47 protein-coding genes and 1 riboswitch (2 of these 48 running past the window's edge) are annotated in these 57,671 nt (G+C 61.8%); of the genes, 29 read left to right on the top strand and 18 right to left on the bottom strand.

What is annotated here, in order from left to right; all coding sequences use genetic code 11:
• The 4 genes from DKW65_RS12910 to DKW65_RS15930 all read right to left on the bottom strand — a co-directional run.
• On the bottom strand, positions 1-137 hold the 5' portion of the coding sequence (locus DKW65_RS12910) for a sensor histidine kinase (RefSeq protein WP_211315804.1). 1,204 nt of this gene lie to the left of the window's left edge; 137 of the gene's 1,341 nt are visible here — the first part of the coding sequence; the start codon lies at positions 135-137; the stop codon falls past the left edge of the window.
• 68 nt (positions 138-205) lie between these two features.
• On the bottom strand, positions 206-1,849 hold the full coding sequence (locus tag DKW65_RS12905; protein WP_111657828.1) for a fatty acid--CoA ligase: 1,644 nt from the start codon (positions 1,847-1,849) through the stop codon (positions 206-208).
• Positions 1,850-1,877: 28 nt separating this feature from the next.
• On the bottom strand, positions 1,878-3,254 hold the full coding sequence (locus DKW65_RS12900; RefSeq protein ID WP_111657827.1) for a class II fumarate hydratase: 1,377 nt from the start codon (positions 3,252-3,254) through the stop codon (positions 1,878-1,880).
• A 16-nt stretch (positions 3,255-3,270) separates the two neighbouring features.
• Entirely contained in the window at positions 3,271-3,444 is a 174-nt protein-coding gene (locus DKW65_RS15930) for a hypothetical protein (RefSeq protein WP_162925865.1), read from the bottom strand.
• A gap of 154 nt (positions 3,445-3,598) precedes the next feature.
• Here DKW65_RS15930 and DKW65_RS12895 point away from each other — a divergent pair, with 154 nt between their 5' ends.
• A complete protein-coding gene (locus tag DKW65_RS12895) occupies positions 3,599-4,075 on the top strand; it encodes a peroxiredoxin (protein ID WP_111657826.1) in 477 nt (158 codons plus the stop codon).
• A gap of 60 nt (positions 4,076-4,135) precedes the next feature.
• On the opposite strand, the gene mnmE is transcribed toward DKW65_RS12895, so the two are convergent.
• From mnmE to rpmH, 4 genes are all read right to left on the bottom strand, one after another.
• On the bottom strand, positions 4,136-5,527 hold the full coding sequence (gene mnmE / locus DKW65_RS12890) for a tRNA uridine-5-carboxymethylaminomethyl(34) synthesis GTPase MnmE (RefSeq protein WP_111657825.1): 1,392 nt from the start codon (positions 5,525-5,527) through the stop codon (positions 4,136-4,138).
• 87 nt (positions 5,528-5,614) lie between these two features.
• On the bottom strand, positions 5,615-7,393 hold the full coding sequence (yidC, locus tag DKW65_RS12885) for a membrane protein insertase YidC (protein ID WP_111657824.1): 1,779 nt from the start codon (positions 7,391-7,393) through the stop codon (positions 5,615-5,617).
• A gap of 41 nt (positions 7,394-7,434) precedes the next feature.
• Complete coding sequence (gene rnpA / locus DKW65_RS12880) at positions 7,435-7,797, bottom strand: ribonuclease P protein component (RefSeq protein WP_111657823.1); 363 nt, start codon at positions 7,795-7,797, stop codon at positions 7,435-7,437.
• A gap of 56 nt (positions 7,798-7,853) precedes the next feature.
• Complete coding sequence (rpmH, locus tag DKW65_RS12875; protein WP_111657822.1) at positions 7,854-7,988, bottom strand: 50S ribosomal protein L34; 135 nt, start codon at positions 7,986-7,988, stop codon at positions 7,854-7,856.
• Positions 7,989-8,482: 494 nt separating this feature from the next.
• Here rpmH and dnaA point away from each other — a divergent pair, with 494 nt between their 5' ends.
• From dnaA to DKW65_RS12820, 11 genes are all read left to right on the top strand, one after another.
• Positions 8,483-9,907: a chromosomal replication initiator protein DnaA gene (gene dnaA / locus DKW65_RS12870; protein ID WP_111657821.1), complete on the top strand. Its 1,425-nt coding sequence runs from the start codon at positions 8,483-8,485 to the stop codon at positions 9,905-9,907.
• A gap of 29 nt (positions 9,908-9,936) precedes the next feature.
• On the top strand, positions 9,937-11,037 hold the full coding sequence (gene dnaN / locus DKW65_RS12865) for a DNA polymerase III subunit beta (RefSeq protein ID WP_111657820.1): 1,101 nt from the start codon (positions 9,937-9,939) through the stop codon (positions 11,035-11,037).
• A 79-nt stretch (positions 11,038-11,116) separates the two neighbouring features.
• On the top strand, positions 11,117-12,193 hold the full coding sequence (gene recF / locus DKW65_RS12860) for a DNA replication/repair protein RecF (protein WP_111657819.1): 1,077 nt from the start codon (positions 11,117-11,119) through the stop codon (positions 12,191-12,193).
• Between the two features lie 22 nt (positions 12,194-12,215).
• Positions 12,216-14,630 (top strand): DNA topoisomerase (ATP-hydrolyzing) subunit B, encoded by a 2,415-nt coding sequence (gene gyrB / locus DKW65_RS12855; protein ID WP_111657818.1) that lies wholly within the window; start codon positions 12,216-12,218, stop codon positions 14,628-14,630.
• Between the two features lie 323 nt (positions 14,631-14,953).
• Entirely contained in the window at positions 14,954-15,676 is a 723-nt protein-coding gene (locus DKW65_RS12850) for a response regulator transcription factor (protein WP_111657817.1), read from the top strand.
• 158 nt (positions 15,677-15,834) lie between these two features.
• Positions 15,835-16,269: a DUF11 domain-containing protein gene (locus tag DKW65_RS12845; protein ID WP_111657816.1), complete on the top strand. Its 435-nt coding sequence runs from the start codon at positions 15,835-15,837 to the stop codon at positions 16,267-16,269.
• 80 nt (positions 16,270-16,349) lie between these two features.
• Positions 16,350-17,576, top strand: a complete 1,227-nt coding sequence (locus tag DKW65_RS12840; RefSeq protein WP_111657815.1) for a hypothetical protein — start codon at positions 16,350-16,352, stop codon at positions 17,574-17,576.
• Between the two features lie 72 nt (positions 17,577-17,648).
• Positions 17,649-18,782: a DUF11 domain-containing protein gene (locus DKW65_RS12835; protein ID WP_111657814.1), complete on the top strand. Its 1,134-nt coding sequence runs from the start codon at positions 17,649-17,651 to the stop codon at positions 18,780-18,782.
• Between the two features lie 11 nt (positions 18,783-18,793).
• Complete coding sequence (locus tag DKW65_RS12830) at positions 18,794-24,274, top strand: OmpA family protein (RefSeq protein ID WP_111657813.1); 5,481 nt, start codon at positions 18,794-18,796, stop codon at positions 24,272-24,274.
• Entirely contained in the window at positions 24,267-25,763 is a 1,497-nt protein-coding gene (locus DKW65_RS12825) for a COG1361 family protein (RefSeq protein ID WP_111657812.1), read from the top strand. The genes DKW65_RS12830 and DKW65_RS12825 overlap by 8 nt, the downstream gene beginning before the upstream one ends.
• Positions 25,764-25,768: 5 nt before the next feature.
• Positions 25,769-28,345, top strand: a complete 2,577-nt coding sequence (locus DKW65_RS12820) for a DUF11 domain-containing protein (RefSeq protein WP_111657811.1) — start codon at positions 25,769-25,771, stop codon at positions 28,343-28,345.
• Positions 28,346-28,399: 54 nt separating this feature from the next.
• Here the strand turns inward: DKW65_RS12820 and DKW65_RS12815 are convergent, their stop codons facing one another.
• The 4 genes from DKW65_RS12815 to glyQ all read right to left on the bottom strand — a co-directional run bounded on the left by DKW65_RS12815 (position 28,400) and on the right by glyQ (position 32,719).
• Positions 28,400-28,732, bottom strand: coding sequence for an H-NS histone family protein (locus tag DKW65_RS12815; RefSeq protein ID WP_111657810.1), 333 nt, complete (start codon positions 28,730-28,732; stop codon positions 28,400-28,402).
• A gap of 82 nt (positions 28,733-28,814) precedes the next feature.
• On the bottom strand, positions 28,815-29,576 hold the full coding sequence (locus DKW65_RS12810; protein WP_111657809.1) for a lysophospholipid acyltransferase family protein: 762 nt from the start codon (positions 29,574-29,576) through the stop codon (positions 28,815-28,817).
• Positions 29,577-29,629: 53 nt separating this feature from the next.
• Positions 29,630-31,708, bottom strand: coding sequence for a glycine--tRNA ligase subunit beta (glyS, locus tag DKW65_RS12805; RefSeq protein ID WP_111657808.1), 2,079 nt, complete (start codon positions 31,706-31,708; stop codon positions 29,630-29,632).
• A gap of 12 nt (positions 31,709-31,720) precedes the next feature.
• Entirely contained in the window at positions 31,721-32,719 is a 999-nt protein-coding gene (gene glyQ / locus DKW65_RS12800) for a glycine--tRNA ligase subunit alpha (RefSeq protein WP_111657807.1), read from the bottom strand.
• Between the two features lie 131 nt (positions 32,720-32,850).
• Between glyQ and DKW65_RS12795 the strand changes: the two genes are divergently transcribed.
• Positions 32,851-33,456, top strand: coding sequence for a DNA-3-methyladenine glycosylase I (locus DKW65_RS12795; RefSeq protein ID WP_111657806.1), 606 nt, complete (start codon positions 32,851-32,853; stop codon positions 33,454-33,456).
• 24 nt (positions 33,457-33,480) lie between these two features.
• Here the strand turns inward: DKW65_RS12795 and DKW65_RS12790 are convergent, their stop codons facing one another.
• The gene (locus DKW65_RS12790; RefSeq protein WP_111657805.1) at positions 33,481-34,173 is read right to left on the bottom strand and encodes a DUF4197 domain-containing protein; all 693 of its coding nucleotides are present in this window, start codon (positions 34,171-34,173) and stop codon (positions 33,481-33,483) included.
• A gap of 206 nt (positions 34,174-34,379) precedes the next feature.
• On the opposite strand from DKW65_RS12790, the gene DKW65_RS12785 reads away from it, so the two are divergent.
• From DKW65_RS12785 to DKW65_RS12770, 4 genes are all read left to right on the top strand, one after another.
• Positions 34,380-34,985, top strand: a complete 606-nt coding sequence (locus DKW65_RS12785) for a TetR/AcrR family transcriptional regulator (protein WP_111657804.1) — start codon at positions 34,380-34,382, stop codon at positions 34,983-34,985.
• A complete protein-coding gene (locus tag DKW65_RS12780; RefSeq protein WP_111657803.1) occupies positions 34,982-36,862 on the top strand; it encodes an MFS transporter in 1,881 nt (626 codons plus the stop codon). The genes DKW65_RS12785 and DKW65_RS12780 overlap by 4 nt, the downstream gene beginning before the upstream one ends.
• 20 nt (positions 36,863-36,882) lie before the next feature.
• On the top strand, positions 36,883-37,269 hold the full coding sequence (locus tag DKW65_RS12775) for a VanZ family protein (RefSeq protein WP_111657802.1): 387 nt from the start codon (positions 36,883-36,885) through the stop codon (positions 37,267-37,269).
• A gap of 130 nt (positions 37,270-37,399) precedes the next feature.
• Positions 37,400-37,690, top strand: a complete 291-nt coding sequence (locus DKW65_RS12770; RefSeq protein ID WP_162925864.1) for a hypothetical protein — start codon at positions 37,400-37,402, stop codon at positions 37,688-37,690.
• On the opposite strand, the gene DKW65_RS12765 is transcribed toward DKW65_RS12770, so the two are convergent.
• Both DKW65_RS12765 and DKW65_RS12760 read right to left on the bottom strand, forming a co-directional pair.
• A complete protein-coding gene (locus DKW65_RS12765) occupies positions 37,687-38,526 on the bottom strand; it encodes a helix-turn-helix domain-containing protein (protein ID WP_111657800.1) in 840 nt (279 codons plus the stop codon). The genes DKW65_RS12770 and DKW65_RS12765 overlap by 4 nt on opposite strands.
• Before the next feature lie 81 nt (positions 38,527-38,607).
• Positions 38,608-39,531 (bottom strand): hydroxymethylglutaryl-CoA lyase, encoded by a 924-nt coding sequence (locus DKW65_RS12760; RefSeq protein WP_111657799.1) that lies wholly within the window; start codon positions 39,529-39,531, stop codon positions 38,608-38,610.
• A gap of 278 nt (positions 39,532-39,809) precedes the next feature.
• A riboswitch (guanidine-I (ykkC/yxkD leader) is annotated at positions 39,810-39,909 on the top strand.
• Positions 39,910-39,970: 61 nt separating this feature from the next.
• On the opposite strand from DKW65_RS12760, the gene DKW65_RS12755 reads away from it, so the two are divergent.
• From DKW65_RS12755 to DKW65_RS12715, 9 genes are all read left to right on the top strand, one after another.
• On the top strand, positions 39,971-41,026 hold the full coding sequence (locus DKW65_RS12755) for a putative urea ABC transporter substrate-binding protein (protein ID WP_111657798.1): 1,056 nt from the start codon (positions 39,971-39,973) through the stop codon (positions 41,024-41,026).
• A gap of 5 nt (positions 41,027-41,031) precedes the next feature.
• Entirely contained in the window at positions 41,032-41,850 is an 819-nt protein-coding gene (locus tag DKW65_RS12750; protein ID WP_111657797.1) for an ABC transporter permease, read from the top strand.
• 21 nt (positions 41,851-41,871) lie between these two features.
• A complete protein-coding gene (locus DKW65_RS12745; protein ID WP_211315803.1) occupies positions 41,872-42,654 on the top strand; it encodes an ABC transporter ATP-binding protein in 783 nt (260 codons plus the stop codon).
• Positions 42,655-42,677: 23 nt separating this feature from the next.
• Positions 42,678-43,439, top strand: a complete 762-nt coding sequence (locus DKW65_RS12740) for an urea amidolyase associated protein UAAP1 (protein WP_111657796.1) — start codon at positions 42,678-42,680, stop codon at positions 43,437-43,439.
• A complete protein-coding gene (locus tag DKW65_RS12735) occupies positions 43,423-44,064 on the top strand; it encodes an urea amidolyase associated protein UAAP2 (RefSeq protein ID WP_111657938.1) in 642 nt (213 codons plus the stop codon). The genes DKW65_RS12740 and DKW65_RS12735 overlap by 17 nt, the downstream gene beginning before the upstream one ends.
• Positions 44,065-44,140: 76 nt before the next feature.
• Positions 44,141-47,758, top strand: coding sequence for an urea carboxylase (gene uca / locus DKW65_RS12730; RefSeq protein WP_111657795.1), 3,618 nt, complete (start codon positions 44,141-44,143; stop codon positions 47,756-47,758).
• Between the two features lie 114 nt (positions 47,759-47,872).
• The gene (locus tag DKW65_RS12725) at positions 47,873-48,487 is read left to right on the top strand and encodes a VOC family protein (RefSeq protein ID WP_111657794.1); all 615 of its coding nucleotides are present in this window, start codon (positions 47,873-47,875) and stop codon (positions 48,485-48,487) included.
• Positions 48,484-49,641 (top strand): alpha/beta hydrolase, encoded by a 1,158-nt coding sequence (locus tag DKW65_RS12720; protein ID WP_111657793.1) that lies wholly within the window; start codon positions 48,484-48,486, stop codon positions 49,639-49,641. The genes DKW65_RS12725 and DKW65_RS12720 overlap by 4 nt, the downstream gene beginning before the upstream one ends.
• 18 nt (positions 49,642-49,659) lie before the next feature.
• Positions 49,660-50,541 (top strand): esterase/lipase family protein, encoded by an 882-nt coding sequence (locus DKW65_RS12715; protein ID WP_111657792.1) that lies wholly within the window; start codon positions 49,660-49,662, stop codon positions 50,539-50,541.
• On the opposite strand, the gene DKW65_RS12710 is transcribed toward DKW65_RS12715, so the two are convergent.
• Entirely contained in the window at positions 50,516-52,252 is a 1,737-nt protein-coding gene (locus DKW65_RS12710) for an alkyl sulfatase dimerization domain-containing protein (RefSeq protein ID WP_162925863.1), read from the bottom strand. The genes DKW65_RS12715 and DKW65_RS12710 overlap by 26 nt on opposite strands.
• Positions 52,253-52,413: 161 nt before the next feature.
• On the opposite strand from DKW65_RS12710, the gene DKW65_RS12705 reads away from it, so the two are divergent.
• Positions 52,414-52,878 (top strand): OsmC family protein, encoded by a 465-nt coding sequence (locus DKW65_RS12705; RefSeq protein WP_111657790.1) that lies wholly within the window; start codon positions 52,414-52,416, stop codon positions 52,876-52,878.
• A gap of 103 nt (positions 52,879-52,981) precedes the next feature.
• The gene (locus tag DKW65_RS12700; protein ID WP_111657789.1) at positions 52,982-54,124 is read left to right on the top strand and encodes an acyl-CoA dehydrogenase family protein; all 1,143 of its coding nucleotides are present in this window, start codon (positions 52,982-52,984) and stop codon (positions 54,122-54,124) included.
• Between the two features lie 54 nt (positions 54,125-54,178).
• On the opposite strand, the gene DKW65_RS12695 is transcribed toward DKW65_RS12700, so the two are convergent.
• Positions 54,179-54,844 (bottom strand): GntR family transcriptional regulator, encoded by a 666-nt coding sequence (locus DKW65_RS12695; RefSeq protein ID WP_111657788.1) that lies wholly within the window; start codon positions 54,842-54,844, stop codon positions 54,179-54,181.
• Positions 54,845-54,988: 144 nt separating this feature from the next.
• Between DKW65_RS12695 and DKW65_RS12690 the strand changes: the two genes are divergently transcribed.
• On the top strand, positions 54,989-56,140 hold the full coding sequence (locus DKW65_RS12690; RefSeq protein WP_111657787.1) for an alkane 1-monooxygenase: 1,152 nt from the start codon (positions 54,989-54,991) through the stop codon (positions 56,138-56,140).
• A 1,011-nt stretch (positions 56,141-57,151) separates the two neighbouring features.
• On the opposite strand, the gene DKW65_RS12685 is transcribed toward DKW65_RS12690, so the two are convergent.
• Positions 57,152-57,671: the end of a TrkH family potassium uptake protein gene (locus DKW65_RS12685; protein ID WP_111657786.1), read on the bottom strand. 935 nt of this gene lie beyond the right edge of the window; 520 of the gene's 1,455 nt are visible here — the last part of the coding sequence; the start codon falls outside the window, past its right edge; its stop codon occupies positions 57,152-57,154.

Here is a 57,671-nt window from a genome sequence, read left to right as displayed (position 1 = left end):
ACCACCGGCAAACACAGCAGGTCGCGACAGGCGTCGGCCAGAAACAGATCCGCCACATCCGCCACCCGCATCCCCGGCGGGATCGGATGCACGCGCATAGTCAGATCACTGATGCGTGTTTTACGTACTGCTGCCATGTGTCACCCCACCACCAAACGGTGACAGGGTGACGCAGGGTTATGACAGAGGTATTACCCGCGCTGGCTTATCCCTCACCGTGCTCGGCCCGCATGGCCTTCTTGTCCAACTTGCCCACACTGGTACGCGGCAGTTCGCTGACAAAGCGGATATGTTCCGGCACACCGTATTTCGAGATCACGCCCTTGTCCGCGTATTCCGCCACCAGGTCCCGAATAGCGGCTTCTTCCACCTCGGCACCCGGCTTTTTCACCACCAGCGCCAGCGGACGTTCGCCCCACTTGGCGTCAGGGATACCGATGACGGCACACTCGGCCACGGCGGAATGCTGCAGCACCAGGCCTTCCAGATCCAGCGATGAAATCCACTCGCCACCGGTCTTGATCACGTCCTTGATACGGTCGGTAATCTTCAGGTAGCCGTCGCTGTCCATCACGCCGATGTCGCCGGTGTGCAGCCAGCCGCCGCGCCACAGTTGCTCGGAGTTTTCCTTGTCTTTCAGATAGCCTTGCGTCAGCCATGGTGCGCGCACCACGACTTCGCCCTGGCTCTTGCCGTCATGCGGCACGTCGTTCATGTCTTCATCGACAATGCGCAAGGTGACCATGGGCACGGGGCGCCCGGTGCGGCTGCGCACTTCCGCCTGGCGATCCAGATCCCAGTCTTCCATATGCGGCATCAGGTAGCTCAGAGTCAGCAGCGGGCAGGTCTCGCTCATGCCGTAGCCGGTGTAGATATCAATGCCCATGTCCAGTGCGGCTTTCGCCATCGGCTTCGGCAGGGCCGAACCGCCGATAATGACTTTCCAGTTCGACAGATCAACTTTCTTCACCGCTTCCGAGGCCAGCAGCATCTGCATGATGGTCGGCACGCAGTGGGAGAAGGTCACTTTTTCCGTGACCAGCAGCTTGAGCAGCACCTCCGGCAGATACCGACCCGGATACACCTGCTTCACACCCAGCAACACAGCCAGGAACGGCACGCCCCAGGCATGCACATGGAACATCGGCGTGATCGGCATATACACATCGCGCTGATTGAAACGACCATGCCCGTCGCCGGTCATGGCCGCGCGCGCGGCAAAGGTGTGCAGGACCAGTTGCCGGTGGCTGAAATACACGCCCTTCGGCAGGCCGGTGGTGCCCGTGGTGTAGAAGGTCGTGGCGCGGGTGTTTTCGTCCAGCTCGGGGAAATCGAATTCCGGCGCCGCATCGGCCAGCAGCGCTTCGTATTCACCGTGAATCGTCAGGGCGGTGTCCTGCGGGCCTTCACCATCATCCAGCAGAATGAATGTCTTGACCGTTTCGATGCGATCCTGAATGGCCTCCAGCAACGGCAGGAATTCCCGGTTCACCAGAATCACGTCATCTTCCGCATGATTGATGGTGTAGAGAATCTGCTCCGGCGACAGGCGCACATTCACCGTGTGCAGGATGGCGCCCATCATCGGAATGCCGAAGAAACATTCCAGATAGCGGTGGCTGTCCCAGTCCATCACCGCGACGGTATCGCCCGGTTTGACCCCAGCTTTCGTCAGGGCGCCGGCCAGACGATGAATGCGCTCCCCGAATTCGCGATAGCTCATGCGCTTCTTGTCGGCGTATACGATTTCCTGATCCGGGGCATTGCGAACGCCCGCCGCCAGAATGCTGCCGATAACCAGTGGCTGGTCCACAGCTGACGGGGTACGTTCGATGATCTTCGCTGTCATGCAAGACTCCATGTTGTTGTGATACCAGTTAATCCTGCAGCCCACCTCGGGTGAGCCGCTCCGGGTCAAGATAACGGGCCAGTTCCTCACGGGAGAGATCCGTCATGTCCGCCGCCACATCCAGCACGGCACGCCCGGAGGCATAGGCCTGCTTGGCAATCTCGGCGGCCTTTTCATACCCGATGACCGGGTTCAGCGCCGTGACCAGAATCGGATTACGGCCGACCGCCGCCGCCAGGCGATCGTGGTTCACGGTGAACCCGGCAATGGCGCGGTCCGCCATGATACGACTGACATTGGCCAGCATCCCGGTCATGTCGAGCAGATTTGCCGCCACCAGCGGCAGCATCACATTGAGCTGGAAGCTGCCGCTCTGGGCGGCAATGGTGTTCGCCTGGTCCAGGCCCATGACCTGCGCCGACACCATGCAGGCCGATTCGCAGATCACCGGGTTGACCTTGCCCGGCATGATGGAGGAGCCCGGCTGCACGGCGGGCAACTGTATTTCGGCCAGGCCATCAATGGGCCCGCTGTTCATCCAGCGCAGATCGTTGGCCAGTTTCATCAGCACCACCGCATAGCCACGCAGCGCTGCCGACAGCGCCAGCGGCCGGTCGATGGCGCTCTGACCGGCAAAGGCCGTGTCCATGGGCTCGAAGTTGTGGCCTGTGCACTCGCTCAGGTCGCGGGCAAAGATCGCCGCAAAGTCCGGATGGGTGTTAACGCCGTTGCCCACGGCCGTGCCGCCCTGGGGAATCGCCAGCAACCCGTCCCGCGCCTGGCGCAAACCCTGCACCGCAAACGCCAGTTGGCTGCGCCAGCCGCCGATTTCCTGCCCCAGCGTTACCGGCATGGCGTCCATCAGATGGGTGCGGCCGGTTTTCACCACCTGATCCAGTTCTTTCTGGCGCGCGGCCAGGGCGGCGTCCAGGTGTTGCAGTGCCGGCAACAGCTGCCCGGTCACCGCCTGCACCGCACTCAGATGGATGGCCGTCGGAATCGTGTCGTTACTGCTCTGGCCCAGGTTCACATGGTCGTTGGGGTGCACCGCCGCGCCCTGCTGCGCGCACAGATGGCTGATCACCTCGTTGACGTTCATGTTGGTGCTGGTGCCGGAGCCGGTCTGGAAGATGTCCACCGGGAACTGGTTATCGTGCTCCCCGGCGATGATGCCGCGCGCCGCCCCGATGATGGCGTCGGCCCGTTCAGGGTCGAGCAGACCCAGTTGACGGTTGGCAGCGGCGGCGCTGGCCTTGATCCACGCCACGGCGTGGATAAATCCCGGTGGCAGCGGCCCGTGGACCGGAAAGTTTTCCACAGCCCGCTGCGTCTGGGCGCCCCACAGTGCGGATTCCGGCAGCGTCATCTCGCCCATGGAATCCCGTTCAACCCGGTGTCCGGCCATGCTCCACCTCCTGATGTCAGTGAGCGGTTACTTTCTCTTTGCCGCAGCGCGCACAGCGGTATACGGTGACCAGGCGGCCCTGTTTCACATCAAACTGCTTCGCCTTGCACACCTCCCACTTGTGGAAGCCATGCTGGCACATACCCTTGCGGGGCGCCTTCGGTTTCTTGAATGGCAGTATCTCGCCCATCAACGGCAATCCCTGTGGATAACTCTGTGTACAGCCTTGTGTGAAAGGCGTGTGAAACCGTAAAACCTGTGGAAAAGCTGTTTGAACAGCGGGGGCAAATCATGGTCTGATGCGGTCTCACTCGATACATATTGCCATGCATAAGGAGACCGCCATGAGCATTGCCACCGGAGATACTCTGCCCGACATCACGCTGAAAACCAACGGCGCCAACGGCCCCGAAGACATCGCCCTGAAGGACGTGGTCAGCGGCAAGCGCGTGGTGCTGTTCGCCGTGCCCGGCGCCTTCACCCCCGGCTGCTCCAATACCCATATGCCGGGCTTTGTGGTCAAGGCCGATGACATCCTGGCCAAGGGTGTGGACACCATCGCCTGCATGGCCGTAAACGACGCCTTTGTTATGGGCGCCTGGCAAGAGAGCCAGAACGCCGAGAAGATCCTGATGCTGGCCGACGGCAACGGCGAACTGGCCAAGGCCCTGGGCCTGACCCTGGACGCCAGCGGCTTCGGCATGGGCGTGCGCAGCAAGCGCTTTGCCATGGTGATCAACGACGGCAAGGTGGAGTATCTGGGTGTCGACGAGAAGGGTGTGGAGAAGAGCAGTGCCGAGGAAGTGCTGAAACACCTCTAACACCTTACGCACCCTATTTTCTTTCGTAGGCTGGGCGGAGCCCAGCTTACGATCTTGTGATCACTTGCCTATACAGAACGACGAAAAAATCCGCCCCAGCAGATCATCGGCGCTGAAGGCTCCGGTGATCTCTTCCAGTGCCCGTTGCGCGGCGCGCAGGTCTTCAGCCAGTAACTCCCCCGCCGCCTGGCCATGCAGCTGTTGCTGGCCGTGGTGCATGGCGTCCAGTGCCTGCTCCAGGGCGGTGAGGTGTCGGCGGCGGGCGCTGTAGGGGCTGGCCTGGTCGCTGTGGTAGCCCACGGCCTGTTTCAGGTGTTCGCGCAGTGCAGGCAGGCCGTCACCGTGGCTGGCAGAGATCGCGAGGCAATCTTCCCTGTTCTGGGGTCCGGGGGGCAGGCCGGACAGGTCGGCCTTGTTCAGTACCAGGGTGACCGGGATGCCAAGGGCCGACAGGGTTTTCTGGCCTTCGGGCAGCAGGGCATCGAGGTGATCCAGGTCGGCGCCGTTGACGGTGGTGCTGTCCACCACCAGCAGGATGCGGTCGGCCTGTTCGATGGCGGCCCAGGCGCGGCGCATGCCTTCCTGTTCCACCTGGTCTGGGGATTCGCGCAGGCCGGCGGTGTCGATGATGTTCAGGGGCAGGCCGTCCAGCTGGATGGTTTCGCGCAGCAGGTCGCGGGTGGTGCCGGCGATGTCGGTGACGATGGCGATATCGTCGCCAGCCAGGGCATTGAGCAACGAGGACTTGCCCGCATTGGGGCGGCCGGCAATCACCAGGGTCATGCCTTCGCGCAGCAGTCTGCCGCGGCGGGCGGTGGCCAGCACGTCATCGGTGGCCTGAATCAGGGCCATCAGGTCGTTGGCGACGCGGCCGTCGCTGAGAAAGTCGATTTCCTCTTCCGGGAAGTCGATGGCGGCTTCTACATAGATGCGCAGCTGGATGAGCTGCTCCACCAGATCGTTCACGGCGCGGGAGAAGGCGCCGCGCAGGGAGTTGGCGGCAGCCCGGGCGGCGCTGGCGGTACCGGCGTCGATCAGGTCGGCAATCGCTTCGGCCTGGGTCAGGTCCAGACGATCATTCAGGAAAGCGCGCAGGGAAAATTCGCCGGCCTGGGCCTGGCGGGCGCCATGGTGGATGCAGGTCTGCACCAGCTGGTCGAGCAGCACGGGGCCGCCGTGGCCCTGCAACTCCACCACATCCTCGCCGGTAAAGGAGCGCGGGCCCGGAAAATAAAGGGCCAGGCCTTCGTCGATCACGGTGCCGTCGGGCGTATGGAATTCGCTGAAATGAGCATAGCGGGGGCGCAGTGTCAGGTCGGGGCGCAATAGCTGCCGGGCAATGTCCAGGGCGCGCGGGCCGGAGAGCCGCAGCACGCCGATACCACCACGACCAGGGGCGGTGGCGATGGCGACAATGGTGTCCTGAGGTGCTTGAGTGCCGGCGATCTGCATCGGCGCATTATGCCGAAGGGGGCAGAGTGAAGCGAGGATCAGGCAACGCCGCCACCGGCGCCCGAAGGGCGCCGGCGCGAATCGCGGTCATTCGTTCTCGATGCGGCGGGTAATGAACCACTGCTGGGCGATCGAGAGAATGTTGTTGGTCAGCCAGTACAGCACCAGACCGGCCGGGAACCAGAGGAAGAAGACCGTGAAGATGATCGGCATCCACTTCATCACCTGGGCCTGGGTCGGGTCCGGCGGGGTCGGGTTCAGGCGCATCTGGAACCACATGGAGGCACCCATCAACAGCGGCAGGATGAACCAGGGGTCCATGATCGACAGATCCTGGATCCAGCCGAAGAACGGAGCCTGGCGCAGCTCCACCGATTCCAGCAGCACATAATACAGGGCAATGAACACCGGCATCTGCACCAGGATCGGCAAGCAGCCGCCCAGCGGGTTGATCTTCTCTTTCTGGTAGAGCTTCATCAGCTCCATGGACTGCTTCTGGCGGTCGTTCTTGTTCTGCTCGCGGATGCGCTGCATCTCGGGCGCTACCTTGCGCATCCGGGCCATGGAACGGTAGCTGGTGGCCGACAGCTTGAAGAACACCAGCTTGATCAACAGGGTCAGCAGGATGATCGCGATACCCCAGTTGCCCACGCCGAAACCAACATCAAACTGGTTGCCGAACAGGGTGATCTGGCCGCTCTGCAGGAACACCAGCACCGCGAAGATCGGCTGGGCGATAAACCACAGCCAGCCGTAGTCCACGGTCATGTGCAAACCAGGGCTGATGGCCCGCAGGTTATCCTGAAGTTTCGGACCCGCATAGAACTCGGTATAGAGCACGCCCTCACTGTTCGGCGCCACGGTTGTCGTGGGCGAGACGAAGCGCAGGATGTACTCGTCCTGGCTGCGGCGATAGACGCTGCTGTAGGTATGTCGTTCGGCCGGATCGGGGACCCAGGCAGACAGGAAATAATGCTGGATCATCGCTATCCAGCCACCTTCCTGTGTGGTGCGCAGGTTCTCGTCGCGCATGTTGGACAGGGTCAGCTTGTTGTAGGGCTTGTCACTGGTCCAGTAGGCGCCGCCAAGGTAGGTGGGCATGGGGATGAAACCGGCACTCTGCTTGCCGGGGTCGGCACTGCCATCACGCTTGATCTGGCCGTACAGGGCACCCTGCCAGATATCGTTGGTGTTGTTACGCACAATATGGGAGTGACGGATCAGGTAGCTGCCACGCTCGAAGGTGAAACGCTTGATGATCTCGGCGCCATTTTCCTGGCGCAGATACAGGTCGACATTGAGTTCCTGATCGTTCTCGCCCAGGCGGTACTCGGCCCGCTCGGCCTGCCAGGTGGGTCGGCCTTCCGCGCTGTCGGTGCCGTTGGCGCCGACAATGCCGCTCTGCGCCACGTAGGTCCGGGCGCTCGAGCGCTCCAGCAGAACAAAGGGTTGATCCGGGGTATCCACCTGCCGGGGGTAATCGAGGAGCGCGATGCGGACGATATCCCCACCCAGTCGGTCGATTTCCAGTTCCATGATGTCTGTGCGTACGGAAATCAGGCGCTCGTCGGTGGCAGCGGGGGCCTGCTCGCCACTGGCGGGGATGTCACCCACGGCGGCGGCACGGGGCGCTTCCTCGACGGAAGGCACGGCGTCATCACCGTTGCCGTTGGTGGCAGTGCCCCCGGCGTTGCCCGCCTCTGCGGCGGCCAGATCCTGTTCACCAGGAAAGGCGCTGTCGGCGTCACGGGTTACGGTGGTCTGGTCCATCTCCGGTACCCGGCCGTAATCTTCCTGCCAGGCAAGGATCATCAGATAGGTCACCACGGCGATGGCGGTGAGAATTAGAGCGCGCTGGATTTCCATAGTCAGGTGTTCTGGCGGCGAGAAAAACGGCGGGCAGTGTCTCAAGCCTGCTCGCGCTTGGCAAGCAGCTTGTCCCAGAGGGCATCGATCTCGGGACGTAGCGTCCGAGGATCGGGATCACGCAGATTGGCGCGCAACAGCACCACGACATCAAGACCGGCCAGGGCGGCCTGGCGCAGGCGGAAGCTCTCGCGCAGATGCCGTTTGATCAGGGCACGATCAACGGCCCTGCGAACACGTTTGCGAGCGATTACCAACCCCAGGCGAGGCTGTTCAAGACCATTTTCGCGGGCAAGGAAAAGCAGATGCTTGCCGCCAGTCTTGAGACCTGTCTGGTTGAATACGCGTTGAAAATCGGAAGGGGTCAGCAGTCGGAGACTGCGGGGAAACGCAAAAGACATCATGGGCTGCTGTCCCGATCACGAAAGACGAGGCAGCAGCACCAGGAAGGCAGACTGCCTCAGACGGCCAGCCGCTTGCGGCCCTTGGCACGACGACGGGCGAGTACAGCGCGGCCGTTTTTGGTGGCCATGCGGGCACGGAAGCCGTGGGTGCGCTTGCGCTTCAGGTTGCTCGGTTGAAATGTACGTTTCATTGCATCATCCCCACGGGATCTAAGCTGGTCTGGAAAGGGCGGCAATTCTAGGGGAGGCCAACGGGCGTGTCAATCGCGATGAAGCAGGTGTCGATGAGGGTTCTGGCGTCGTCGGACAGGGCGCTACGGAGTCGGCGACGGGTTTGTTTATTACTTTTATATATTTAATTTCTTTTTAGTAGTAATTGTTAGTTATAGGCAAAGCGATTTCTGTGGATATGTTTGTAAAGTATATATATATCATTAAGTTAGGTTGTGTGTAAACGGTTGGTATCCCGGTGTGGGTCCGTTGCAGTAGCTGGGGACAAGCGGTGTGCAGTCCGGGATGAAAACAGTCCACCGCGCCCTCCACAGGGTTATACCGTGTTTGCACGCCCTGTCACGCCCAGGGTTATCCACAGCAGAATCGGGGCCTGGCGGCTGTGGATAACGGGGGCCATGAAGGAGTAGAATGCCTGCTTTGCTATTCAAGTTTCCCAAATAAAGGCAGGGACGTGTCCGAAGAACTCTGGAACCGGTGTCTCGCTCGTCTTGAAGACGAGCTGCCCGCGCAGCAATACAGCATGTGGATCCGTCCGTTGCAGGTGGTGGCCTCCGCAGACGGTGCGGAGCTGGTGCTGTTCGCGCCCAACCGATTCATTGTCGATTGGGTGCGGGACAAGTACCTGGACCGCATTGGCGAGCTGCTGGGCGAGTTGCAGACCGGCCCGGTGCCGAGCCTGAACATGAAAGTCGGTGCCTCCCGCCCTGCTCGCCCTGCGCCCACCGCCGCCCCCGCGCCGGTAGCCACCCCGGAGATGCCGTCAGCGATCAGCGGGTCCCCGGGGATGGTGCGTGACCCCGGCGGCGCGCCGGCATCAGCGTCTTCCAGCGGGCCCGCCACGGCCCCGAAGCACCGCAGCAATCTGAACAGCGCGTTCCTGTTCGATAACTTCGTTGAAGGCAAATCGAACCGGATGGCGGCGGCGGCCGCCCAGCAGGTGGCCGAGAACCCGGGTACCCACGGCTATAACCCGCTGCTGTTGTACGGAGGGGTGGGCCTGGGCAAGACCCACCTGATGCATGCGGTGGGCAACGGGCTGCTCAAGCGCAATCCCAATGCCAAGGTGGTCTACCTGCACAGTGAGCGCTTCGTCGCGGACATGATTTCTGCACTGCGCAACAAGACCATCAATGAGTTCAAACGCTTCTATCGTACGGTAGATGCACTCCTGATCGACGACATTCAGTTCTTTGCCGGCAAGGAACAGTCGCAGGAGGAGTTCTTCCATACCTTCAACGCCTTGCTCGAGAACGGCCAGCAGATCATCCTCACCTGTGACAAGTTTCCGAAGGAAATCGACGGGCTGGAGGAGCGCCTCAAGAGTCGCTTTGGCTGGGGCCTGTCCCAGCCGATGGAACCACCGGAGCTCGAGACCCGGGTGGCGATCCTGAAGAAAAAAGCCGAAGAGGCCCGCATCGAGTTGCCCAACGAGGCCGCGTTCTTCATCGCCCAGCGGATCCGTTCCAACGTGCGTGAGCTGGAGGGGGCCCTGAAGCGCGTGATTGCCCATGTGCGCTTCACCGGGGCGCCCCTGGACATCGGCCTGGTCAAGGAGGCGCTGCGCGACCTGCTGGCCATACAGGCGCGCCAGGTGAGTGTGGACAATATCCAGCGCACGGTGGCGGAGTACTACAAGATCAAGATCGCTGATCTGCTGTCACCGCGGCGCAGCCGGTCTGTGGCGCGGCCCCGGCAGATGGCCATGGCCTTGTCGAAAGAACTGACCAGCCACAGCTTGCCGGAGATTGGCGATGCCTTCGGCGGTCGGGATCACACGACGGTGTTGCATGCCTGCAGGAAGATGAAAGAGCTGCGCGAAGGCAGCACCGAGATCGAAGAGGATTACCAGAATCTGTTGCGCAGTCTGACCTCCTGATAAAACCATATGGAATGTAGGGGAATTATATGAAATTCACGATCAATCGAGAGCTGCTGTTAAAGCCCCTGCAACAGGTGGCTGGTGTGGTGGAGCGGCGCCAGACCCTGCCGGTGCTGTCCAACGTGCTGATGGAGGTCACGGATAATCAGCTCGCCATTACAGGGACCGACCTGGAGCTGGAGCTGGTGGCGCGGCTGGCGCTTGAAGGTGAGGTGCAGGGTGGCGAAACCACCGTGCCGGCCCGCAAGCTGCTGGATATTTGCAAGAGCCTGCCCGCGGAAGCGGACATCCGCTTCGAGGTGGAGAGTGAACGCATGGTTGTGCGCTCGGGGCGCAGCCGCTTCACCTTGTCCACCCTGCCCGCCTCGGAATTCCCGAACCTGGAGGAAGACATCGGCGGTGCGGTACTGGAGGTGGCACCGGATCAGCTGCGTCGGCTTATCGACAGCACAGCGTTTTCCATGGCCCAGCAGGACGTGCGCTACTACCTCAACGGCATGCTGCTGGAGCTGCGCAAGGGTCGCCTGCGCGCGGTGGCCACCGATGGCCACCGCCTGGCGATGTCCGACGCGGAGGTCGAGGGCATCACCGACGAAACCCAGGTGATTGTGCCGCGCAAGGGGATCATGGAGCTGGCGCGTCTGCTCGGTGATCTGAGCCAGCCGGTGCGGTTGGTGATTGGCAAGAACCACGCCCGGGTGGTGGCTGGTGATGTCACCTTTACCTCCAAACTGGTGGACGGCAAGTTTCCGGAGTATGACCGGGTGGTGCCCCGTGAGGGCCAGCGCAGAGTGCTGGCCGATCGCGAGACGCTGCGCCAGGCGCTGGGGCGCGTGGCCATTCTGTCCAATGAAAAATACCGGGGTGTTCGCATCCAGTTGTCGGACGCCAGCCTCCGCCTTCAGGCCAACAACCCTGAGCAGGAAGAAGCCGAGGAAGAGGTGTCCGTGGATTATCAGGGCAGTGAGCTGGAGATTGGCTTCAATGTCAGTTACCTGCTCGATGTGCTGAATACCCTGCATGGCACCGAGGTGCAGGTGCAGCTGGGGGACAGCAACAGTAGCGCCGTGCTGACGGATCCGAACGTGGCTGCGACGCTCTACGTCGTCATGCCGATGAGGCTGTGAGACGCATAGCGGGCATCTGCCGGTCAGGTGCCCGCTGGCGCTCCTCCCCCCCTTCCCCCCCTGCCCTGTTTTCCCGCCTATGTTGCAGCGTCTGGTACTGACCGCTTTCCGCAATTACCGGCATGCTGAGTTTCGGCCCGGTCCGCGTATCAATCTGCTGGTGGGCGATAATGGCTCCGGCAAGAGCAGTTTGCTGGAAGCGATCTACCTGCTGGGCAGTGGTCGGAGTTTCCGCAGCAGCCGGTTGCAGCGGTTGGTCCGTGAGGGCGATCAGGAAACGGTGCTCTTTGCGGAGGTGGCCGGCGAGAAAGGAAACAGCCATCGGCTCGGCATGTCCAGAACCCGCCAGGCGTTTTCCGGACTCAAGCTGGATGGCGCCAATCTCAAGGGACTCAGCGAGCTCGCGCGTCTTCTGCCGGTGCAGGTGTTCCACCCGGGCACTGTCGAAATTGTCGAGGGGCCGTCGTCCGCCAGACGGCGGTATCTGGATTGGGGATTGTTCCACGTGGAACAATCCTTCCTCCAGGAATGGCGGGCGCTGAACTCAGCACTGCAGCAGCGAAACAGGCAGTTGCGAACGGGTGCAGCGTCCCGTGAAATATCCCCCTGGAGCCAGCAAGTTGCCCGGGGTTCTGATAGAATCAATCAGTTGAGAAGTGGCTACCTCGAAGCACTCCGCCCCCATCTTGCATCGGTGCTGTCCCATATGGGAGAGCTGCCTGAGGTGAGTCTGACGTTGTACCCGGGGTGGCCCGAGGGCGAAGACCTTCTCGCCTTGCTGGACGCTGATCTGCTGAAGGATCGGGAGCGCGGGCATACCACCCGTGGGGCGCATCGGGCTGAACTGCGCATGATGACAAGCGCGGGGCCAGTCCGGGATGTCTTCTCCAGAGGCCAGCTCAAGACACTGGGTTATGCGCTGCTGTTGGCGCAGCTCAACCTGCTGGTGAAGGACAGAGACGGCCATTGTCTCATTCTGGTGGACGACCTGGCTTCGGAGCTGGATCAGATGCACAGCGGCGCCGTGCTGCAGGCGCTGCGAGCCCTGAATCAACAGATGATCATAACTGCGCTGTCCGCGGAGGCTTTGCCCGGATTGGCTGATGACCAGGATGTAAACATGTTCCACGTGGAACATGGTGTGCTGACACCCTGAGGTTAAAACACAAGGGAAACCGATGAGCGAGAAAAAGTACGATTCCTCGAATATCAAAGTCCTCAAGGGTCTGGACGCCGTACGGAAGCGCCCCGGAATGTACATCGGGGACACGGATGACGGCACGGGCCTGCACCATATGGTGTTCGAACTGGTGGATAACTCCATCGACGAAGCCCTTGCGGGCCACTGTTCCGAGATCCAGGTCATTATCCATCCGGATGAGAGCATCACCTGCTCCGATAACGGCCGGGGCGTTCCCGTGGACATCCACGAGGAAGAAGGCGTATCCGCCGCAGAAGTGATCATGACGGTCCTCCATGCCGGCGGTAAGTTCGACGATAACTCCTACAAGGTGTCTGGCGGCCTGCATGGTGTGGGCGTTTCCGTGGTGAATGCCCTGTCTGAAGAACTCAGGCTGACGATTCGCCGCGATGGCAAATTGCATGAGCAGATCTATCGCCATGGGGTGCCCCAGGAGCCACTGAAAGTGGTGGGTGACACGGAAGGTAGCGGCACCACGGTGCGTTTCCGGCCCAGCCCGGAGACATTTACCGACATCAATTTCCACTACGATATTCTGGCCAAGCGCCTGCGTGAGCTGAGCTTCCTCAACTCCGGGGTCCGTATCCGCCTGAAGGATGAGCGTAGCGGCCAGGAAGATGTATTCGAGTACGAAGGTGGCCTGGGTGCCTTTGTCACCTACCTGAACGGGGTCAAGACGCCGCTCAACAAGGTCTTTCACTTCCAGGTGGACCGCGAAGACGGCATCGGTGTGGAAGTGGCGTTGCAGTGGAACGAGTCCTATAACGAAAACCTCTACTGCTTTACCAACAATATTCCCCAGCGTGATGGCGGTACCCACCTGGCCGGCTTCCGGGCAGCACTGACGCGTACCCTGAACAGCTATATGGAAGCCGAAGGTTTCCTGAAAAAGGAAAAGGTCTCCACTTCGGGTGATGATGCCCGGGAAGGCCTGACGGCAGTGATCTCCGTGAAAGTGCCGGATCCCAAGTTCTCCAGCCAGACCAAGGACAAACTGGTCTCTTCCGAGGTGAAAAGCGCGGTTGAGCAGACCATGGCAGATCGCTTCAATGACTATCTGCTGGAAAATCCGGCAGAAGCCAAGGTGATTGTCCAGAAGATCATTGATGCCGCGCGTGCTCGGGACGCGGCCCGCAAGGCCCGTGAAATGACCCGTCGCAAGGGGGCACTGGATATTGCAGGACTGCCCGGCAAACTGGCCGATTGCCAGGAAAAGGACCCTGCCCTGTCCGAACTCTACATTGTGGAGGGTGATTCTGCAGGCGGCTCTGCCAAGCAGGGCCGTGATCGGCGCACCCAGGCTATCCTGCCCCTGAAGGGCAAGATTCTCAATGTGGAAAAGGCCCGTTTTGACAAGATGCTTTCCTCCCAGGAGGTCGGCACCCTGATTACCGCCCTGGGCTGCGGGATTGGCCGCGATGAGTACAACATCGCGAAGCTGCGTTACCACCGCATCATCATCATGACTGACGCTGATGTGGACGGCTCGCACATCCGCACGCTGCTGCTCACGTTCTTCTTCCGCCAGTTGCCCGAGCTGATCGAGCGCGGCTACATCTATATTGCGCAACCGCCGCTGTACAAGATCAAGAAGGGCAAACAGGAAACCTACCTCAAGGATGATGTGGCGCTTGAGGAGTACCTCACCAACATTGCCCTGGACAAGGGGGCGTTGCAGCCGGGTAACGGGGCGCCGCCCATCACCGGAGAGCGTCTGGAAAGTCTGATCCGTGAATACCGCTCGGTCATGAAGGTGATCAACCGGCAATCGCGGGTATTCCCGGGCTATGTACTGGAGCAGCTGATCTACATGCCGTCGCTCAGTGAGGCGCGGCTGGGGGATCAGGCGTTCATGGTGGACTGGTGTAATGAACTGGGTGCACGCTCCAACCGCAACAGCGACGATACCCAGCGCTGCGAGATTGCCCCGATGCAGGATCCCGAGCGTGGCTGGTACCTCCCGAGTGTGCAAGTGCTCGCTCACGGTGTAAGCCGCGAGTATCGCATTACCGCAGACTTTATCAGTTCACCTGATTATCAACGTATTCGTACTCTGGGTGAGAAGCTTGAGGGTCTGCTGGCGGCTGATGCGGCCGTGGAGCGGGGTGAAAGCCGCCGCCCCATCCGGCACTTCGCCGAAGCCCTGGAATGGCTCATGGCGCAGGCGCGCAAAGGCACCAGTGTGCAGCGCTACAAGGGGCTGGGTGAAATGAACCCGGATCAGTTGTGGGAGACCACCATGGATCCGGAAAGCCGTCGCATGCTCCAGGTGACGGTGGAAGATGCCATCGGCGCGGACCAGATCTTCACCACGCTGATGGGCGATGATGTGGATCCCCGTCGGCAGTTCATCGAGTCCAACGCCTTGCAGGTGTCCAACCTGGATGTCTGAGGTATCCGCATGATGTACCCGGCCGAAGGCGATTGACCGCCTTCGGCCGGCTTCGATGAATCACCTGTTCATCGTCCCTTCCCCGCCCTGCTCCCCTCCGCTGCGCCGTCAGATGCGCCCATATTTGTCACAAAGGTGTGCCCCAGTGGCATAACCTGCATGACTCCGCGTGAAACATTGACCTGCACCCCCTTTCCGCACGCTTTCTGTGAAATGGTCCACAAATTGCAGTACCCTCCGGCGAACCAAAAGCAGTACAGATTAAAAACAAAAGCAGGGAACGTTGAATCGCGCGTTATTAACAGACTGTTCAGGAGCCGATAATGGGTCGCTTGCTGATGGTGGAAGACGACGAAATGCTACGCGCCGCGATACGTGAAGTCTTCACGTTGAAGGGCTACAGCGTTGCGGAAGCAGCATGCGGGGAAGGTTTCATGACCCAGGTCGAGAAGCAGGACTTCGATCTGGTGTTGCTGGATCTTAACTTGCCGGATGAAGATGGTCTGGTGCTGTTGCGCCGCACCCGCGCACGCAGTGATGTGCCGGTTTTTGTGGTCTCAGGCCGAACCGACAATGACAGCCGCCTTACCGCACTGGAACTGGGTGCAGACGACTACGTCACCAAACCCTTTGATGTGCGCGAACTCGAGTTGCGCATCCGCAATTTCCTGGGCCGCCAGAAAAATCGCAGAACTGGCGGAAACGGCACTGCTGAACGGCCGGTGCACCGGATCCGGTTCGGCGGCTGGACACTGCTGCCCGATCAGTGGAGTCTGCAGGACGCCCAAGGCCAGCAACTGGTGCTGACGCGCGGCGAGCTGGATGTGCTCATGGCACTGGTCAAGGCAGAGGGTAACGCGCTCAGTCGTGAGAAGCTTGCCGATGTGCTGGCCCGCAACATCAATGGCAGTAATCCGGAAACCGTGACCGTACTGGTATACCGGTTGCGCAAGAAGCTTGTCAGTGACAGCAAAGAGAACCCGGTGATCGTCACCGTGCCCGGCGTTGGCTATCGCATTGGTGCAGAAGTTACCTACGGCGACTGACCCTTTCCGTTCATATCCTGTTCATCTGTGATTCAGTACCTGTTCGGCACCCTGCCCTCACAATAAAGATTGGGGGCATTGCCAGCTACCGCAAACGCGATAGATAACCGCACCACTCTGGCTTGCCCGCGATACAACAAATATTGGGGGAACAAGCCATGTCCATCAGGCAAACCATTCAGCGTCTGGCGCACACCCTGCTCATCTCACTCTCGTTTCTTGTGCTGTCAGCACAGGCATCGCCAGCCGTTTCTATCGCGGTGATGGCGGAGAAAGAAATCGTTGAGCTTGATGACCAGGGCCGTGAAATCCTGCGCAGGGTGACCGCGCAAGATGCCGAACCCGGCGACGTCATTTTCTACACCATCAACTACCAGAACGACGGCAGCAGTAGCGCGCGCGATATCGTGCTCGACAATCCTGTGCCGGAGGGCACTCGTCTGGTAGACGACAGCGCCTGGGGGGATCAGGCGGAAATACAACTTCCGACCGTGAATGCGGAGGAAGACCAGGCACAGGTGGTTCGCTGGCTGATCAGCGAAATACCGGCAGGCACGGATGGCGCCGTTGGCTTCAGTGTCGTTGTGCTGTAGCCCATGCACCGGGCTGATGGCGCTCCGGCCCGGACCACTGCTTTCACATTCAGGGCGTATTACCGCTTGAGGAAAAAAAGATGATGATCAAACGCAAGCTGGTACTGGGGGCAGCGGCGTTAGCGATGGCAGTCATGCTGCCGTCGCTTGGCCAGGCGATGACCGCCTCCAATACCCGCATTACCAACACGGTTACCGTTAACTACGCTGATGCTGCCGGCACCGCGCAAGCCGCGCTGGAAGCCAGTGTCCAGATTACGGTAAACCTGGTGCCGTCAGCACCTCTGGTGGTGTTCCCGGCCAACCAGGATTTCACGGCCGAAAACACCAGCTATAACCTGACCTATATCCTTACGGCCACGGCAAATGGTCCGGACACCTATACGCTGAACACCGCCGATACACGCAGCAACATGGATGACGATGCTGCAGCGGGTACGCCGAGTGTGCTGCTGGGCGCCACGTCTGTTGCCAGCCAGGCCAATGCGGGCCAGAACACGCTGGTCGTGCCTTTCGATGGCAACGACAGTGACAGCGCCATCAACGGCATTCAGGTTGGCGACACCATCGTGATTGATCCCACCGGCGTAGCAGAAGTCGCCGTAGTGACCGCGATCGATGAAAGCAATGGTCCGCTGGGTAACACCGTGACCATCACCGTGGCAGATCCCCTGGCAAACAGCTTCGGGTATGGCGTCATGATCGGTGAGCGTCGTGAAATCGTTCAGGTGGTCACCACCGATAGCGTGACCGCAGGTGTGACCGGTAGCCATAGCCTGATCACCACGGTGTCGTCTGTTGCCGATCCTGCAATCCTGATCGAGCAGACCACGGCAACGGTCCTGACGGTTCGTCGTCCTGGCCTGACCGTGAACAAGTTTGTGCGCAACGTCACCACCCCGGTAGCCGGTGCAGACGCCATCACCCTCGGCGGCACCACCTGGTACGCCACCGGCGTGAGCGGCAATCCGTCTGATGTCATGGAGTATCTCATCGTGGTCGGTAACGACGACCCGGATGCTGGCGACGCCACGGGCATTGTGATTGCTGACCCGATCCCGCAGTTCACCACCTTCGTTCCCGGCTCGGTCTCTCTGGATGCCACCGGCGACGATACCTTTGTTGCCCAGGATGACGGTGTCGACAGCGGTAGCGCTGCGGAATTCGATGCCACCGGCAACGGTGTGTTGTACGTCTATGCCGGCAACGGCGGTGACGACCTGGATGCGGGTGCGGGTAATGGCACCGGCGGTGTTCTGGGTGCCGGGGAAAGCAGCCGTGTGGTGTTCCGCGTCACCATCGACTGATAACAGAGCCGGCCTTGCGACCACCGCGAGCGCCGGCCCACTGCCCTACCGGGCATCACTGGGGGATTCATCATGTTCAAACGTCTGGCCTTTCTGGCCGCGGCGGGCTGCTGCCTGCTTGCCAATCCTGCGCTGGCCGCTACCGGCGGCGGCGCGACCATTCATAACGCCGCTACCCTGACCTTCAGCGGCGGTGAAATGACCGCAACGGTAGATGTGTCGGTACTCACTGTGGGTGCGGCGCCGGTTATCAGCGTCAGCGGCCCGGCCAACGCCAACGCTGGCGATGTGGCAGTGCTGACTTACACCATCACCAGTACCAGCAACGGTCTGGACAGCTACACGCTGAACGCAGGCAGCACGGACACCGATGTCGGTGCACCGGCACTGACTGTAACGCCACCCGTGATTTCCCTCGGCGCGTCCATTACGTCCCGACCCTCCACCGCTGATGCGATTTATATCGCTGCCGGTTCGGAGACGGGTCTGGACGCCGGCGACACGGTACGCATCACGATAGGCGGTACCGACTACCTGTACGAGATCACGTCGGTCACACCGGGTACGCCAGCCTTCACGGTCGGCAACACCACCACGCCGGAACAACCCACGATGATCGTGCTGAGCAACGCCACCAGTGGCGCCCCGGCTATCGGCGCGGGTGATGTCCCGGCGGGTGTGCAGATCGGTGAAGTGGCGACCTTTACCGTCAACGTCACGGCCGGTGCACCGACCGTACCGGGCAGCGGCGGCAATCACACCGTGGAAATCACGGGTGAAACCACCGCGCCAGGCCCCGGGGGTACCCCGGAAAACTTCACCGACGGCGGCAATGGTGTCGTCACCGTGTTCTCCGGTGAAGCGGTACTGACCAAGGAAGTGCGCAACGTCACCACCGGCACGGCCTTTGCCAGCACCGGCACCACGGCGCGCAGCGGTGATGTGCTGGAGTACCGTCTGACCGCCTCGTCCCTGCCGGGCGAAACGGTGTCGGGTGCCGTACTGGAAGACAGCCTGCCGGAACACACCAGCTACGTGGCAGACAGCACCCAGCTGAACGGCAACCCGGTGGCCGATGACACGGTGGGCGCGACCTTGCTGCCGCTGGATGAAGGGGGTCTGCAGATCAACACCCCCTCGGGTGTGGCCGGTGAGCTGGTGGACGGTGAAAGTGCCGTCATCCTGTTCCGTGTCTCTGTGAACTGAGGCACCCGCCCTTGAAACAGGCCTACGGTTTCCAGCACAAGACGTTACCGACAGCGCTGCTGCCGGTGCGTCATGTGCTGCGCCGTTGCCTGATGCTTGCTGCGGTGATGCTGGCGCTGATGTTGCTGGTATCACCGTTTTTGCCGGGGGGCCAGGCGCACGCTGCGGTGCTGCTGGAACAACCCCCGGCGACCCTGAACTGGCAAGGTGCCCCCGCATCGGCAAGCGCCGATGCCCGGGTACTGCGCTACGAACGCGTCGGCCTGTATCGTCATGATCCAGCGTCGAGCGAAAATCTTGTGGTGCGGGCGAGCCATTTTGCCAGCACCGAAAGCCTTGTCGGGACGCCCTCGGTGACCAACCCCTTGCCCGCGCCCCTCGACAGCGACGGCAATCCCCTGCCGCTGGATACTGCCCTCCCCCTGAGCCCGGCCAACAGCTTTGCGGTACAGGAAGCGGTGTTCGTGGTGGTGCGCCAGCCGATCCTGCCGGCAACGGCGTTTGCCATCCGCACAGATGGCCGCCGGATCATGGCCGTGACCGTGGAAAGCCAGCCCGGCGATGACGCCATCATCGCGCTGGTGGAAACCGACACCGGCAGCGGCATCTACGTGGGTTACCTGCAACCCGGCGCGGGCTACCTGCCGCCGGGCAGCGACGTCCGGGTGCGTTACGATGACTACGGCATTGTCGCCGACAGCCTGTCTTCGCTGGCGCCCTGGCTGGTCAGTGCCGGCTTTGTGGCCCTGGTGCAGGCAGAGCGTCAGGGGGTGATGGGCAACGCCCCGGTGGCCGACGGCAATCTCTACCTGAGCAAACGCGCCCTGCGCAATCAGGCCATGACCGGCGACTTTATCGCCTATGAAGTACGCGTTGAGAACACGGGCACCAGTCCGGCCGCCGATATCGAGATCAATGACCGACTGCCGCGCGGTTTCCGCTACCAGAGCGGCTCGCTGCGTCGGGACGGCATCGGTCAGCCTGACCCGCAGATCAGCCCGGACGGACAGCAGCTGCGTATCCAGGTGGGTAACCTGGCACCGGGCGCCTCGGTACTGGTGCGCTATGTGGTGGAAGTCACCATCGCGGCGCCAGCGGGTCAGGCGGTGAATCGCGCCCAGGCGCGCAGTGGCAGTGTACTGTCCAACGAAGACATGGCCGCCATTCTGGTAGAGCGGCCTTTCTTTGATGACCGCGCCTTCCTGATGGGTCGGGTTATAGCCGGTGAGTGCGGTGAGGCGGACGCCGAAGGGGTGGCCGGGGTACGGCTGTATCTGGAAGACGGCACCCAGGTGGTGACGGATGCGGATGGCCGCTGGCATATGGAAGGCGTGCGCCCGGGGACCCGCGTGCTGCAACTGGACACCGTGACCCTCGGCAATCGCTATACCCTGCAGACCTGCCCGGGCACCAGCCGCCAGGCCGGCAATCCCCTGTCACGCTTCCTGAATATCCAGGGCGGCACCCTGTGGCGCGAAAACTGGTATCTGAAGAAGAACCCGGAAGCGCACGCCCTGCTGCGGCAACAGCTCACCAGTGCAATGCGGGACGGGCAGATCCACATGACCCTGTCGCTGGGCAGTGGCGATCAACACCTGTCGCAACTGGACACCGAACTGGCGGTGCCACAGGGTCTGCTGCCGGTACCGGGCAGCCTGCGGTTTAACGACACCAGCTTGCCGGACCCGGCGGCGCTGGGCGCGCAGCGCTATCACGTCACCCTGCCCGCGCTGCTGCGGCAATCCGGTGCGCAACTGACATGGCAATTGCAGCTGGACCCGGACCTGAGCCAGGACAGCGCCACGGGCGAGGCCGTGGCGGAACAGCGCTTGACGGCACGGACCCTCGGCCAGACGCAGGACGGTCATCGCCATGCAGTGCAGTCCGAAAACCGCGTGGCGATCACGCCAGCAGTGCGCAGCGAACAGCAGATTATATTGCGGCCCCGTTTTTCCAGTATGTCGGCAGCCCTGTCTCCGGCGGATCGCGAACAGATTCGTGACCTTGCCGAGGCACTGCGGGCGCGCGATCTGCACCGCCTGGAAGCGCTGGGGCATGAAACCCGACGGCTTGTGGCCCCCGCACACCTGGACGACATGCGTCTGCGCATCGTCGGCCACACAGACAGCGTGCCGATCGTGCCGAGGGCGGGCCGGGCCATCAATGACAACTATGCCTTGTCCCTGGCGCGGGCCACGGCCGTGGCTGACTATCTGGGCGCACTGCTGAAGCTGGACGCCGAGCGACTGGAAGTGCGTGGCGCCGGGCCAGACCTGCCACTGGCGGATAACGGCACCGAAGAAGGCCGCGCCCGGAATCGTCGCGTTACCATTGATCTGATTCTGCCGGTGGAAGAAGCCCCGGCGATGCTGAACGTGACCAGACCGGACAGCGGCATGGTGCTGGCCAGCGATGACGGTGAGGCCGGGGCGCGGCAAGCCACCGTACCGGCGCGCACGGGCTTGCTGAATATTGCCGATGGCACGGTGACACCGCACCCGGTGATCAGCGTTTCCGGACGCCTGAACAGCGATCTGCGTGTTCGGCTGCTGCTGAACGATGAACCCGTCCCGGCCTCGCGTATCGGGATGCGCATGACCGAAGAGGGCGGCACGACCCTCTACACCTGGGTCGGGATCGAGCTGCCGCGCACCGGTGATTACACCCTGACGCTGCAAGGCCTGGACAACTTCGGCAATGCCCGTTTCAGCGATAAAGTCTCGCTGCGCCGCAGTGGTCGACTGAAGACCATTCGCGTACTGGACGCGGAAGAAAACGTGGCCGACGGTCTGACGCCCGTGCAATTGCGTCTGGCCCTGATCGATGAATTTGACCAGCCGATCCGGGCGGGCACGACCTTGCAACTGGTGTCTGGCGACCTGCGTCCGCTGGCCAGCGGTGCGCAGCGGACCGCACTGGATCAGCGCCCCGACCAGATCCAGGTGGACAGCAACGGCCTGGTGCATTTCGAGCCGGTGAGCACCGCTGGCACCTATCGCATTCGTCTCAGCGACGGCTACACCGTGTCGGATGACATCGCCGTACCTGTGTCCCCGGATCTGCGCGACTGGATTCTGGTGGGCTTTGCCGAAGGGACCGTGGGCTACAACCGCCTGCGCGGCAACATGCAGTCCTTCGGTGGTGCGGATGAGCACTTCTATACCGACGGCGAGGCGGCCTTCTTTGCCCGTGGCCGCGTGGCCGGAGAATGGTTGCTGACGGCCGCTTACGACAGCCGTTCGCGGCTTGACGACGAACCCCTGAACCAGGCGCTGGATCCGCAGCGCTGGTACGTGCTGTATGGCGACGACACCCGTCGCGGGCATGACGCCCCGTCGCGGGAAAAACTTTATGTACGCATGGAGCGGCGCGATTTCTTCGCCCTGTTCGGTGACTTCGACACCGGCCTTACCGTGACCGAACTGACCCGCTATCAGCGCGTGCTGACCGGAGCCCAGACGGAATGGCGTGGGCGTAACGTGTCCGGCAGTGCCTTCCATGCCGAAACGCCGCAAGGCTTTATCCGCGATGATATTCGTCCGGACGGCACCTCGGGCCTGTATCGTCTCAGCCGCGCACCGATTCTGCCGGGCAGCGAAACCGTGACCGTGGAAGTGCGGGATCGTTTCACCAACGAGGTCATCAGCAGCACCGTCATGACCCGCTTTGTGGATTACAGCCTGGACAGCAATGACGGCACCTTTTTCTTCCGTCAGCCGATCCCGGTGCAGGACGCCGGTTTCAACCCGCTGCGTATTGTTGTCACCTATGAAGTAGACGCCGGCGCCGATGCCCGGGTCATGGGCGGTCGGGTGACGGTGCATGATGCGGCGCAGAAACTGGTGCTTGGCCTGACCGGCGTGGAAGACAACAGCGTGGCGGCGGATGCACGTCTGGGCGGCGCCGATCTCACCTGGACGCCGGACGAGCATCATGTGCTGCGCGCAGAAATGGCGGCCAGCCGCGATCCGGTGTCTGGCAGCGGCACCGACGGCGCCTGGCTGGCGGAACACCGCTACACCTCCGAGCGTGTGGATACCCGCGTGCGTGCCGAACAGACGGACGCCGGTTTCGGCCTCGGCCAGCTGGCGATGGATGATGATGACCGCCGCATGGTGCAAGGCAGCGTGCGTTACCGCCTGACCGACGATCTGGCGCTGGCGGCAGAAGCCAGTCGGCAAAGCGTGCTGGGCACAGGCAACGAAAGAAACCTGATGGAAGGCCGCGCCGAATACGAACAGGAAAACTGGCGCGCCTTCGGTGGCTTGCGTTATGTGGAAGACCAGACCGCTGCCGGGCGTTACGATTCTCGCCAGGTGATCGGTGGTGGTCGCCGCGATCTGATGGACGGCCGCTTGAGCTTGTCTGCCACCGGCGAAACCGGCATCGACCGCCGTGAGGACAACGCCGACTACCCCACCCGCCTGACCCTGGGCAGTGACTATCGCCTGACGCGTAATGTGTCGGTGTTTGCGGCGCAGGAATTCAGCTGGAGCGAGGAGCGGCGCACACAGGATACACGTATTGGCGCGCGCGCCACGCCCTGGCAAGGGGGCACGGTCAGCTCCCAGCTCAGCCACAGCAGCGATGAATACGGACCCCGCGTGATGGCCCACGCCGGCCTGTTTCAGACCCTCGACCTGAGCAGCCAATGGCGCGCGGACTTTGGTCTGGATCGCGCCCAGACGCTTACCGACAACGTGATACCCGACACCTTCGATCCGCGCCGTGATCCGGCGAGCGGCACGGCGGCCAACGATTACACCGCCGTGTCCGCCGGCCTGGGCTACCGCGATGCGGCCTGGGAATTTACCCAGCGCGCGGAGTACCGCTATTCTGATCTGGATGAAAAATGGAATCTGCTGTCCGGATTCCGGTATCGCCTGAACAACGCCGACAGCCTGGCCGGGCGCATCCTGCATTTCGATCAGCAGTTCCGTGCCGGTGGCCTGGCGCGCAGTTCCGAGCTGGATATCAGCTACGCCCGTCGCCCGCTGAGCGACAGCTGGTTCTGGCTGAACCGCACACGGCTGATTCGTGATGAAACACGGGACGACACCCTGCACCTTTACGGCCATCGCATCGTCAACAATACGCACGTGAACCTGGTCATGGCGCAGCGGCATCAGTTGTCTACGCAATATGGCGCGCGCTATGTTGCGGATACCATTGATGACACCCGTTACACCGGCTACAGCGATCTGATCGGTCTCGAGTACCGATACGATATTACCGAGCGTTGGGACATCGGCACGCGCGGAAGCCGGTTGCACAGCTGGCAAAGTGATGTAACCCAGCACGCCTGGGGCGTGATGGCAGGCTACAGCCCGATCCGCGACGTCTGGATCAGCATGGGCTACAACTTCCGAGGCTTCTACGACCGCGACTTCACGGGTGCGGAGGGCCGAGTGCAAGGCATCGTTCTGGACTTCCGCATCAAGTTTGATCAGACCAGTGCGCGACGCCGTCACAGTGAGATGGCAGATGATTAAGCGCGCTGTTCTGGCGGCACTGATGCTGATGCCAGGCCTGCTGATTCATGGCGGTGCTCAGGGGAGTTCGCTTATATCGCGCACGATCAGCATCGACGGCAATATGTCGGACTGGTACGCGCCCACCAACATCACCGTACATCCCGGACAGTTCAGTGAGGACTGCCAGGGTGCGAACGCTCCGTCCTGTGACCAGGATTTTCCGATTCAAAGCACCGGTCGGGACCTGCGCAAGTTCTCTTATACCTGGGATGATCAATATCTCTATTTCTATGTGGAGCGTTGGGCCAGTTCGACCAACACGACCACCTGGCTGTTCTATCTCGACGAGAACAGCAACGGACGGATGGAGGCAGGCGAGCGTATTCTCCGCGTTGACTGGAGCGGTTCAAACCGGCGCACCAACGCGCATTTGTGCCCGTACTTTCCGGCCCATCCCGCCGGGGACCCCCTGGTCAGTCCTGTATCGGGATCGGGCGATGGTTATACCCTGCCCGGAAGTTCATCGAACAGTGACTGCGTGCAGCTGTACAGCAATGTGCAGGGCGGCTCGACATCAGGCACCGAGATGGAGGCGCGCCTGGCCTGGCAGCAGCTGGGTCTGCCCGGGCCACGCAATATCCGCTTTCACATTTCCTCCTCCCGCGGGATGAACCTGCCCTCGCAGATTGAAGACAACATGAACGGACCGGGGGGCGCCACCGGGGGCGGACTGTTTCCACCTGACATGTCGCTGCATATCGAGCAGATGCCGGACACGGTAAGTGCCGGGGGTGAAATAACGGTGGAAGTGCATCTGCGCCATATTCACTTTGATGATTTCAGCAACATCAGTGTGCAGATAGAAACGGACCCGTTGCTTTCTTACCGTGCCCACACGGCGCCACCCGGCACCACCATGGTGGACAGCACAGGAGATGGCGTACCGGATCGCTGGCTGGTGCCGCAATTGCAGGAGGGTGATGTGCGGGTGCTCGAGCTGACCCTTCAGGCCCAGCCCGTCACATTGCCACAGTCCGCCAGTCTCCAGGTTGCCCTGGCGGGCTGGACGGGGACAGACAGCGATGCCAGCAATAATCAGGATACGGCGTCGGTGCAGGTGATGCCCGGGCCACAGTTGGTCATATCGCAGCAGGCGTCCGTGGACAGCGCTGATCCGGGCACACTGGTCACCTATACCGTTCATGTGGAAAACAGCGGGCCGGTAGAAGCCATGGAGCTCTATCTGGACACCGTGCTATCCCGGCATGCCACGCTGAAAGTGGATATGGATGATCCGGATCAGACGATTGTCTTCCTGGATAGCGAACCGTCGTCCGGCGTCGCGCCAGAGGCCGTTCGTTATTCCAGTGATGGCGGTATAAGCTATGGCTATGCGCCGCTGCAGAGCGAGGATCCGGCGATCACGCATTTCAGGTTGCCCATGACGGGAGCATTGTTGCCGGGGCGCAGATTTGCGTTTACCTACCAAGCCAGGGTGAGGCACTGATCGTCATGACCTCTATTCGAACCATCGTTGTGCTGATCATGCTGTGTCTGCCGAGTCTGGTTCTGGCGACACCGATCTCCTTGCACAGCAGCTATGCCGGCAACGTCGATTTCGTCGTGACCGGCGGCACCATGCGGACACAGCCGAACAACGTCAACGCCTGCAGCGTCACCAACGGGCCGGTTTCATCGCCGTTGAGTGGGATTCCCGCCGGGGCAAGCATTCGCGCTGCCTATCTGTACTGGGGCGGCTCCGGCCCGACGGTGGATACCAATGTCACTTTTGACGGGCAGAACATCAGCGCAGACCGGACGTTTACCGAGAACTTCAACAGCGACGGCTTCAACATGTGGTTCTTCGGTGGCATGGCGGATGTGTCATCCATCGTCAACGCCAAACGGAATGGCAGCTACAGCTTTGCCAATCTGACCGTCACCACGACCGATCAGGGCGGCGGTGCGACCTATTGCAGCTCGCAAACGGTGCTGGCGGGTTGGGGCCTGATTGTTGTTTTCGAGCATCCGGCGCAGGATTTTCGAATTGTGAACATCTTTGATGGTTTGCAGTGGTTTCGTGGCAATGCGATTACACTGACGCCGAGCAATTTTGTTGTGCCTCCCTCGCCCATCAACGGCAAGCTTGCGGTACTCACCTGGGAGGGTGATGTCGAGAACTCAGCACCGCTGAATGGTTTCTCGGAAAACCTCACCATTAACGGAACGCCACTCACGGGCCCGCTTAACCCGCTGAATAACCAGTTCAATAACACCATCAATGTTCTGAATCGCAGCGACGCCTGGGGCGTTGATCTGGATGTTTACAATATCAGTCCTTACCTGAGTGCAGGCAATACCTCCGCGACCACCGTCTACAGCTCGGGCGCAGACCTGGTGCTGTTGGGGATGCAGGCGATTTCAGTGACGAATGTTCCCACGTCGGACCTGGCGATTGAGAAACGTCGCCTGGGTGGCCTGCAAGCGGGCGGCACCGGCCAGTATCGGATTCTGGTGTCGAACAATGGACCTTCGGTAGAGCCGGGGGCGATCACCGTGACCGATACCCTGGATAACCGACTTTCCTACACCGGCTTTACCGGCAGTGGGTGGAGTTGCGGGGCTACCGCTCAGAATGTCACCTGTACACACCCGGGCCCGCTGGCGGTGAACGCCACGCTGCCGGAGCTGCGCCTGAGTGTGAACGTACAAGCGGGCGCCGCAGGCAGCGGTGATCAGACCGTGAGCAACACGGCCAGTGTCAGCGGCACCAGTTTTGATAACCAGAGCGCCAATAACAGCAGCACCACGATCGATCCGATTTATGGTGCGGTCAGCGGCGTCAAGAATCTGTATCCCTATTTCAGCGGCGGAGGCGGTCCTTTTCTGAGTCGAGTGGTGCCTGGCGCGAATACCGCTGTCACACTGGCGGGTTCAAGCAGTATAACGCTGCCGATGGCGCCGGCGTTCGTCCGTCCGTTTACCGTGACGGGCAATAGTATGCCTGTGCGATTGTGTATCCGTCGTACAGGATCAACCCTCAGCGGTCGAAGTATGCGAGTGGGGCTTGCCTCTGTCGGGACGACACCCGCCAATCTTGGATCGGCAACCTTGAGCACCGTGCCGACCGGCTGGACGCTTGCCACCTTGAATGTGAGCTTTAATGGCCCGGTGACCCTGCAGCCCGGGTCACAAATCCAGGTTACCATTGAGAACACGACCGGCGCGGCGAATCGGCAGATCGAAGTAAGCAGCACACAATGTGGTGCTTCCGGCCCATCGCGTATTGAAATGAATTCGTCGACGGTTATCCATGTTGAGTCCATCAGCCTCTACAGCGCCGCTTTCCCGAGTGATGCGGAAATCACGCAGCCGCAGCAGGGTCAGACGGTTTTTGTACGGGCTCGCATTTCCGATCCTTTCGGCAGCTTTGATATCACCAGCACACTGATTGACGTACTGGATATCAACAACAACGTCATACTGCCGACCACAGCAATGACGTTAGTGCAGGATCTGACAGAAAGCGGAGAGAGAATCTACCAGTTCTCCGGCGCAGCCCCTGACTGGACAGCAGGGCCTTACACATTGCGCGTTCGCGCCAATGAAGGCACCGAAGGCACCGTTTTCGCCCTGGGCACGCGACTGATGGCGGTCAGCCCCCAACCGCCGGCACTCCGCCTCAACAGAAACGTCAGTGTGGCTGGCGGCCCACCCGGCACCAGCGTCAACGCATCGCCCGGTGATCCACTGACCTACTCGATAGTTCTGGGTAATGACGGTGCCGGTGACGCCACACAGGTGGTACTGGAAGAACGGCTGGACCGTTATGTCAGCCTGAACCTGAATGGCTTTGGCGCGGCACAACCGTTCGAGTTCACGCAGGGCACGGTGCCGTCAGGTCTGTCACCCGGGCAGATCAGCTACTCCAGCAATCAGGGCATCAGCTTTGATTATGTACCGATGTCCGGCGCGGGCGGCGCCCCGGCAGGTTTTGATAGTCAGGTGACGCATTTCCGGATCGAATTCAACGGCGCCATGCCGCCGCAAGGAACATTGCAGCTGCGCTATCGGGCCATCGTGGATTGATGTGCGAAGGCGGGGCCGGCAGCGTCCGCTGCACGGCCCGATAACGGCATCACGTCAGATCGCGAAATCTTCCAGCTTCTCGCCTTTGGCCAGTTCGTCCTGCAGCCAGTTCGGGCGTTTGCCACGGCCAGTCCAGGTCAGCGATTCGTTTTGCGGATGACGAAACTTGACGGCCGCCGGTTTGCGCACCTTGCCACCTGCCCCGCTGGCGCCGGTCGTCAGGCCCAGCAGTTCCTCAATGGAGACACCGGCGTCGGCAGCAATCTTTTCCACTTTAGCCTTGGCATTGCGGATGGATTCGGCTTTCTTCCGTTCGATCAGGGTGTTGGCGTCAGCAATCAGCTGCTCGAGCTCCTTGATGGAGAGAGGCGCGAGATTGATATTCATAAATACTTCCTTCCTGAATTAACGCCGTTTCGGCGGGAAACGGCGCCTACTCTACCATTATTATGGCAAAGCGCCAGTATGCTCAGGGCATGGCCAGCTTTTCATTCACTGACGGTTTTGCCCCCGGCAGGGCGGCCGCCTGCTGGCGAATCCAGCGTTCGGCTTCGGCGTTCACCTGCTTGGCCGATTTCCCTTCGGTTTCAATGGGCGGGCCGATAACCAGGGTAATGGTACCGGGGTGACGCATCATGGAGCGCGCCGGCCAGCAATGCCCGGCATTATGCACTATCGGCAGCAGGCGGCGGCCCGCCAGGCTGGCCAGCAATGCGCCGCTGGCGCTGAACTGGCCGAGGGTGCCAGGGGGCTGACGTGTCCCTTCCGGATAAATGACAACACTGATGCCGTCATCGAGCCTCGCCTTGCCCTGGCGCAGAACGGCTTTCAGGGCGTTGTTGCGGTCGCGCCGGTTGATGGCGATGGGGCGCAGCAGGGCCAGGCCCCAGCCAAAGAACGGCACCCACAGCAGCTCGCGTTTCAGCACGGTGCTTTGCGGGGCAATAAGCAATTGCAGGTAAAAGGTTTCCCACTGGCTCTGGTGATTGGCCACCACCACCACGGGTTCGTTGTCGGGAATATTGTCCAGGCCACGCACCTCGACCTGCACGCCATTGAGATGGCGCAGCAGCCACATGGTGGCGCGCGTCCAGTGATTGACGAAATGGAATCGCTGGCGGTGATCGAGAAAAGGCGCCGTCGCCAGGCACAGAAGGCTGTGCACCATACCGATCAGGTTATAGGCGATAAAGAACAACACACTGCGCAGCCGCACCGACCAGCTCACCATAGACGTTTTTTCCTGTCCTGATGGGCGGCTGCGTTGCAGACGTGTTGTTGGCTTCAGCCACCCAGTTCTGAAATGTCGGCCACCTGCAGGAACAGGTCCCTCAGGAAAGACAACAGCGCGAGCCGATTGTTGCGTACAGCGTCGTCATCGGCCATCACCATGACGTGCTCAAAAAAGTCGTCTACCGGCGCGCGCAATTCTGCCAGCAGGGCGAGGATGGCGGCATAATCGCCAGCGTCGACCAGCGGCTCGGTACGCGCATAGGCCTCGACCACGGCGTTGGCCAGCGCCTGTTCGGCATCGTCTTCCAGCAGCGCGCCGTCGATCTCGTCACCGGGTGCCTGATCCAGCTTGGCCAGGATATTGGCCACGCGCTTGTTGGCGGCGGCCAGGGCGGCGGCCTCGGGGCGTGCACGGAACGCGGCCACGGCACGCACGCGCCGATCGAAATCCAGCGGTTGCGACGGGGCTACGGCGAGCACCGACAGGATCACCTGTGTGTCGATGCCGTGATCCTGATACATGGCCCGGTAGCGACCATTGATGAATTCCAGCGCATCCGCCGTCGTGGTGGCGTCAATTCGGGTGCCGAAACCCGCCGCCGCGTCATTCACCAGTGCCACGATATCCAGCGGCAGTTGCTGTTCGATGATGATACGCAGAATACCCAGGGTTGCACGGCGTAAAGCGTAAGGATCCTTGTCGCCGGTGGGCTTCTGGCCGATGCCGAAAATACCCACCAGGGTGTCCAGCTTGTCGGCCAGGGCAACGGCCTGGCCGGTGCGGGTGGCGGGCAGTGCGTCGCCGGCGAAGCGCGGCAGATACTGTTCGTTCAGCGCCTGGGCCAGCTCTTCCGGCAGGCCTTCGTGGCGCGCCAGGTAATAGCCCATGATGCCTTGCATGGTGTCGAACTCGTACACCATCTCGGTGGCCAGATCGGCTTTGCTCAGGCGTCCGGCCTGGGTTGCCAGCGCGGCATCGCCGCCGATCTGCGTCGCGATGATGCCGGCCAGTCGGCCGATGCGTTCGCATTTTTCGTGCACGGTGCCCAGCTGCTGCTGGAACACCACCTGCTTCAGCGGCTCGGCGTGTTCGGCCAGTGTCTTGCGGCAATCGTTGTCATAGAAGAAGGCGGCGTCCGCCAGGCGCGGGCGAATCACTTTTTCGTTGCCGCTGATCACGGCCTGCCGGTCCTTGCTGTCGATATTGCTGAGCGTGATGAAGGCATTCATCAGCTTGCCCTGCGGGTCCAGTACCGGGAAATACTTCTGGTGTTCCTGCATGGCCGTGATCAGGGCTTCCTGCGGTACGCGCAGAAAATCAGCGTCGAAGTGACCCAGCAGCGCCACCGGCCACTCCACCAGCGCCGTGACTTCGTCCAGCAGATCGGTGTCGATGTGCGCCTGGCCGCCCGCTTGCGTGCCAGCGGCGATGGCCTGCTCGCGCACCATGTCGCGGCGACGGGCAAAATCGGCAATCACGAAACCGTCTTGTTCCAGTCGCTGTTCGTACTCGGCCGGTGTGGCCAGGGTCAGCGGGGCGGGCGCGTGGAAACGGTGCCCACGGGTGTCCCGGCCAGCGGTCAGGCCGAGCAGTGACAGCGGCAGGACCTCGTTGCCCAGCAGCGCCACCAGCCAGTGCACCGGGCGCACGAACTGTTCCTTGCGCGCTCCCCAGCGCATGCGCTTGGGAATCGGCAGCCGCTGCACCGATTGCGCCAGGAAATCGGGCAGCAAGGCGCTCACCGGCTTGCCCTGTTCAGTGACCCGGGCCACCAGCCAGGCGCCCTTGTCGGTTTCCTGGGTGTCCAGTTGGTCCACCGTCAGGCCGACGGAACTGGCGAAGCCCAGCGCGGCTTTGGTGGGCTGGCCGTCACCGTCGAAGGCTGCTTTCAGGGCCGGGCCGCGCCGTTCGATGTCGCGATCAGCCTGGGCGGTTTGCAACGCGTCGATGCGGAAGGCCAGCCGACGCGGCGAGGCAAAGACCGTCATGGCGCCGTGCGCCAGCCCGGCGTCGTCGATCTGGCGCAGCACCTCGTTGGCAAACGCCTCGGACAAGGCCTTCAGAGAGGTCGGTGGCAATTCCTCGGTGCCGAGTTCGATCAGCAGATCCTGGTGTGTGGCAGTGGACATGGAGCCGGCCCCTCAAGCTTTCCGTTTTTTGCTGGATGATGCCTGGCTGGCATCGCGTTCGCGCTGTGCCAGCACTTCGTCGCGCAGGGCTGGATCTGCCATCGGAAACCCGAGCGCCAGCCGTGCTGCGAAATAGGCCTCGGCGACCGCCCGTGCCAGTGCGCGCACGCGCAGGATGAAGCGCTGGCGTTCCGTCACGGAAATCGCCTTGCGCGCATCCAGCAGGTTGAAGGTGTGCGAAGCTTTCAATACGTATTCGTAAGCGGGCAGTGGCAGACCAGCTTCGATCAGCTTCTGGCTCTCGGCCTCGAACAGATCGAACTGGCCGAACAGCGCCTCGACATTGGCATGTTCGAAGTTGAAGGTGGACATCTCCACCTCGTTCTGCAGGAACACATCGCCATAGGTCACCTTGCCGAAGGGGCCGTCGGACCAGACCAGGTCGTAGACCGAATCCACGCCCTGGAGGTACATGGCCAACCGTTCCAGGCCGTAGGTGATCTCGCCGGTGACCGGGTAGCAGTCGATACCGCCCACTTGCTGGAAATAGGTGAACTGGGTGACTTCCATGCCGTTCAGCCAGACTTCCCAGCCCAGACCCCAGGCGCCCAGTGTTGGCGACTCCCAGTTGTCTTCGACAAAGCGGATGTCATGCACGCGGGTGTCGAAGCCGAGCATTTCCAGTGAGCCCAGGTACAGCTCCTGGATATTGTCCGGCGACGGCTTCAGCACCACCTGGAACTGGTAGTAGTGCTGCAGGCGGTTCGGGTTCTCGCCGTAGCGGCCGTCGGTGGGGCGCCGGGACGGCTGCACATAGGCGCTGTTCCAGTTTTCCGGGCCGATGGCGCGCAGGAAGGTGGACGGGTGGAAGGTCCCGGCGCCCACTTCCATATCCAGCGGTTGCACGATCACGCAGCCCTGGGCTGCCCAATACTGTTGCAACGCCAGAATCAGCCCTTGAAAGGTACTGGTGTCGATCGGCCCGGTGGCCGCTGATGCGGGTGCCGCCATGAGTCATCCTGTTGGCATGGAAAAAACAGCGGCCAAGTATACCGGTCCGGCATGGCCGGTGATACCGCTGGCCCCGAGGGTGTCGCTATGGCAACATACTGGCCATGCGTACAGTCGGCAAAGGAGCGCCCATGACCGCCACATCCCTGACCACCCCACCCCTGGCCACCACAGCCCGGCGCTGCCCCTGGTGCGGTGATGACCCGCTTTACCAGGCCTACCACGATCATGAATGGGGCGTGCCGGTGCACGATGACCGCACCCTGTTCGAGTTCCTGATACTGGAAGGCGCCCAGGCCGGGCTCAGCTGGATCACCGTCCTGCGCAAGCGCGAGCGCTACCGTGAGGTGTTCGATCAGTTCGAGCCCGGCAAGGTGGCGCGTTATACCGACAACAAGGTGCAGCGCCTGCTGGCGGACCCGGGCATTGTTCGCAACCGGCTGAAAGTGGCTTCAGCAATCCGCAACGCGCAGGCGTTTCTGGCGGTGCAGGAGGAGTTCGACGGTTTCCACCGCTATCTGTGGGATTTTGTGGACGGCGAACCGATCATCAATCGCTTCCGCAGCATGAAAGCCGTGCCGGCGGTGACGCCATTGGCCGAGCAGATCAGCAAGGACCTGAAGCGGCGCGGCTTCAACTTTGTCGGCCCGACCATCATCTATGCGTATATGCAGGCGGTGGGTCTGGTGAATGACCACCTGGTGAGTTGCCCCCGGCATGCCGAGCTCGGGGGCTGATCCTTGCCGGTCTGGGCGCGCGGCTCAGTTGCCCTGGAAAATACGCCCGATCAGGGCGCTGCCGCGACCCAGCGGGTCGTTGCGAATCAGTGCTTCTTCCTCCGCCACGCGGGTGAAGAGGCCGTCCAGGCTCTGGTTCAGCACATAGTCTTCCAGGTCCAGGTTCGGCCGGTTACGAATTGGCAGGGTGTTGTAGATATCCAGCATGGTGCGGTATTCGTCGTAGAAGCCCACCTGTTGCAGGTTGCTGCGGATGACCGGCTGGTAGCGTTGGCGCAGGTTGCTTTCTGTCTGATCACGGAAGTAGCGCGTGGCGGCCGTGTCATCGCCGCGCACAATGCCCAGCGCGTCGGTCACGGTCATGTTGCGCACGGCGCCGACAAACAGCTCTTTCGCTTCGGCGGCGGCCTGCTCGGCGCCCTGATTCATCAGGCTTTCCACGCGGTCCACATAACGGCCCATGCCGAACTGGCGCATGGTGTTGGTCAGGGTGCTGGCCTGTTCCGGCATGGTGATGCGCAGCGCCGGGTTATTGGCGTAGGCACCCGGCTGCGACAGGGCGTCGGAGGCGCGCACGCTGGACAGCTCCAGCGCCTGCTTGATGCCGCTGGCCATCGAATCCTGCCCGGGCTGATCGCTCCCCAGCATCCCTTCCATATGCGCACAGCCTGCCAGCAACACGGCCAGGCCAAACAGCATGAAGCGTTTCATGATCATGGGTATCCTCCAGTATTCAGAGGGGAATCCTAGACCAGTGCGCCGACAAAACCCACCAGCGAATGCAAGCGGGCCCCTGTTGTTGAACGGGGGCGGACATATTCGGTAACAAGGCCGCTATTGAACGATGTTCAGGAGAAAGGTTGAATGCTGAACATCGTTCAATAGCGGCCCGGTACGCGAGTACGCGAGGGCAAGGAGGAGGGATGGCACGCCGCAATCAGCACAGCCGCGAAGCGCTCAGCGCCCTGGCGGTGCAAGCCGTACGGGAACTGGTGGCCGAGCAGGGGCTGGCGCGCTTGAGTGTGCGCAAGGTGGCCGAGCGTATCGGCTATACGCCCGGCATGCTCTACCATCTGTTCGCCAATCAGGACGAGCTGATCCTGCATGCCAATGCCGAGACCCTGGCGCTGCTGCTGGCCGCCATGGACCGGGCGGCCGCCCTGCCCCCGGCGGACGCCCTGCGGACCATGGCGCACCAGTACCTGGGCCTGGCGCAGGAGCAGGCGCCGCTGTGGCAGATGGTTTTCAGCCACCGCATGCAACGTGCTGCGCCGGTGCCGGACTGGTACCGTCAGCGCACGGCGGCGCTGTTTTCGCGCGTGGAAGCGCAGATGGCACGCCTGTGCCCCGGGCGCGATACTGACGCGGTGCATGTCGCCGCTCGCACGCTGTGGAGCAGCGTGCACGGTGTCTGTGTGCTGGCGGTGGAAGACAAGCTCGATGTGGCCGGGGATGTGGACCCCGCCGCCATGCTGGATTCACTGATACATCATTACCTGGCCAGTTGGGCGAGGGGGGAAACATCATGAAGGAAGGTTTGCTGTCTCTGCTGGGTCAACGCCGCTTTGCGCCCTACTTCGCCACCCAGTTTCTGGGGGCCTTCAACGACAATGTCTATCGTCAGGCCCTGATCCTGTTGATCACGTCCGGTGTCGTGGCCACCACGGTGGCCCCGAATACCCTCAACAATATCGGCCTGCTGCTGTTCATCCTGCCGTTCTTTCTGTTCTCGGCACTGGCAGGCCAGTTTGCCGACAAGTACGACAAGGCCTTGCTGATCCGCCGCATCAAGCTGGCGGAGGTGGCGATCATGCTGATGGCCGCCATCGGTTTCTATTTCAACTCGCTCTGGTTCCTGCTGGCGCTGCTGTTCTGCATGGGCTTTCAGTCCACCTGCTTCGGCCCGCTCAAGTATTCGATCATGCCGCAACACCTCAAGAACACGGAACTGGTGGCCGGTAATGCCCTGGTGCAACAGGGCACCTATGTGGCCATTCTGCTGGGTTCGATTTCCGGTATCGTGCTGAACATGGAAGGCGCCGGGCAATGGTGGGCGCCCGCGGGTGTCATCACCATTGCCGTGCTCGGCTGGCTGGCGGCGCGGCAGATTCCCGCCGCACCGCCGGCGGATCCGGGTCTGAAACTGAACTGGAATATCTTCAGCGAAACCGCGCGCATTATCGGTTACGCGCGCGAAGTGAAATCGGTCTGGTATTCGGTGCTGGCGATTTCCTGGTTCTGGTTCCTCGGTGCGGCCTACACCACCCAGCTCAAGGTCTATGTGGACGACTATATCCAGGGCACGGAGATGGTCTATGCCCTGCTGCTGGCCACCTTCTCCATCGCCATCGGTGTCGGCTCGGTGCTGTGCGAAAAGCTGTCGGGCAAGAAAGTGGAGCTGGGCCTGGTGCCGATCGGTTCTCTGGGTTTGTCGCTGTTCAGCATCGACCTGTTCTTTTCCTATCAGGGTATGGCCGCCAATGACGGCCCGGTGACGGTGGCGGCGTTCCTGTCCGACCCGGCCGGGTTGCGCATCATCGCGGACCTGTTCGGTATCGGTGTCTTCGGCGGCTTCTATATCGTGCCGCTGTTCTCATTTATTCAGCAACGCACGCGCAGCTCGCATCTGGCCCGGGTCATCGCCGCCTGCAACATTCTCAATGCCTTGCTGATGGTGCTTTCCGCTATTGCCGGTATCGTGGTGGTTGGCGTGCTGGGCATCAGCATTCCCGGTTTCTTCCTGATCCTGGCGCTGGCGAACCTGGTGGTGGCCGCTGTCGTCTACAGCATCGTGCCGGAGTTCATGATGCGCTTCATCATCTGGATGCTGACCAAGGTGATGTACCGCGTAAAACGTGAAGGCCTCGATCAGATTCCGGAACAAGGTCCTTGCGTGCTGGTCTGTAATCATGTGAGTTATGTGGATGCCCTGCTGATCGCCGGATCGGTGCAGCGGCCGGTGCGGTTCGTGATGCAGAAGCAGATCTATGACATGCCCCTGCTCAATTACGTTTTCCGCACCGGCAAGACCATTCCCGTGGACAGCAAGTCGCGCAATCCGGCCATCTATGAGGCGGCTTTCGAGCGCGTGGCGCAGGAGCTGGATGATGGTCAGGTGGTGTGCATCTTCCCGGAGGGGCGCCTGACCCCGGATGGCGATGTTGGTGAGTTTCGTGCCGGCATTGGCAAGATCCTGGCGCGCAACCCGGTGCCGGTGGTGCCCATGGCATTGCAGGGGCTGTGGGGCAGCACCTTCAGCCACAAGGATGGCAAGGCGCTGAGCAAGTTGCCGCGCCGGTTGCGCGCCCGGGTGGCGCTGGTGGCCGGTACGCCGCAGGCACCCGAGTCGGTGAGCGCGGAGGGATTACGGGATGCGGTATTGACGCTGCGCGGATCGCGCGCCTGACGCAGGAAAGGAGTACAGGGATGCAGGACAATTCAGCGCGGCCATTTCTGCGTGGCATGCCGGTGTGGCGGATTCTGGCGATCCTGTGTGCCATCGCCTTGTGGATCATGAGCCTCTGGCCTGCGGATGATCTGTTGCGCATTGGCGCACGGTACGTCAACGACAAGGTCGGGCACTTTATCGGCTATATGGCACTGGCCTGGCTGCTCAGCCAGGGCTGGCCGCGCCTGCCCGCCTGGCTGGTGTGGCTGGTGGCGTTTACCTGCGGCGCCGCCATCGAGGTCGCGCAGTCGTTTGCGGCCACGCGCAGTTTCGACTGGTGGGACATGGTGGCCAATGGCGCAGGGGCCCTGACAGGGGTGCTGCTGGCCGTGCCCCTGTGGCGCTACCTGACCCGTCGCGACTGAGGCTGTTTTCCTGCAGATTCCGGTGGCATCGGCCTACAGGCCTGACACGTGATGGCTGACAGACGCCCTGCCCCGGTTGCGCTTCAATGGGCCTTCCCTGATGTCGCCCAAGGAGGCAAGGATGCGCCCCGTGATGTTACTGATCGGGCTGATGCTGACGGCACCGGCCCTGCCCTCTCCCGGCTCCCCGCAAACGCTTTCCAGTGTGTCTGAACCCCGTTGGCCTGGCCCTTTGCTGGCCCTGGTGGGAGACACGAACGGCCTGAGTTTCAGCGAGCGTGCTCGCCGCCGCCAGCTTGAAATCGAGCGTGAAGGTTTGCAGCGTGATCTGGCCCGTGGCCGCATGTCCGCCGCCGTGCGCCAGCGCAAGCAGCAGCGCTTGCGGGAGATCGAGCTGACGCTGCAACGGCTGGGGGGTTAGGCGGCGTGGATCGTGGCTGATGCACTGCTCGCCACAGGCAGGTGATTGAGCAGGCGCCGTTCGCTGCGCAGAAAGGCTTCCGGCGTCATGTTGGTCAGGGCTCTGAATTCGCGAATCAGATGGGCCTGATCGTAGTAGCCCACCTCCAGTGCCAGCGCGGACCAGTCCGCCGTGGTGGCATTGGCGGTATGGCAAAGCAGCAGCCGCAGGCGCTGCAGCCGGGCAAACACCTTGGGGGGAACGCCCACGGCGTCGGTAAAGACCTGCTGGAAGCGGCGCTGGCTCAGGCCGAGCTCGTCGGCAAGCGGTGAGATCCGTTGACCGGGCTGCAGTGTCAGCCGGTTCACCGCAGCGTTCACCACCGGGTGCGGGGTCGTCAGCAGGCGGCGCTGCAGGCACTGCTCCAGGATACGGAAGCGCGAGGCATCGTTCGCGGCACCACGCAACTGATGATACATGTCGATACCGTCCTGCCCCCACAGGTCATCCAGGGCCAGCGCGCTGTTGTGCAGCAGGCGCGATGAAATACCAAAAAAGGGCAGGCTGCCACCGGGCTGGAACATCACCCCCATGACATGTTGCTGGGTTGCAGTATCAATGGTGATGTCGTGGGTATGAATGCCGCATACCAGGGGGCCGCTGAAGCGATGGCGCTCGGTCCCGTGCGGGCCGGCATACAGGGTCGGAGGGTGGTCGGTCAGCGGAATGACCAGATTGATGCTGCCGTCGGGCAGCAATCGCTCCCGCTGATGGGGCAACGTGGCGGACGAGGATATCCATAGCGCACTGATGTACCGCGACAGGGGTGCCCCGGGCACTCTGAAGGTATGGAACATGTGTGTTCACCGGACAAGCCAAAAAAAGCAGCGTACGCCTTGACCTGCCAGTGCGCCAGTCCTTGTCCGCCGGGTACGGCCTCAAGGGAGGCAGGCGGTCTTGCCACGGGCTTCCTGTGATGCCATCCAGGTGAGAATGCGACCGCCCAGTGCTCGCGCCGTGGCCTGCTCGGCAATCGCCACTACCTCGCGCAGTCTGTCGATGCTGATGCCGGTCTTCAGCCCCGACGCCTCGAACAGATAAACCAGATCTTCAGTGGCCACATTGCCGGTGGCACCGGGCGCGAACGGGCAGCCGCCGAGGCCACCTACCGACGCATCGAAGCGGCGCACGCCCAGGTCACAGGCGACCCAGGCCATGGCGCTGGCCAGGCCCCGGGTGTCGTGCAAATGCACATAGAAGCGGTCGGCGCCGTATTGCTGGATCAACGGCGCCATGATCTGCTTCATCTGGGCCGGGGTGCCGCCGCCGATGGTGTCGGCAATGGCGATTTCGTCACTGCCCGCGTCGATCATGCGTTCGGTCAGGCGCAACGTCACGTCCACAGGGGTCAGGCCGTCGTAGGGGCAGGCAAACGCCCCGGAGATATAGGTGCGGGTCGCCACGCCGTCGCGGCGCGCGGCCGCGATGATCGTCTCGCAGCTGGCGATGGCTTGTTCCAGCGTCATGTTCAGATTGCGCTGGTTGAAGGAATCCGTTGTCGACAACACCAGCCCCACCGTCGGGTAGCCCTTGTCGCGCGCCATCTCATAGCCGCGCAGATTCGGTACCAGCGCCGTGTAATGCAGATCATCGCGCTGCGGCAGCCGGTCTGTCAGGGCGGCGGCGTCGGCCATCTGCGGCACGGCCTTCGGATGCACAAAACTGACCGGCTCCAGATAGCGTACCCCGGCGGCGACCAGCGCCTCGGCCATGCGCGCCTTGTCATCGGTGCTGACATGCTTCGGCTGGTTCTGCAGGCCGTCGCGCAGGCCCACTTCGTTGATGATGATCTGGTCGCTCATGGTGTGCTCGTTACCGGTTGGGTATTGTCGCTGCGGGCCGCCCCTGGCGAGAGTGGCGTCTGGCGATCAAGTCTGCCACCGCCGGGCAGGCTTTGCATCCGGTGTGCTGCCCTGACGCGGTGCGTTATCCGCACCACCATGGCGCAGCCGGGCGCCCTCCAGCTTCGCCGGGGCGCTGGCAATCGCCTTGAATCAGTGACTTGGCAGGCTGGCACCGTCCTTGCAGGTGATCTTCATCGAGGAGTCAGAGGACGTAGCGCCTCACCCCGACAATTTGGCAAATGGACAGCTAGGGTTCCGGTCAGCGTCAGCTGATGCCTGGTCCGAGAGCGGTCGACCTTATTCAAGGTTACACGGCGGGATAAAAGCCCGGGAGGTCAATCACTGGCACATGTCAGCTGATTCCTCACCGACGATCCTGGTAACCCGGAGGTAGACCATGAAGCGCTCTGTCACAGCATGTTGCCTGTTCCTGCTCAGTCTCACCCTGTTCCCCGGCTCCGCGCTGGCCCGTACCCAGTTCAGTGTCTGCTGGTCGATTTACGTCGGCTGGATGCCCTGGGGCTATGGCGATGACGCCGGCATCATCAAGAAATGGGCGGACAAGTACGACATCGAGATCGACGTCGTGCAGATCAACGACTACATCGAATCCATCAATCAATACACCGCCGGCCGCTATGACGGCTGCACCATGACGAACATGGACGCCCTGACGATTCCGGCGGCCAGTGGCAAGGACTCCACCGCTCTGATCGTCGGCGACTTCTCGGATGGCAACGACGGCGTGGTGCTCAAGGGCTCCAGCACGCTGGCGGACATCAAGGGCAAGCGCGTCAATCTGGTCGAGTTGTCGGTATCGCATTACATGCTGGCACGCGGCCTGGAAACGGTGGGAATGACCGAGCGGGATATCACCGTGGTGAACACCTCCGATGCCGATCTGGTGTCCGTGTTTGCGACACCGCGGGTACAGGCGGTGGCCACCTGGAGCCCACTGCTGAGCACCATCCTGGACATGCCCAACGCGAACCTGGTGTTCGATTCCTCGAAGATTCCCGGTGAGATCATCGACCTGATGGTGGTCGATACGCAGGTGCTGAAAGACTACCCGGCGTTTGGCAAGGCGCTGACCGGCGCCTGGTACGAGATCATGGCGCGCATGCAGGGCGATGATGACGCGGCGCGCAATGCTCGCGACATGATGGCCGAGGCGTCCGGGACGGATCGCGCCGGTTATGAGGCGCAACTGAACAGCACGCGCATGTTCTATGCCGCTGCGGACGCCGTTGATTTCACCCTGAGTGACGATCTGCTCAGCACCATGGAGCGGGTCGCGGAATTCTCGTTCAACCATGGCCTGCTGGGTGACGGCGCTCCGAGCGCTGGTTTTGTCGGCATTGAAACGCCCGCCGGGGTGTTCGGCAACGCTGGCAATATCCGTCTGCGTTTTGATCCGGCCTTCATGAAAATGGCGGCCGACGGCGAGCTGTAACGACGATGAAAAAGCTCATCAACCGCCAACCCTCGAAGCTGACCGCTGTACTGCTGGGGCTGTTGCCCTTCGCACTGCTCCTGCTGCTGTACCTGTCGGCATCGGGGGCGCGGTTGGCGGAGAACCCGGACGATCGCCTGCTGCCCGCCTTCAGCACCATGGCGGAATCCATCGAACGGCTGGCGTTCGAACCGAACCGGCGCACCGGTGAGTACGTGTTGTGGGCCGACACCCGCGCCAGCCTGCAACGGCTGGGTATCGGTGTCGGGCTGGCCGCGCTGGTGGGGCTCGTGTTTGGTGTGGCAAACGGTGCCGTGCCTTACATCCGGGCAACACTGTCGCCGCTGGTGACCGGCTTGTCGCTGGTGCCGCCGATGGCGCTGTTGCCGATCCTGTTTATCGCCTTTGGTCTGGATGAACTGTCGAAGGTGATGCTGATCCTGATCGGGATCACCCCGTTCATCATTCGGGAATTGCAGGGGCGTGCGCTGGAAATTCCGGATGAGCAGATCATCAAGTTGCAGACACTGGGCGCCAATACCTGGCAGATCATCCTGCGATTGATCCTGCCGCAGCTGATGCCGCGCCTGATCAGCGCCGTGCGCCTGTCGCTGGGTCCGGCCTGGCTGTTCCTGATTGCGGCGGAGGCCATTGCTGCCACGGAGGGACTGGGTTACCGGATCTTCCTGGTGCGTCGCTACCTGTCGATGGATGTGATCCTGCCCTATGTCGTCTGGATCACCCTGCTCGCGTTCCTGATCGACATCGCCTTGCGGCGATTCTCCCGATGGCGCTACCCCTGGTTCCATGCCATGCAGCGCTGAACCTTTGAACAGAAGATGACCATGCCGATTATCGAACTGAAAAATGTCTGGAAGGAGTACGGCAGGGAAGTAGTGCTGGAGCGCCTGAACGTGCGCGTCGAGGAAGGAGAATTCGTCACCATCGTGGGTGCATCCGGGTGTGGCAAGACCACCTTTCTGAAGATGCTGCTGGGCACCGAGCAGGCCACACGGGGCCATCTGCTGCTGGACGGTTCGACCATCCCGGGCGAGCCCGACGGCTCGCGGGGCATTGTTTTCCAGCGCTATTCGGTGATGCCGCACCTGACGGTGGAGCGCAATGTGATGCTCGCTGGCGAGTTGGCGGCCAACCGCTTTCTCGGCATCGCCTTCGGCGCGCAGCGTCAGGCCTTGCGCGAGGAAGCACGGCAGATGCTGGAGCAGGTGGGCCTGGCCGACGCCACGGACAAGTACCCGCATGAACTGTCCGGTGGCATGCAGCAGCGGCTGGCCCTGGCGCAGGCACTGATCAAGCGACCGCGCATCCTGTTGCTGGATGAACCGTTCGGCGCGCTTGATCCGGGTATCCGTCGTGACATGCATGAGCTGGTGCTGTCGCTGTGGCGCAGCCAGAAGCTGACCGTGTTCATGATTACCCACGATCTGGAAGAAGGCTTTCTGTTGGGTACGCGTCTGTGGGTGTTCGACAAGACGCGACTGGATGTGCAGGCCCCCGGGGCTTATGGCGCTCGCATCACCTATGACCTGCCGGTGGAAAAAACATCGCCGCCGCTGGCGTCACTGAACGCGCAGCTGGCCGACACCGCCCGCGTGCTGGGTCATTGAATCACCATGATCAGGGAGACGTTATGAACGCCTTGTTGTACGAATACACCATGCCCGGCGGCCATCACTGGTCGTTGCGCATGCGTCGCGGCAATCTGCTGCGGCTCACCGACGTGGCGGGTGGCGCCAATGTCGGCATGCTGTGTTACAACCCGGAAAATCTGCTGGAGCGCTACAACGCACCGGATACCCTCAAGGCCCAGCACACGTTCCGACTCGGCCTGGGCAATTGCCTCTATTCCGACATGGGGCGCAGCATGGCCTCCATCATTGAAGACAGCCACGGCTGGCATGACACCGTTTGCGGCAACCTGAGCAAGCGCCAGTGCCGTGAACAGTATGGCCACCACAGCTACCAGACGCACCGCAACGGCTGGACCCTGTCCGGCGAGGAAAGCTTTCTGGTGGAGCTGGGCAAGTATGGTCTGGGCGAGCGCGACATGGCCGCCAACGTGAATTTTTTCAGCAAGGTCATCAGCGATGACAACGGGAAACTGCACTACGACGACAGCGCCTGCCAGGCGGGCGCGCAGGTGACATTGCGTTTCGACATGGACGCCCTGGTGCTGCTGCATAGCTGCCCGCACCCACTGAACCGGGCCAGCGAATATCCGCGTCGTCGGGTACAGGTGCAGTTGCTGACCGGGGACCCGATCAGCGATGGCGATGTGTGTCTGAACCATCGCCCGGAAAATCGCCGCGCGCTGGAAAATAACCGACTCTATTACCAGGATGCGCGGCCATCCTTTCTTGTCGATGGAGGTCAGCATGATTCGGGAAAGTGAACGTACGCTGAGTCAGGCGCGTGAGCGCCAGGTGGTGGACGCGGGAGATTACTATATCGGCATCTTGCGCGCGGGCGAGACACTGCGCATCACCGACCTGGAAGGGAACCAGGCCGCCGACACGCTGTTCTACAACGCCGCCGACCCGGCAGAGCGGTACAGCGCCACCGATACGATCTGCCAGCAGGGCAACGTGTATCTGGGCGCCGGCAGCGTGCTGATCTCCAGCCGTGGCAACCCGATGCTGGATGTGGTGGCGGACACCTGCGGGCGACACGACACCGTGGGCGGTGCCTGTGCGTCGGAGAGCAACACCGTACGCTACGATCTGGCCCGGCGCTGCATGCATTCCTGTCGCGACAGCTGGATGCTGGCGATTGCCGAGCATGAAGAATACGGGCTCGACAAGCGCGACATCACCCACAACATCAATTTCTTCATGAACGTGCCGATCACCGCTGACGGTGGACTTCAGTTTGCCGATGGTATTTCCGCCCCGGGCAAATATGTGGAACTGACCGCGCGCATGGATGTGATTGTGTTGATGTCCAATTGCCCGCAACTGAACAACCCCTGTAACGGCTATAACCCCACGCCTGTGGAACTGGCCGTGTGGGATCACTGACACGCCGATCAACCGCACCGCAGGGACGACCCTGTCGGGAAGCAGACACCGTGGGACGGCCCACCCGGGTAGCGCGATGTTCCGAAAAGTCATGATTGCCAATCGCGGCGCCATTGCCTGCCGCGTTATTCGTACGCTCAGGGAAATGGGCGTCACCTCGGTAGCGGTGTATGCCGACGCCGATGCCGATTCATTGCATGTGCGCCAGGCCGATGAGCGCTGGCCACTGGGCGCCGGTGGCGCCGCAGACACCTATCTGGATCAGGACGCCCTGTTCGCGATCATGCGCGAAACCGGCGTGGATGCCGTACACCCCGGTTACGGTTTCCTGAGTGAAAACCCCGCGTTTGTCGAGCGATGCGAGCGTGAAGGTATTGCCTTTATCGGGCCCACGCCGGCGCAGATGCGGGATTTCGGCCTCAAGCATACGGCCCGCGATATTGCCACGCAGGCCGGAGTGCCCCTGCTGCCGGGCACCGGCCTGCTCGACAGTGTGGACGCCGCGCTCGCTGCCGCCGACGACATTGGTTACCCGGTGATGTTGAAGAGCACCGCGGGGGGCGGCGGCATTGGCATGCAGGTGTGTGCGGATCGCCACGCGCTGTTGCGCGCCTGGGATACGGTGAAGCGCCTGAGTGCCAACAATTTTTCCAATGACGGTGTATTTCTGGAGAAATACATCGCCCGCGCCCGGCATATCGAAGTACAGATCTTTGGTGATGGCTGCGGCCAGGCGCTGGCGCTGGGCGAGCGCGACTGCTCGGCCCAGCGGCGCCACCAGAAAGTGGTGGAAGAAACCCCGGCGCCGAACCTGCCCGATGACGTGCGCCAGACTTTGCACGCCACCGCCCGGCGGCTGATGGAGGCGGTGCAATATCGCAATGCGGGCACGGTGGAGTTCATCGTCGATCAGGACACCCACGCGTTCTATTTTCTTGAAGTGAACACGCGACTGCAGGTGGAACACGGCGTGACCGAGCAGGTATACGGCGTGGACCTGGTGGCCTGGATGGTGCAGCTGGCGGCGGGAACCCTGCCGCCGCTGGACACGCTGGCGGCCGGACTGACCCCGCGCGGGCATGCGATACAGGCGCGGGTGTATGCCGAAGATCCGAACAAGGATTTCCGCCCGTGCGCCGGGCTGCTCACCACGGTGGCTTTTCCTCCGGCGGATGGTGTTGCGGTGCGGGTGGACCACTGGGTGGAGGCCGGACTCGAGGTGCCCGCCCTGTTTGATCCGATGCTGGCCAAGGTGATCGTGCATGCCGACACCCGCGCGGCGGCCTGTGCCGCGCTGGAGAGCGCGCTGGCGGATACAGTACTCGAAGGCATCGAGACCAACTGCGGCTACCTGCGTGCCCTGATTGCCGATGCCGACTTCCAGCAAGGCACCATGACCACGCGCAGTCTCGATCACCTGCCCTGGCAACCGTGCACGCTGGACGTGATATCGGGCGGAACCCTGACCACGGTGCAGGATTTTCCCGGGCGCAGGGGTTACTGGCCGGTGGGCATTCCGCCATCCGGCCCGTTTGATGATGTCAGCTTCCGTCTGGCCAACCGTTTGCTGGGCAACGCGCCGGATTGTGCTGCGCTGGAGTGCACCCTGAACGGGCCAACGCTGCGCTTCAATATCGATACTACGATCGCGCTGACTGGCGCCGACATGGGCGCCACGCTGGACGGTGACACCGTGCCGACCGGCCAGCCTGTGGCGGTGGTTGCCGGGCAGACCCTCAAGCTGGGCAAGGTCAGCGGCGCGGGCGCACGCACCTATGTGGCGGTGGCCGGCGGGATTCAATGCACGCCCTACCTGGGTTCGCGCAGTACCTTTACCCTGGGCCAGTTCGGCGGTCACGGTGGCCGGGCGTTGCGTGCCGGAGATGTGCTGCATTTGTCTGCGGCCGCCCACACGGTGGCAGCCCCGGACACAGCGCTGGCCGCGCCGGAGCGGTTGCCGGATTACCACACCCTGCGGGTCACCTATGGTCCCCATGGCGCGCCGGATTTTTTCACACGTCAGGATATCGACACCTTCTTTTCCAGCACCTGGCAGGTGCATTACAACTCCAGCCGCACCGGTATTCGCCTTATTGGCCCGAAGCCGGACTGGGCCCGCCGCGACGGCGGCGAAGCCGGCATGCACCCTTCCAATATTCACGACAATGCCTATGCCGTGGGCACGGTGGATTTCACCGGCGACATGCCGGTGATCCTCGGGCCAGACGGGCCATCACTGGGTGGGTTCGTGTGCCCGGTGACGGTGATTCGTGCCGACCGCTGGAAGCTGGGGCAACTGAAGGCGGGCGACACCCTGCGTTTCGAATGCATCTCGCTGGACCATGCCGACCAGCTCGCGCTGGCACAGGACCGCTGGTTTGAAACGCAGGATAGCGAGCCGTGCGAGGCCCCCTGGTCCGTGCCGGTGCCCGCAGCCCGGCCCGAAGACGCGGTGCTGAAACGGCTCAGCGCCGACCAGGCCGGTGTCGAGGTGGTTTATCGCAGCGCGGGCGACCGTTATCTGCTGGTGGAGTACGGCCCGCAAATGCTGGATGTGCGGCTGCGGTTCCGTGCCCATGCGTTGATGCTGTGGCTTCAGGAGCAGGCGCTCGACGGTGTGCTGGAACTGACGCCGGGGATTCGGTCCCTGCAGATCCATTTTGATCCGCGTCGTCTGCCGCGTCGCACGCTGCTCAGTGTGCTGGAAGAAGTCGAGCATCACCTGCGTGACCAGGCGGATGTCGAGGTGCCTGCGCGCGTGGTCTGGCTGCCCTTGTCCTGGGACGATGCGGCTTGCCGCACGGCGATTGAAAAATACATGCAGTCGGTGCGCCGCGATGCGCCCTGGTGCCCGAGCAATATCGAATTTATCCGCCGCATCAACGGGCTCGCCAGCATTGACGAGGTCAAGCGCATTGTCTTTGACGCGCGCTATGTGGTGATGGGCCTGGGAGACGTCTACCTGGGTGCGCCCGTGGCCACGCCCCTGGACCCGCGCCATCGTCTGGTGACCACCAAGTACAACCCAGCGCGCACCTGGACGGCGGAAAATTCCGTGGGTATTGGCGGTGCCTATCTCTGCGTGTATGGCATGGAGGGCCCGGGTGGCTATCAGTTTGTCGGCCGCACTTTGCAGATGTGGAATCGCTATCACCGCACGAAAGAATTTACCGAGCCTTACCTGCTGCGCTTCTTCGACCAGATTCGCTTTTATGAAGTCAGTGCAGAGGAGCTGGAACATATCCGGCGGCTATTCCCCCGGGGTGACTATCCGCTGCGCATCGAGGAAACGCGCTTCTCGTTGCAGGAGTACGAACACTTCCTGCTCGATAACGCGGACAGCATTGCTGACTTTACTCGAGCCCGTGATGCTGCCTTCGAGGAAGAACTGGCGCGCTGGCACGCCAGTGGGCAGATCCACTTTTCCCCGGAGCAGAACGTGTCGGCCCCGGAAGAAGAGACGCTGCCAGAGGGTGTGCCGGTGGAGTCCCCCGCCGCAGGCAGTGTCTGGAAGTTGATGGTCAGTGAGGGCGATCAGGTCAGCGCCGGTCAGGTGGTGGCGATCCTTGAATCCATGAAGATGGAGATCGAGGTCACGGCGCCGGAAGCAGGCCGGGTCATCCATCTGGCACGGGCCGCCAGCGATCCGGTCAGTGCGGGGCAGGTCATGATGGTGCTGGAAAGTAGCCAATAACAAAGAAACTGTTTCCTGATCGGCGGTGCGTCGGCCGCTGAACAGTTATGTCCTTGTGAGCGGCCGCCGGGCTTCCTAGACTCGGGAAGATCAGGCTTATACCGGAGCAGGGATATGGATGGATCAGCGACAGGCGGACTGCGTCCGCTCAAACATATTCACCACATGGCATTCCGCTGCCGCGATGCCGAGCAGACGCGCTGGTTCTACGAGGACATTCTCGGCCTGCCGCTGACATTGGCGATGGTCTTCGACAAGGAACCTGGTAGCGGTCGGCCCGTGGATTACATGCATCTGTTCTTCCAGATGGAAGACGGCAACTTCATCGCCTTCTTTGACGCCCCCGACGACGTGGATGAAAGCCTGTTCCGCCCGAAGCATGGTTTCGATCTGCATCTGGCGTTTGAAGTGGACACGGTCGAAGAACTGAAAGCCTGGCGCAAGCGCATCAACCAGGCCGGGCGGCCCTGCTTCGGGCCCATTGATCACGAGCTGCTGCACTCCATCTATATGTACGACCCCAACGGCATCCAGGTGGAAATCACCATTCGTGATAAAAGCTATGACGAATTTGTCGCGCACGACCGCGCGCAGGCCCACGAGGTGCTGCGGGCCTGGACCGAAAAAACCCGCGCCCGCAAAGAGGCGGCCTGCGGTGCTGACGCGCTGGATATGCGCGGCATCGACACCAGCAAGGCCGATTTCAGCAAGATGAAGGCGGGTTCATGAGCAGCGGCTATACACGGATTCCTTACCTGATCAGCTTTGCCGAACAGAACGACTTCAAGGACACCTATGCCGGGCCGATGAATCATGTGGCGCTGGAGGCACACCTGCTCAAGCCCGAGCGTGCCAGTGACACCGTGATCGTGTTCATGCATCCCATTGGCGGTGGCGCTTACCTGCCCATGGTCTCGGCCATGGCCCGCGCCGGGCATCACGTGATTTATTGCAACAGCCGCTATCGCGGTGTCGACAGTGCGCTGATCATGGAAAAGGTGGTGGCGGATCTGGGTGAATGTATCCGCGATGCCCGCGAACGCCTGGGCTATAAAAAGGTGGTGCTGGCGGGCTGGTCCGGCGGTGGCTCGCTGAGCCTGTTCTATCAGGCCGAAGCCGAAGACCCGCGCATCACGCACACGCCAGCGGGCGATCCCTGTGATCTGGTGGCGCGCGGCCTGATTCTTGCAGACGGTGTCATGCTGCTCGCGGCGCATATTTCCCGCGCAGGTACCTTGACCGAATGGCTGGACCCGTCGGTGCTGGATGAGCGTGATCCGTCACAGCGCGATCCGGCACTGGATATCTACAGCCCGGACTGCCCCGCCCAGCCGCCCTACGACGATGCCTTTGTGCAGCGCTTCCGCGCTGCGCAGATTGCGCGCAACCGCCGCATCACCCACTGGGTGCAGGATCGGCTGGCCGCATTGCGCGCCGACGGTTGGCATCAGGAAGAATTTGCCTTCATCACGCACCGCACCATGTGCGATGTGCGCTGGCTCGACCCCACACAGGACGCCAACGAACGACGCCCGAACTGGTGCTATCTGGGCGAACCCCGCCAGGTCAACAACGGCCCGGTGGCGTTGGCGCGCTTCAACACATTGCGCGGCTGGTTGAGCCAGTGGAGCTATGACCTGAGCAACGCCAACGGGCTGACCTGCGCGGCCCGGTTGAGTGTGCCGGTGCTGGTGATCGGCAACGGCGCGGATGATGCCTGCACGCCGTCGCACACCCATCGGCTGTTCGCGGCCATCGGCCATGACAACAAACAGTTGCATGAAGTCGCCGGGGCCAACCACTATTACTTCGGCCAGCCGGACAAGCTGGCACAGGCCGTCGCGCGCTGTGATGCCTGGCTGCGCGCCCACGACTTCGGCTGATACCGGGGAACCCTGCCGATGATGGATCTGATCACGCTGCTGCTGACGTTGTTGTTCACCGTCACCGGCCTGCAGACGCTGGCGTTCTACGCCATCTGGTACTACGAGCGCCGCACCCGCCCTGAGGAAGCGAAGGTGCCCGGTGAAACACCCGTAAAGGTGTTGCCTGGCATGCTGGGCATTCTGGTGGAGTGGGCCGCCATCACCTTTCTGGTGGTCACCTACCCCTTGCGTCTGCTCCACGATGCGTCGCCGGTGCGCACACGCAAGCGTGGCGAGCCACCGATCATTCTGGTGCATGGCTACGGCGGCGACAGCGCCAACTTTCTGCTCATGCAATGGCGCCTGAAGCGGCGCGGCTGGGACAATGTGTATGCTGTCAGCTATACCCCGCCCACCCTGAATGCCCGAAAGCTCGCACAACAGGTGGCCGACCATGTTGATCGCATCCTGGCCGCAACCGGCGCCGACAAGGCGTACCTGATCTGCCACAGCATGGGCGGGCCGCTGACCCGTTATGCGTTACAGCACCTGGGTCTGGCCGGCAAGGTAGAAAAGGTGATTTCCCTGGGGTCGCCGCATCGTGGCTCCAGCATTGCCAACCTGTTCCCGGCCATGGGGGCGGCGGCGCAGATGCGCTATCGCAGCGCCTTTATCCAGGAACTGGAAGAGACCGCCGGACCAACACCCGGCGGGGCGACCTTCTATTCCATCTATTCGAATTTCGACAACTTTGTGTTGCCTTCGTCCACCGCCGTGCTGGGTGGTGAGGCGCAGAATATCCATGTGCCCTACCACGGCCACTGTACACTGCTGTACAGCAACCAGGTTCTGGCCCAGGTGGAGAGCTGCTTGCGAGAGGGCCCTGCTGAGGCTACTCCGTCTCGATCTCCGGATTGAACAGGCGCAGGAAGCGCGCCAGACGAACACGGCCTCCGGTAACAAAATCGTAGTCCCGCGCCAGTGCCACGGCGGGATTGCGCTCCCCGGCCAGCAGCTGGCGGAAGCGCAAACTGTCTACGCGCACATGCAGGTCGGCATCGTCCCGCGCGCCTTCATGAAGCTCCGTGACACCGCGCCGGACTTCCAGCGTCCAGGCTTCCTTCAGATCGGTAAATTCGAACACCGTGAACTGATGCAGGTCCATGGCGGCGTTGCCGTCCAGCGCCACGGCCATGCCGTTGAAATAGGCGCGTAGCGGAATGCCGGCCAGCATCTCATCGCCCGGCGTGAAGATGCGCTCGGGCACGGTGATCTCGCCCGCCAGTTCTGCCGCGTGGGTCAGGTACCAGTGGCGGGCATTGGGATTGATTTCCTGCGCTGCCAGCGCGCGCAGTGCCCGGATGCGCGCTTCGCGCCCCTCGGCATGATCCGGCGCCACGCGCAGCAGGGTGTCCGTGAGCTCCAGCACCCACTGGTGGTCGCCAGCCTCCGCAGCGTCGCTCACCGCCTCGGCCAGTCGTGTTTCGCCGCCGATCAGCGCGGTCAGTCGTGTGGCCTTTTCGTCCGGTGGCGTCGGGTGCAGGTTGCTGGGGTTGCCATCAAACCAGCCCAGTTGTCCCTGGAAAATCATCCGTGCCGCCCACTCCGGTTTGCCATAAAAGAATTGCAGATACGGCGAAGCGGCCAGGTGCGGCGGCAATTGCAGTTGCGGCGCTATCTCGTCGGGCGTCAGCCCTGCATTCATCATGCGGATGGTCTGGTCATGCACATAACGGATGGCATCTCGGTAATCCGTAAGGTGTTGGCGGATGGCTTCTGCCCCGGAGATCGGGCGGCTGTGGCCGGGCACCAGATGTTCGGCATCGAAGCGGCGCATGCGATCCAGGCTGTCGGCCCATTGTTTCGGATCGCGGAAGCTGGTGCCGCGAATGGTGTAGAGATTGGGAAATGCCTTGTAGAAGTTGTCCCCCGGCATCATCACCCGTTTTTCCGGCAGCCACACCATGATCTGGTCATCGGTTTCGCCGGGCATGTGGTGCAGGCTGATGGCCACACCGGCCACTTCTATGTCCAGGCTGTCGCGGAAGGTGTGCGTTGGCCGCAACATTTCAATGCCGGCATCGTCATCCATGGCGACAAACGGCCCGATGCCCACATTGGTGCGCTCTTCGTCCGGCAGCAGGTTGCCGTACATATGCAGCGAACGCCGGGTGATTACGGGCTGCAGCACGCTGAATATCTTGTCGGCTTCCTGCATCAGGGTGTCGTGGGCATAGACCTGCGGCGTGTGGCCAGGGGTAATGAAAGCCGCCGCACCGAAGATATGGTCGGGGTGCGAATGGGTGTAGATCAGCGCCTTGACCGGCTTGTCGGTGATGGCGCGGAAGCGTTCGGCAACGCGCTCGGCCGCCTGCAGGGATTCCATGGTGTCAACGATGATAACCCCGTCATCGCCCTCGATCATGATGCTGTTGGCAATGCCGAATCCGACCGCCACATGCACGCCATCGGTCACCTCAATCACGTCCTCGCGGAATTCCTCCCCATGGGAGAGCAGCTGCTCGGGGCTGGCGGCCGGCGGCGCGGTTCGCTCTGTGGGGCGGTCGCAGCCGCTCAGTAACAGCAGGGTACAAAGCAGCGTTGTGGAAAAGAAATGAAGGCGGCGCATGCAAGGGCTCCTGATCCCGGTATTCTTGTAATAACGTGCCATATGGTGTCACGTTCACGGACTATTGATCCATAACAGGAATTCCGCTGGCATGGCTTGAGGCTTCACGCTGCAAAGGTGATGATAGGGGGACTTCATGATGAAAGGGCAGGAGACGAGATATGGCAGAACACGCGGCAACGGTTACCTGGCATCTGGCGCCCCGGGCAGAGTTTTCGGCGCAGAATTATAACCAGGATCACGAGTGGACCTTTCCGGGCGGTGAAGTCGTGCCGGCCTCCTCGTCGCCGCATTACCACGGCACTGCTTCCCGCGTGAATCCTGAGGAAGCGGTGATCGCCTCGCTGTCCAGCTGCCATATGCTGACCTTCCTGGCGCTGGCGGCGAAGAAGCAACTGCGCGTGCTGAGCTATCTGGATCGGGCCACGGGCACCCTGGGCAAGAACGACGCGGGCAAGATGGCGCTGACCGAAATCACCCTGCGCCCGCGCGTGGTGTTTGCCGACGAAGCCAGCCCGGATGAAGCCACGTTGCGCGGGCTTCACGACGAGGCCCACGACCGCTGCTTCATCGCCAATACCCTGAACGCGAAAATGACCCTGGAGCCCGAGATCATCGATCTCTGACACCGGATCGGGTGACCCGGCGGTCAGGCCCGGCCTGCGCTCGCCCCCTACCCCGCTTTTCCTTACAATCGTGCCCCTAACGTAGCTTGTCAGGGGCACTATCATGCTTGATCAGAGCGAAATCGAACTGTTTCGCGACAACCTCCGCAAATACCTGGAGAAGGAAATCCTTCCCCATTACGCCAAATGGGAAAAGGAAGAGATCCTGCCCCGCGAGGTGTGGACCGGCCTGGGCGAGAACGGCTTCCTGTGTGTGGACGTGCCGGAGGAATACGGCGGCTACGGTGCCTCCTTCCGTCTTTCCGCCATCGTGGTAGAAGAAGCGTCGCGCATGGGCTTTGGTGGCCTGGCGTCCAACATCTCGGTGCACTCGGACATTGTGGCCCCGTATATCCTGCACCTGGGCACGGAAGAGCAGAAGCAGACCTGGCTGCCGAAAATGGTGACCGGCGAAGCCATTGGCGCCATCGGCATGACCGAGCCCGGCGCCGGTTCCGACCTGCAAGGCATGAAGACCCGCGCTGAGCGTGACGGCGATCAATTCGTGATCAACGGGCAGAAAACCTTCATCACCAACGGCCAGCACGCCAATGTCGTCGTACTGGCGACCAAGACCGACCCGAATGCCGGTGCCAAAGGCATGACCCTGTTCACCGTGGACACGTCCCTGCCCGGCTTTGCCCGCGGCCGCAATCTGGAAAAGATGGGCCACCACTGCGCCGATACCTCGGAGCTGTTCTTCGAAAACGTGAAGGTGGGTGCCGACCAGATTCTGGGCGGCGAAGGCAAGGGGTTCGCCAACCTGATGAACGAGCTGCCCCGTGAGCGTCTGATTCTGGCGATTGGTGCGGTGGGCGCCTGCGAAGGCATGATCGAGCGCACCATCGAGTATGTGCAGGAGCGCAAGGCGTTCGGCAAGGCCATCGCCAGCTTCCAGAACACCCGCTTCAGCCTGGCGGACATGCAGGCCCAGGTTGCGGTGAACAAGGCCTTTGTGGCGCAGTGCACGGATCAGTACGACCGTGGCGAGCTGACCGCCGTGAACGCCTCCATTGCCAAGCTCACCACCACCGAACTGCAGGGCGTGGTGGCCGACAAGTGTCTGCAACTGTTTGGCGGCTACGGTTATATGCAGGAGTACCCGATTTCCCGCGATTACGTGGATGCACGCATCCAGCGTATTTACGGCGGTACCAGCGAGGTGATGAAGGAAATCATTGCCCGCGACCTGCTCGGCCGCGCCTGACCCCGGGATGTGCCGGGCTTCGCTGGGCTCAGCCCGGCGAAGCCCGGTGCCACGCTAGGCGGCCGCCGACCGCTTGGCCACCGCCCGCAATACGATCCGGCACTGATTCTCCCCGTACTCACGAATGGCTTCCGCCGCGGCCTCGGTATCGCGCTGGGCCACGTTCGCCAGCAAGCGCTGAAAGATGGTGATCGACACCCCGAACTCCGTGGTCTCCTCGGTCAGGGCGATATAGGAGTAGCGCTGCAACAGCGGAATCATGTCGGCAATGGTGCGCGACATATAGGTATTGCGGGCGAACTCCAGCATGGCGGGCAGGTAGTCGAACACCAGCTGGTGCGCCCCAGCCACGTCTCCGGCCTCATAGCGTTCCTGTAACAACGGCACCAGGCGCGCCAGATGCTCCAGTTCATCCGGCCGCCAGTTGCGGGCCGCCCGGGCGGCCAGGTCCGCCAGCAGCAGAAACAGGAAGTCGTACAGCTCCCGCACCTGCTCTTCGGTGATGTCGCACACCTTGGCCCCGCGCCGGGGCTGTATCTCGATCAGGTGCCGGTTCTCCAGCACGCGGAAGGCCTCTCGGAGTGAGTTGGTGCTCACATTCAGGCTCTTCGCCAGCTCTGCTTCGGGCAGCTTGGCGCCCGGCGGCAGGTCTCCCTTGATGATGCGATCCCCAAGATGCTCGGCAATCTGTTCGCTCAGACTGATGGCTTTCAGTGGCATATGGCCTCCTTTGACTGGCGACAGTATAACCACTCCCTGATACCCGTGCATTACATGAATTGTTTGACACCTCAATTCTTCAGGTATAGTCTCGACCATGACAGTGAGCGATGGCAGGGATGGGCCCTGCCCGGGAGACTGAGTATGTTTGAGCGTATGAGTTCGGATCTGATGATCCTCTTCAAGCGTTTTGGTTATCTGTTGGTGCTGGTGGTGCCTGCCGTAGGCGTGGCGTGTTCCTGGCTGCTGGTGAACTCGCCCAATGCCAATTTCTGGGCTTTCTTCCCGATCCTCTTTACCTTCGGTCTGGTGCCGATCCTCGACTACATCGTCGGCAAGGATCCCGCCAACCCGGATGAAGAGATCCAGGTGCCCGCGATGAGCAACGAAATCTACTACCGCGTGCTGACCCTGATGTGCCTGCCGCTGCACCTGGGCGTCATGGCCTACGCAGGCTGGGCCTTCGTCAACGCTGAGCTGTCCCTGTTTGCGCAGTTGGGCTGGCTCATGTCCGTGGGCGTGATGGGGGGCATCATCGCCATCAACATCGGCCACGAACTGATCCATAAAGATCCGAAAATCGAAAACTGGGCGGGCGGCCTGTTCCTGGCCTCCGTGACCTATGCCGGTTTCAAGGTGGAGCACGTGCGTGGCCACCATGTGCATGTGTCCACCCCGAACGACGCCAGCTCGTCACGCTACAACCAGAGCATTTACGATTTCCTGCCCAAGGCCTTCCTGCACAACTTCACCAACGCCTGGCGCCTGGAAGCCGAGCGCCTGAAGCGCAAGGGCAAATCCCCCCTGAGCGTCTATAACGAGCTGATCTGGTGGTACAGCATTTCCGGCCTGTTCGCCCTGACCTTCTTTGCCGTGTTTGGCTGGATGGGTTTGCTGTTCTTCGTCGGCCAGAGCTTCTTCGCCTCGGCCACGCTGGAAGTGATCAACTACATCGAGCACTACGGGCTGCACCGTCGTGAGCTGGAAAATGGTCGCTTCGAACGTGTGACCCCGGCCCACAGCTGGAACAGCAACTACCTGCTGACCAACATGTTCCTGTTCCACCTGCAGCGTCACAGCGATCACCACGCTTATGCCAAGCGTCGTTACCAGGTGCTGCGCCACTACGAAGAAAGCCCGCAACTGCCGGGCGGCTATGCGGCCATGTTTGTGCTGGCCCTGGTGCCGCCGCTGTGGAAGAAAGTCATGAACCCGCGGGTTGAAGCCTACTACCAGGGCGAGCTGGACCAGCTCTTCCGCGAAGGTCGTCGCGTCAACAACATCTCGGCGTCCTGACGCTGAACCGGAATCACGACTGGCAGGCTCTCCGTGTCTGCAAGTGATTTGGGTGTCGCATGATCCGCTGAGGGGCGGACTCTTGGCACCACTCCGTCAAAGCCGGCGCTCCCCCGCCGGCTCACTTTTTTACCCTGGTAGGCTGGGCTGAGCACAGGCGAAGCCCGGCACTGAAAGCAGTAACCGACCTTCCAGGTCATGAGGTGGCGCTAGCACAAAGTCCAGGGATGCAAGCTGCGAGCGTGGAGGGGTAGGTTCCTGCATCAAAAGCGTGGCACTGCATCATCAGGGTTCTGGTGCCGGCACCCATACCGGATATATTCCCGGATATAGATGTAGAGCAGTTACTTGCTGACATAGTCGCATCATATGGACCGCCAACGAGTGTTTGATAATAAAAGCTCCCCGATAGCAGGAAATTCGCATTCAAATTTACAGTAGCGTTGGGAGGGTTTATTTGTAGCGATGAGTTCATTACAGAGACCCCCCCAGATGCTGACGCTCCTTCAGGAGGGCCTTGTTGAGAGTCGGAGTGGCATGCTACTGCGTCAACGGTTCCTTCCCCCTAAGATTTCGATTTTTTACGGTTGATGGTTATTGTCATCTGCGCAAGCGAAGCCGTCTTTGGTTGACGGACTTATTCGCACCTCAGCTTCTCCGGGAGGCAAATAGCGCGCCCCGGACTGAGCGCATAGTTCTCCATAAACTTCGGCTGCGAGCTCTTCGGGCGCAAGATGGATTATCGAGTACGATCCGCCTGGATTTTTCCTGAGCGTCTGGGTTATGAGAGCTTTCTTGCCGCCGGGAGTCTCTACGGTGATGGTTCTTTGAAATGTGTCATCGGCATGCCCGTGACTGAACAATCCAATTATCAGGAATCCAAGAAAATGGCGACGTAAAACAAGAAGGGAGCCAATCATAACGAGTCCGTCCGCTGAAATGGATGTTACTTGACACAAGGGTATCAGAGCAGTTGCTGTATTAGCACATGCATAGATGTACCGGTTTTGTCTATTGCCGCCAGAACAGCGGCATGAACAGCACCAGCATGGTAAAGACTTCCAGGCGGCCGAGCAGCATGGCGAAGCACATCAGCCATTTGGCAAAGCTGCTGATTTCGCTGAAGCCGCTGGCCACCCCTTCGATGCCGACGCCGAGGTTATTCAGCGAGGCGGTGGTGGTAGACAGTGCAGTACCCGCATCCATGCCGGTCATCATGAACAGCAGCGTGATGATCACGGCGACAGTGATATAAACACCCACGAAACCCCATACTGCCTGCAAGACGCGATCGTCCGCTGCGCGGCGGCCGAAGCGCACCGCAAACACGCCGGTGGGATAGATCAGTCGACGCAACTCGCGCAGGCTATGGTGAAAAACCAGCGCGGCGCGAATGATCTTCATGCCGCCGCCGGTAGAACCGGCGCAACCGCCGAGGAAGCTGGTAAGGATCAGCAAATAGGGAATATAGCTGGGCCAGGCGGCCGCGTCGGTGCTGGTCAGCCCCGTACCGGTGCTGAATGACAGCGAC

Source organism: Isoalcanivorax indicus (assembly GCF_003259185.1).
In the GTDB taxonomy this organism is placed as follows: domain Bacteria; phylum Pseudomonadota; class Gammaproteobacteria; order Pseudomonadales; family Alcanivoracaceae; genus Isoalcanivorax; species Isoalcanivorax indicus.
This window is presented reverse-complemented; position numbering and strand designations above follow the sequence as displayed.

Excerpts from the sequence above, each read along its gene's own strand:
- DKW65_RS12905 (WP_111657828.1), bottom strand. The coding sequence starts at position 1,849 with ATGACAGCGAAGATCATCGAACGTACCCCGTCAGCTGTGGACCAGCCA.
- DKW65_RS12900 (WP_111657827.1), bottom strand. The coding sequence starts at position 3,254 with ATGGCCGGACACCGGGTTGAACGGGATTCCATGGGCGAGATGACGCTG.
- DKW65_RS15930 (WP_162925865.1), bottom strand. The coding sequence starts at position 3,444 with ATGGGCGAGATACTGCCATTCAAGAAACCGAAGGCGCCCCGCAAGGGT.
- DKW65_RS12895 (WP_111657826.1), top strand. The coding sequence starts at position 3,599 with ATGAGCATTGCCACCGGAGATACTCTGCCCGACATCACGCTGAAAACC.
- mnmE (WP_111657825.1), bottom strand. The coding sequence starts at position 5,527 with ATGCAGATCGCCGGCACTCAAGCACCTCAGGACACCATTGTCGCCATC.
- yidC (WP_111657824.1), bottom strand. The coding sequence starts at position 7,393 with ATGGAAATCCAGCGCGCTCTAATTCTCACCGCCATCGCCGTGGTGACC.
- rnpA (WP_111657823.1), bottom strand. The coding sequence starts at position 7,797 with ATGATGTCTTTTGCGTTTCCCCGCAGTCTCCGACTGCTGACCCCTTCC.
- rpmH (WP_111657822.1), bottom strand. The coding sequence starts at position 7,988 with ATGAAACGTACATTTCAACCGAGCAACCTGAAGCGCAAGCGCACCCAC.
- dnaN (WP_111657820.1), top strand. The coding sequence starts at position 9,937 with ATGAAATTCACGATCAATCGAGAGCTGCTGTTAAAGCCCCTGCAACAG.
- recF (WP_111657819.1), top strand. The coding sequence starts at position 11,117 with ATGTTGCAGCGTCTGGTACTGACCGCTTTCCGCAATTACCGGCATGCT.
- gyrB (WP_111657818.1), top strand. The coding sequence starts at position 12,216 with ATGAGCGAGAAAAAGTACGATTCCTCGAATATCAAAGTCCTCAAGGGT.
- DKW65_RS12850 (WP_111657817.1), top strand. The coding sequence starts at position 14,954 with ATGGGTCGCTTGCTGATGGTGGAAGACGACGAAATGCTACGCGCCGCG.
- DKW65_RS12845 (WP_111657816.1), top strand. The coding sequence starts at position 15,835 with ATGTCCATCAGGCAAACCATTCAGCGTCTGGCGCACACCCTGCTCATC.
- DKW65_RS12840 (WP_111657815.1), top strand. The coding sequence starts at position 16,350 with ATGATGATCAAACGCAAGCTGGTACTGGGGGCAGCGGCGTTAGCGATG.
- DKW65_RS12835 (WP_111657814.1), top strand. The coding sequence starts at position 17,649 with ATGTTCAAACGTCTGGCCTTTCTGGCCGCGGCGGGCTGCTGCCTGCTT.
- DKW65_RS12825 (WP_111657812.1), top strand. The coding sequence starts at position 24,267 with ATGATTAAGCGCGCTGTTCTGGCGGCACTGATGCTGATGCCAGGCCTG.
- DKW65_RS12820 (WP_111657811.1), top strand. The coding sequence starts at position 25,769 with ATGACCTCTATTCGAACCATCGTTGTGCTGATCATGCTGTGTCTGCCG.
- DKW65_RS12815 (WP_111657810.1), bottom strand. The coding sequence starts at position 28,732 with ATGAATATCAATCTCGCGCCTCTCTCCATCAAGGAGCTCGAGCAGCTG.
- DKW65_RS12810 (WP_111657809.1), bottom strand. The coding sequence starts at position 29,576 with ATGGTGAGCTGGTCGGTGCGGCTGCGCAGTGTGTTGTTCTTTATCGCC.
- glyS (WP_111657808.1), bottom strand. The coding sequence starts at position 31,708 with ATGTCCACTGCCACACACCAGGATCTGCTGATCGAACTCGGCACCGAG.
- glyQ (WP_111657807.1), bottom strand. The coding sequence starts at position 32,719 with ATGGCGGCACCCGCATCAGCGGCCACCGGGCCGATCGACACCAGTACC.
- DKW65_RS12795 (WP_111657806.1), top strand. The coding sequence starts at position 32,851 with ATGACCGCCACATCCCTGACCACCCCACCCCTGGCCACCACAGCCCGG.
- DKW65_RS12790 (WP_111657805.1), bottom strand. The coding sequence starts at position 34,173 with ATGATCATGAAACGCTTCATGCTGTTTGGCCTGGCCGTGTTGCTGGCA.
- DKW65_RS12785 (WP_111657804.1), top strand. The coding sequence starts at position 34,380 with ATGGCACGCCGCAATCAGCACAGCCGCGAAGCGCTCAGCGCCCTGGCG.
- DKW65_RS12780 (WP_111657803.1), top strand. The coding sequence starts at position 34,982 with ATGAAGGAAGGTTTGCTGTCTCTGCTGGGTCAACGCCGCTTTGCGCCC.
- DKW65_RS12775 (WP_111657802.1), top strand. The coding sequence starts at position 36,883 with ATGCAGGACAATTCAGCGCGGCCATTTCTGCGTGGCATGCCGGTGTGG.
- DKW65_RS12765 (WP_111657800.1), bottom strand. The coding sequence starts at position 38,526 with ATGTTCCATACCTTCAGAGTGCCCGGGGCACCCCTGTCGCGGTACATC.
- DKW65_RS12760 (WP_111657799.1), bottom strand. The coding sequence starts at position 39,531 with ATGAGCGACCAGATCATCATCAACGAAGTGGGCCTGCGCGACGGCCTG.
- DKW65_RS12755 (WP_111657798.1), top strand. The coding sequence starts at position 39,971 with ATGAAGCGCTCTGTCACAGCATGTTGCCTGTTCCTGCTCAGTCTCACC.
- DKW65_RS12750 (WP_111657797.1), top strand. The coding sequence starts at position 41,032 with ATGAAAAAGCTCATCAACCGCCAACCCTCGAAGCTGACCGCTGTACTG.
- DKW65_RS12745 (WP_211315803.1), top strand. The coding sequence starts at position 41,872 with ATGCCGATTATCGAACTGAAAAATGTCTGGAAGGAGTACGGCAGGGAA.
- DKW65_RS12740 (WP_111657796.1), top strand. The coding sequence starts at position 42,678 with ATGAACGCCTTGTTGTACGAATACACCATGCCCGGCGGCCATCACTGG.
- DKW65_RS12735 (WP_111657938.1), top strand. The coding sequence starts at position 43,423 with ATGATTCGGGAAAGTGAACGTACGCTGAGTCAGGCGCGTGAGCGCCAG.
- uca (WP_111657795.1), top strand. The coding sequence starts at position 44,141 with ATGTTCCGAAAAGTCATGATTGCCAATCGCGGCGCCATTGCCTGCCGC.
- DKW65_RS12725 (WP_111657794.1), top strand. The coding sequence starts at position 47,873 with ATGGATGGATCAGCGACAGGCGGACTGCGTCCGCTCAAACATATTCAC.
- DKW65_RS12720 (WP_111657793.1), top strand. The coding sequence starts at position 48,484 with ATGAGCAGCGGCTATACACGGATTCCTTACCTGATCAGCTTTGCCGAA.
- DKW65_RS12715 (WP_111657792.1), top strand. The coding sequence starts at position 49,660 with ATGATGGATCTGATCACGCTGCTGCTGACGTTGTTGTTCACCGTCACC.
- DKW65_RS12710 (WP_162925863.1), bottom strand. The coding sequence starts at position 52,252 with ATGCGCCGCCTTCATTTCTTTTCCACAACGCTGCTTTGTACCCTGCTG.
- DKW65_RS12705 (WP_111657790.1), top strand. The coding sequence starts at position 52,414 with ATGGCAGAACACGCGGCAACGGTTACCTGGCATCTGGCGCCCCGGGCA.
- DKW65_RS12700 (WP_111657789.1), top strand. The coding sequence starts at position 52,982 with ATGCTTGATCAGAGCGAAATCGAACTGTTTCGCGACAACCTCCGCAAA.
- DKW65_RS12695 (WP_111657788.1), bottom strand. The coding sequence starts at position 54,844 with ATGCCACTGAAAGCCATCAGTCTGAGCGAACAGATTGCCGAGCATCTT.
- DKW65_RS12690 (WP_111657787.1), top strand. The coding sequence starts at position 54,989 with ATGTTTGAGCGTATGAGTTCGGATCTGATGATCCTCTTCAAGCGTTTT.